This is a genomic window from Streptococcus sp. SM5 (assembly GCF_027497975.1).
Genome location: NZ_JAJNSC010000003.1, coordinates 115344 through 171396 on the forward strand (window position 1 = coordinate 115344; position 56053 = coordinate 171396).

The window sequence follows — 56053 nt, forward strand, 5'->3', positions numbered from 1 at the left end:
GAATACATTCCGTTTTAACTTCTCACACGGTGACCACCAAGAGCAAGGTGAGCGTATGGCTACTGTTAAACGTGCAGAAGAAATTGCTGGTCAAAAAGTTGGTTTCCTTCTTGACACAAAAGGACCTGAAATTCGTACTGAATTGTTCGAAGGTGACGCTAAAGAGTATTCATACGTAACTGGTGAAACAATCCGTGTTGCTACAAAACAAGGTATTAAATCAACTCGTGAAGTAATCGCTTTGAACGTTGCTGGTGGTCTTGACATCTTTGATGATGTTGAAGTTGGGCACCAAGTATTGGTAGATGATGGAAAATTGGGTCTTCGCGTTGTAGAAAAAGATGCTACTAACCGTGAATTTGTAGTTGAAGTTGAAAATGACGGAATCATCGCAAAACAAAAAGGTGTAAATATTCCTAACACTAAGATTCCATTCCCAGCACTTGCAGAGCGTGATAATGCAGACATTCGCTTTGGTCTTGAGCAAGGAATCAACTTCATCGCTATTTCATTTGTACGTACTGCAAAAGATGTTAACGAAGTTCGTGCAATCTGTGAAGAGACTGGCAACGGTCACGTTCAATTGTTCGCTAAGATTGAAAACCAACAAGGTATCGACAACTTGGATGAAATCATTGAAGCTGCTGATGGTATCATGATTGCTCGTGGTGATATGGGTATTGAAGTACCATTTGAAATGGTTCCAGTTTACCAAAAAATCATTATCACAAAGGTGAACGCAGCTGGTAAAGTTGTTATCACTGCGACAAACATGCTTGAAACAATGACTGAAAAACCACGTGCAACACGTTCAGAAGTATCAGACGTATTTAACGCTGTTATCGACGGAACAGACGCAACAATGCTTTCAGGTGAATCTGCAAACGGTAAATACCCACTTGAATCAGTTACAACAATGGCTACAATCGACAAGAACGCTCAAACTCTTCTTAACGAGTACGGTCGTTTGAACTCAGATCTATTTGAACGTCACTCTAAGACTGAAGTTATGGCTTCTGCAGTTAAAGATGCAACAAGTTCAATGGACATTAAACTGATTGTAACTATTACTAAGACAGGTCACACAGCTCGTTTGATTTCTAAATATCGTCCTGATGCTGATATCTTAGCTATCACATTTGACGAATTGACACAACGTGGATTGATGTTGAACTGGGGTGTTATTCCTGTAACTACTGATCGTCCATCAAACACTGACGACATGTTTGATCTTGCTGAAAAAATTGCTGTTGAACAAGGTTTGGTTCAATCTGGTGATGATATGATTATCGTTGCTGGTGTGCCACTTGGTGAAGCAGTTCGTACGAATACAATGCGTATTCGTACAGTACGTTAATCTAACATTAAAAAACCTATCATATCAAGCTATATGGCTTGGTTGATAGGTTTTTTTGATGTTGCAAATTGTCAAAATGTCATCTGAATCAGTAATATTCGCGATAATAAAAAAACTTTCTGGCAAAACCAGAAAGTATGAGAGGCATCTCCATGTGAGAAACTGGTTCACACAATTTCTCAAGGTCCGCTCCTGCGTTATGACCTCCTTATGCTCAATAGTAGCTCTCGCTACTTATCGACTCATCGCAGAGACTATTCTACTATAAGCGAGAGAAAATGTCAAGAAAAATCCGTCCCCTAATAATGGGACGGATAAAAGATGCTAATTGCCGGGATCGAACCGGCGACCTCATCCTTACCATGGATGCGCTCTGCCTACTGAGCTAAATCAGCTTACCAAAAAAGTATACTACAGATTCAAATTTTTGTCAATATTGGCTTAGATTTACAAGAATTCGACTGATATTATGATCTAAAGAAGCTTAAGGTTGATAAACCTTAAGCCTCAATCAGTTTATTGTAGTTTTTCTCGTTTTTTGTCTGGATTCCAAACAAAACTTGCGATAAAACTAAAAATAATGGTAAAGAATGCCACAAAGATAGCTAGGATTAGGGCAGGGATACGAATAAACCACCAGAGAGGGTTTGGTTTTGTATTTGTATGCCATTGTTTTGTTTCCTCATCCAACCGTTGAAATTCCGTTTGAATACGGTCTGCCACGATTTCAATTCCCTCATCATTCATTTTTTTGATATCTGAAATATCAATAGGATTTCCAAAGTTCATATCAACACGTTCACGACTGATAAGTCCCTTTAAAGTCATTGGTCCAGTATAAGTAACAGGCATAATACGGACCTTGGCCATTTTAGCGATTAGGGCAACCCCGCCTTTGACATCGTTAGAATGACGACTACCGCTTGGAAACATAATAAGAGAACGGTCGCTTTTTTTGAGGACGTTGATTGGATATTTAATAGCTGAGGCATTAGGATTTTCCCTATCAATAGGAAAAGCACCACACATACGAATCCACCAACCAAAGATACGGTTTGAAAACAGTTCCTTTTTAGCCATAAAAATGAATTGTTTGGGTTTGGTTGCAAAAGCCATGTAGACAGGATCCCACCAAGTACGATGGGGAGCAACAAGGATATAATTTTCTTCTTGATTAGGTATTTTATCAGTGTTGTGATAATGGGCATTGCCGTTGATTGACCAGAGAATCAGCATAACTAGCCCACGTAGATAAGTATAAAACATGGTGTCTCCTTCGGTTTTCTTTCTATATATTATACCTTATCATAACAGGACAGGCAAATATTTTTTGTGTTGATAGGATGGGCCTTTGGGATGAAATTAGAATTATTCATAAAAAAATGATATGATAGAATTTATGGATAAAAATAAAATGATGGGGTTAACCCAAGCAGAAGTTAGAGACCGACAGTCACAGGGTTTGGTCAATGATTTTAAAGCTTCAGCTAGCACCAGCACCTGGCAGATTGTCAAGCGAAATGTTTTTACACTTTTTAATGCCTTAAACTTTGCCATAGCTCTTGCCCTTGCCTTTGTACAGGCATGGAGCAACCTTGTCTTCTTTGCAGTCATCTGTTTTAATGCTTTCTCGGGTATCGTTACTGAGCTACGTGCAAAACATATGGTCGATAAACTCAACCTTATGACCAAAGAAAAGGTAACTACTATTCGAGATGGTCAGGAGTTATCTTTGGATCCGGAAGACCTTGTTTTGGATGATTTGATTCGTTTGTCAGCAGGTGAACAGATTCCAAGTGATGCAGTTGTGATAGGTGGCTTTGCAGAAGTTAATGAGGCCATGTTAACAGGTGAGAGTGATCTGGTTCAAAAAGAAGTTGATGCAGTCCTATTATCTGGTAGTTTCTTAGCCAGTGGTTCAGTAGTAGCAAAAGTCAATCGTGTTGGAGCAGACAACTACGCTGCTAAGCTCATGTTAGAGGCAAAAACTGTTAAGCCGATTAACTCTCGTATCATGAAGTCCCTTGAAACCTTAGCTGGCTTTACAGGAAAAATTATTATTCCTTTTGGTTTAGCACTTTTGCTAGAAGCCTTAATTTTAAAGGGGTTACCACTAAAGTCATCTGTAGTTAATTCGTCTACAGCTCTTTTGGGGATGTTGCCTAAAGGTATTGCTTTACTTACTATAACTTCACTTTTGACGGCAGTGATAAAACTAGGACTTAAAAAGGTTTTAGTACAAGAAATGTATTCTGTAGAAACCTTGGCGCGCGTGGATATGCTCTGTTTGGATAAGACGGGAACCATTACCCAAGGAAAAATGAAGGTTGATTCATTGTTACCTTTGACAGAAGTTTATGATGAGCAGTCTATTGCTGCCATCTTAACTAGCTATATGTCTCATAGTGAAGACAAAAATCCTACTGCTCAAGCTATCCGTCATCGTTTTCAGGGGCAAGCTAGTTACTCAATTTCATCAAGTGTTCCATTTTCTAGTGACCGTAAGTGGGGAGCTATGGAGATGGAGGGGCTTGGGACTATTTTCCTCGGTGCACCTGAAATGTTGCTAGATGAGGAAGTAGTAGAAGCTAGAGCAGCCTTAGAGCGTGGCTCACGTGTCTTGGTATTAGCACTCAGTCAAGAAAAACTTGATCATCACAAACCACAAAAGCCATCTGATATTCAAGCTTTGGCTTTGCTTGAGATTCTAGATCCGATTCGAGAAGGGGCTGCTGAAACACTTGATTATTTACGAACGCAACAGGTAGGGCTAAAAATTATTTCTGGTGACAATCCAGTTACTGTATCAAGTATTGCACAGAAAGCTGGATTTGCAGATTACCATAGCTATGTTGATTGTTCAAAAATCACAGATGAAGAATTGATTGCTATAGCAGTAGAAACAGCTATTTTTGGACGTGTTTCTCCACATCAGAAGAAATTAATCATCCAAACATTGAAAAAGGCCGGTCATACTACTGCAATGACAGGAGACGGGGTCAATGACATCCTTGCTCTTCGTGAGGCAGATTGTTCTATCGTGATGGCTGAAGGAGATCCGGCAACTCGACAAATTGCTAATCTGGTCTTGCTTAACTCAGATTTTAATGATGTACCAGAAATTCTGTTTGAAGGACGTCGTGTGGTAAATAATATTGCCCGTATCGCACCGATTTTCTTTATCAAAACAATCTATTCATTCTTATTAGCTATTATCTGTATTGCAAGTGCACTCCTTGGTCGAACAGAATGGATTTTGATTTTCCCATTTATTCCGATTCAGATAACCATGATTGACCAATTCGTAGAAGGTTTCCCTCCATTCGTTTTGACCTTTGAGAGAAATATTAAGCCAGTTGAAAGCGACTTCCTCAAGCAATCTTTACTCAAGGCTTTACCAAGTGCTCTTATGGTAGTATTTAGTGTCTTATTTGTTAAGATTTTTGGAACAAGTCAAGGTTGGTCTCAAGTTGAGATGTCAACACTCATGTATTACATCCTGGCTTCTATTGGATTTATGTCCGTAGTGAGAGCCTGCTTACCATTAACATTAGGACGTATCCTCTTGTTTGTTTGGTCGGTAGGAGGTTTCCTAGCAACTGCTCTATTCCCTACTACCCAAAAATTACTAGAAATTTCAACCTTAACAGCTCAAACTGTACCTGTTTATACCATTATGATGACGATTTTTATCGTTCTATTCATCCTTTCAAATCGTTATCCTATTCGAAGATAAACTCAGACTGCAATCCATGATTGCAGTCTTTTTTGGTGTAAGATTGAAGCTTGAAATATGGTATAATAGGACTAATAGTGATTTGGAAAGTGAGAGAAGATGATTTCAAAGAGATTAGAAATGGTGGCTTCTTTTGTGCCTCAAGGAGCCGTTCTACTAGATGTCGGGAGTGACCATGCTTATTTACCTATTGAACTGATGAAAGAAGGCCGAATATATCGTGCTATTGCAGGTGAAGTGGTAGCCGGTCCCTACCAATCTGCAGTTAAAAATGTCAAGGAACATGATTTGGAAGAAAAAATCCAAGTCAGACTTGCCAATGGTTTGGCAGCTTTAGAAGAAGATGATCAGGTTTCTGTCATCACCATTGCAGGAATGGGAGGACGCTTAATATCAACAATTTTGGAAGAGGGATTGGATAAACTAGCTAATGTAGAGCGTTTAATCCTCCAACCTAATAACCGTGAAGATGAGTTACGTAGTTGGATACAAGAACATAGATTCCAGATTGTAGCTGAAAGCATCCTAGAGGAAGCTGGTAAATTTTATGAGATTTTAGTAGTGGAAGCTGGGGAAATGGAATTATCAGCAAGAGATACCCGTTTTGGACCTTTCTTGTCCAAAGAAGTCAGTCCAGTATTTGTTCAAAAATGGCAAAAAGAAGCTTTTAAGCTCGAATTTGCCCTTGCTCAAATCCCTGAAAAAAATTTGTCAGAAAGAAAGGTTTTAATAGATAAAATTCAAGCAATTAAGGAGGTACTCCATGAAAGCAAGTGAAGTGATTAAACGTTATGAAGTCTTTTGTCCCCAAGAATTTTCTATGGAGGGTGATAGTCGTGGACTGCAGATTGGAACTTTAGACAAGGACATCCAAAAAGTTATGGTGGCCCTTGATATTCGTGAAGAAACGGTTGCAGAAGCTATTAACAAGGGTGTTGATTTAATAATCGTCAAGCATGCGCCAATCTTTCGTCCAATCAAGGACTTGGTAGCTAGCCGTCCTCAAAATCAGATTTATATCGAGCTCATCAAGCACGATATTGCAGTCTATGTCAGCCATACTAATATTGACATTGTTGAAAATGGCCTTAATGACTGGTTCTGCCAGATGCTAGGCATTGAGGATACAAGCTATATACAGGAAACGGGCCCAGGACGTGGAATTGGCCGTATTGGAAATATTAAGTCTCAAACATTTGAAGATTTGGCTACACGCGTTAAAGAGGTCTTTGCTCTAGATAGTTTACGAATGGTCTACTATAAAGATAGTGATTTAAGAAAGCAAATTTCAAGAGTTGCTATTTGTGGAGGTAGCGGGCAATCATTCTATTCCGATGCTATAGAAAAAGGGGCAGATGTCTATATCACTGGTGATATTTATTATCACACAGCTCAGGACATGCTATCAGATGATTTATTAGCTCTAGATCCAGGCCACTATATTGAAATTCTCTTTGTTGAAAAAATAACTGAATTACTAAATCAATGGAAAGAAGAGAATGCTTGGCCTCTTGACATTATTGCCAGCCAGTCATCTACTAATCCTTTCCACCATATCTAATTAGAAGGTATAGATAATGAAAAAAGTAGCCATTGTTGGAGCAGGTATTGTAGGGGCGACAACTGCCTATTATCTCTCTAAAGAAGTTGATATAGAAGTGACTGTTTTTGATCATGGACTTGGGCAGGCAACCAAGGCAGCAGCAGGAATTATCAGTCCTTGGTTTTCTAAACGACGCAATAAAGCTTGGTACAAGATGGCTCGTTTGGGAGCAGACTTCTATGTCGATTTGTTGAATGATTTACAAGAGTCTGGACAGGAGGTTGATTTTTATCAATGCTCGGGAGTCTTTCTCTTGAAAAAAGATGAATCTAAGTTGGAAGAACTCTATAAACTAGCCTTGCAACGTAAAGATGAATCTCCCTTGATTGGCGAATTAGCCATTTTAGATCAAGCGACTGCAAGTAACCTATTTCCTGGTCTAGAGGGATTTGAGAGATTACTTTATGCTTCTGGAGGAGCTCGAGTAGATGGACAACTCTTGGTGACTCGCTTGCTAGAAGCTAGTCAGGTTAAGGTGATTAAAGATAGGGTGAGTCTAAATCTTGTATCATCAGGTTATCAGATTGGAAATCAGATTTTTGACCAAGTTGTCCTTGCGACAGGAGCATGGTTGGGACAAGTTTTGGAACCCTTGGGTTATGAGGTTGATGTTCGTCCACAAAAAGGGCAACTACGAGATTATCAGCTTGATTTAGACATGGCAAGTTATCCCGTTGTTATGCCTGAGGGAGAATGGGATTTGATTCCTTTCGCTGGTGGGAAATTGTCCTTGGGTGCTACCCATGAAAATGATATGGGATTTGACCTGACGGTCGATGAGAATTTGCTTAATCAAATGGAGGGAGCAGCCTTGCCTTGTTATCCAGTATTGAAGGACGCTGATATCTATAGCGAACGCGTAGGAATCCGCGCCTATACGAGTGACTTCTCTCCGTTTTTTGGACAAGTGCCAGACTTGACAGGAGTATTTGTTGCGAGTGGATTAGGATCGTCAGGATTGACAACTGGTCCAATTATAGGTTATCACTTAGCCCAAATGCTTCAAGGGAAAAGTGGAGTCTTGGATCCAGCGGATTATCCGACCGAAAGATATATTAAACAAAAGCAAACGTAAATCTTTTACTTAGTTTTTACGATAGGATTAGGATAGTAAATGACTTTCCCTATCAAAAATGGTAAAATGAAAAAAATAATTCAAGAATAGAGGAAAAAGATGAAAGAAAAGATTTTAGTCACAGGTGGAGCAGGCTATATCGGAACTCATACTGTAGTTGAATTGATTGAAGCTGGTCACCAGGTTGTTGTAGTAGATAACCTAGCTAATAGTAATCGTAAAAGTCTTGAAGTGGTAGAAAGAATTACAGGAGTTGAGATTCCTTTTTATGAAGCTGATATTCGAGATACGGATACTCTTCGTGATATTTTCAAACAGGAGGAACCTACAGGAGTTATCCATTTTGCAGGTTTGAAAGCAGTTGGTGAGTCAACACGTATTCCACTTGCATATTACGATAATAATATTGCAGGAACAGTTAGTCTTTTAAAAGCAATGGAAGAAGCAAACTGCAAGAATATCATCTTTAGTTCTTCAGCAACAGTGTATGGAGATCCACATACTGTTCCAATCCTAGAAGATTTCCCACTTTCGGCTACCAACCCTTATGGTCGTACTAAGCTTATGCTTGAAGAAATATTAACGGATGTCTACAAAGCTGATTCAGAGTGGAACGTGGTATTGCTTCGCTACTTTAATCCAATCGGAGCTCATGAGAGCGGAGATTTGGGAGAGAATCCAAATGGTATTCCGAATAATCTCTTACCGTATGTGGCGCAAGTAGCTGTTGGTAAATTAGAACAAGTTCAAGTCTTTGGAGATGACTACGATACTGAAGATGGAACAGGTGTTCGTGACTATATCCACGTCGTTGACCTAGCAAAAGGCCACGTTGCCGCCCTTAAGAAGCTTCAAAAAGGCTCTGGACTCAATGTGTATAACCTTGGTACTGGAAAAGGCTACTCAGTTCTTGAAATTATCCAAAATATGGAAAAAGCTGTTGGGCGCCCAATTCCATACCGTATCGTTGAACGTCGCCCTGGTGATATCGCAGCCTGCTACTCAGACCCAGCAAAAGCTAAGGAAGAGCTTGGTTGGGAAGCAGAACTTGATATCACTCGAATGTGTGAAGATGCATGGCGTTGGCAGAGCAAACATCCAAATGGATTTGAAGATTAAAAATAAAATTGTATATAAAAAAAGAGGAAAAAATTCCTCTTTTTTAACAGTCATTTGAAAGCAATAACTAGACAGTCTCATAGTTTTTGAAACGTTTTTACAATAAATAAAAATAGAATAAAATTAGTCTCTAAAAAGACTATAATTTTCTAGAAAAATATGCTAAACTAGAGAGAGTGGAATAAAATAATTGGGTGTCCCAAATAATCACTTTTAATCTTTGATCAGAGCACGTGTAGGGCAATTTTTAACTGCCTCTAGAACGTCATTACTAGTGGGAATCTCTTTTTCCAGTTGGTCAGGTTTATCGTAAAAGCGTACTATGCCATTATCATGATAATCAAATAGTTCTGAATAAGTTTGGCAAAGTCCACATGCAATACAGCGTTCAGGTATAAGTGTGATTTTCATATTTATATTGTAATAGGAAAATAGAAAAAACACAAGGAGTAAGGTATGGAAAAAGAACCATGGCAAGAAGATATTTATGAAGAAAACAAGGAAGAGTCAAGAAGTGAGCGCCACTCTAGAAGTGGGAAATGGGCCTTTCTAACGGCTAATAACGTTTTAACAACCTTGGCTATTATTTTCTTTATTGTGGTTATAGGTATGATTGTCGTTTTAGTATACCTATCTTCAGGTGGAAGCGATAGAACATCAGCTTTGAAGGATTTTTATGATTCTGCAAATCCTAAAGTTGAAGAAGTAACTACTGTTACAACAACGATAGAAACAACTACGGTAGCTACTACTGAGTCTGAGGAACAACAAAAAACTACAGAGACTCATACAGATCCTGAGGGGACAATTACTGTATTGGCAGGAGAAGGTGAAGCAGCAATTGCAGCTAGAGCTGGAATTTCTATTGCACAGCTAGAAGCTTTGAACCCATCACATATGTCAACAGGTTCATGGTTTGCAAATCCTGGTGATGTCCTTAAGATAAGATAGGAGCAACTATGAAAACAATTCAGATTGCGATTGATGGTCCAGCTTCAAGTGGTAAAAGTACTGTTGCGAAAATTATCGCTAAGGATTTAGGTTATACTTATCTGGATACGGGTGCTATGTATCGTGCAGCGACCTATGTAGCTTTACAGCATCAAATCAGTCCAGATCAAAGTTCTCAACTTCTTGAATTATTGGATCAATACCCGATTAGCTTTGGACGTTCTGAAAGTGGTGAACAGCTTGTTTTCGTTGGAGATGTTGATGTGACAAATCCAATCCGAGAAAATGAAGTGACTAATGCAGTATCATCTTTTGCAGCGATTCCAGCTATTCGAGAGAAGTTGGTTGCTCTTCAACAAGAAATTGCTCAACAAGGTGGCATTGTTATGGATGGCCGCGATATTGGTACGGTAGTGTTACCTAAGGCTGAATTAAAGATATTTCTCGTAGCTTCTGTAGATGAACGTGCAGAACGTCGTTACAAGGAAAATCTTGCTAAGGGAATTGAAACTGATTTAGAAACTTTGAAGGAAGAAATTGCAGCGCGTGATTATAAAGATAGTCATCGAGAAACTTCTCCTTTGAAGCAAGCTGAGGATGCTATCTACCTAGATACAACAGGACTTTCTATTTTAGAAGTTGTTGACAAAATCAAGGTGGAAGCACAGAAATATTTATAAGAATAACTTAAAACCGATTAACCATTTTTGGGCTAATCGGTTTTTCATGATTATTTGTCAAAAAAGGTATTTTAGGGTATAATAGTTGCTGTTAATGAAAATTTGACAATCAAATAATCATAATTTTTTTAAGGAGATAACATGAGTCAATTACCAAATTGCCCAAAATGTAATTCAGAATATGTGTATGAAGATGGCGCACTTCTCGTTTGTCCAGAATGTGCTTATGAGTGGAATCCTGCCGAGCAAGCAGAAGTTGAAGAAGGCATTGTTGCTATTGATGCTAATGGTAATAAATTAGCTGATGGAGATACAGTAACCTTGATTAAAGACCTTAAGGTAAAGGGTGCACCAAAAGATCTCAAGCAAGGTACTCGAGTTAAAAACATTCGCATTGTAGAAGGTGACCACAACATCGATTGTAAGATTGATGGTTTTGGGGCTATGAAGTTGAAGTCAGAATTTGTGAAGAAGATTTAATCATGATTAAAAATGAAAAAGTAATATTTTATAGTCGTATCTTTTTATTTATAGCAGCCTTTACCGGTGTATACTTGGAGATTACCAAACGTGGTGGTTTAGGAATGTTGCTTTACTACACAGTACTTTCTAACCTTTTGGTTGTAGTCTTTACGGGTTATCTTTTGTTAAAGATGCGTAGTGGTGGTGATAGTTGGCAGAGTCCTGGTATTCTACGTCTCAAAGGTGGTGTCACTATGAGTATTATGATTACTTGTGTCATCTATCATTTCATGCTAGCTCCTTTGACGACAGATTTTTACCGTTTGGAAAATTTCCTTTGCCATTATATTGTCCCTCTCTGGTTTTTAGCAGATACAATTATTTTTGACAAGAGTCGCCAATATAAGTTGGTTGATCCCATGCTTTGGACTAGCCTTCCTTTGCTTTATATGATTTTTGCCCTCTTAAACGGTTTTGTTCTAAAGATGGATGTCCCTAATGCTAAGGATAGTCCCTTCCCTTATTTCTTTTTGAATGCTCCCAAACATGGTTGGAGCTTTGTCTTTAAATGGGCAGCCACTATCTTTGTTGCTTATATGGTTTCAGGATATCTCTTTTATCTTGTGAAAAGCATTAAAAAATCTAAGAAATAAAAGTACCCAATGTGGGTGCTTTTTTTGTTAGCAATAATTGTACCCAGACAAATAGATTTTTTTTATCTTGTACTTGAGTCATTTCTACCTTAAAATAAAATTGTAGCTACCAATACAACTATTGAGGAAGAGAAAATGACTGAAAATCGTTATGAATTAAATAAAAATTTGGCACAGATGCTTAAAGGTGGCGTCATCATGGATGTTCAAAACCCTGAACAAGCAAGAATTGCTGAGGCTGCAGGTGCAGCAGCAGTTATGGCCTTGGAGCGAATTCCAGCTGACATTCGTGCTGCTGGTGGTGTCTCTCGTATGAGTGATCCAAAGATGATTAAAGAAATACAAGAAGCTGTCAGCATTCCAGTTATGGCTAAGGTTCGAATTGGGCATTTTGTTGAAGCTCAAATTTTAGAAGCTATCGAGATTGATTATATTGATGAGAGCGAAGTTCTATCTCCAGCTGATGATCGTTTCCATGTAGACAAGAAAGAATTTCAAGTTCCCTTTGTCTGTGGGGCTAAAGATTTAGGAGAAGCCTTGCGCCGTATCGCTGAGGGAGCTTCTATGATTCGTACAAAAGGGGAACCAGGAACAGGAGACATCGTTCAGGCGGTTCGTCATATGCGTATGATGAATCAAGAAATTCGCCGCATTCAAAACCTCCGTGAGGACGAGTTATATGTTGCTGCAAAAGAACTCCAAGTACCTGTAGAATTAGTTCAATATGTCCACGAAAATGGAAAATTACCAGTTGTTAACTTTGCGGCTGGAGGGGTTGCAACACCAGCGGACGCTGCTCTTATGATGCAGCTAGGTGCAGAAGGTGTGTTTGTTGGCTCAGGGATTTTCAAATCAGGTGATCCTGTTAAACGTGCGGCAGCCATTGTCAAGGCTGTTACCAACTATCAAAATCCTCAAATTCTGGCTCAAATCTCTGAAGATTTAGGAGAAGCCATGGTAGGTATCAACGAGAACGAGATCCAAATTCTCATGGCTGAGCGAGGAAAATAGATGAAAATCGGAATATTGGCCTTGCAAGGTGCCTTTGTAGAACACGAGAAAATGCTTGCTCAATTAGGAGTTGAAAGTATTGAATTGCGAAATCTAGAAGATTTTCAGCAACTCCGAAGTGAGCTATCAGGTTTGATTTTGCCAGGAGGTGAGTCAACGGCCATGGGTAAGCTCTTACGTGATCAGCAAATGTTGATTCCTATAAGAGAGGCTATTCTCAATGGCTTACCAGTTTTTGGAACTTGTGCGGGTTTGATTTTGTTAGCGAGACAAATTACTTCTCAGGAGGAAAGTCATCTAGCGACCATGGATATAGTAGTGGAGCGTAATGCCTATGGACGGCAGTTAGGAAGCTTTTATACTGAAGCAGAGTGTAAGGGAGTCGGTAAGATTCCCATGACCTTTATCCGTGGCCCGATTATCAGTAGTGTCGGTGAGGATGTTGAAGTTCTAGCAATCGTCAATGGTCAAATAGTTGCGGCACAAGAAAAGAATATGCTGGTAACCTCCTTTCATCCTGAATTGACAAATGATGTTCGCCTACATCAGTACTTTATCGATATGTGTAAATAAGAAAAGAAGTTGAGATTTCTCCCAACTTCTTTTCTTATATATAATAAACAATGGCAATGTATTGGAGAGCTGAAGCTGCTAGGATAAACAAATGCCAAATCATGTGAAAATATGGTTTTTTCTTGGCGTAAAAACCAGCTCCAACAGTGTAACAGAGTCCTCCAGATACCATGAGGCTCCAGAAAATTGGACTTGTTTGGCTGATGATTGCTGGTAAGATAGCCAAGACTAGCCATCCCATGACGAGGTAGAGAATGAGACTGAATTTTTCATTGACCTTCTTGGCAAAAATTTTATAGAGGATTCCAAAAATAGTCGTTCCCCATTGAATAGCAATAATGAGATAACCAAACCAATTATTCATCAGGGTTAAAACCACCGGTGTATAAGAACCTGCAATCGCAACATAGATCATGGAATGGTCTATGATACGTAATACATATTTATGGGTTGAACCATAAGCCATAGAATGGTAGATAGTAGAAGATAAGAACATGAGAAAGAGGCTAATGACAAAAATAGAAACACCGACTGCTGATAAAAGGCCATGTTCCTCGTAACTATAAGTAGAGGAAATGGGAAGTAAGATGAGCATGATAAATGCCCCTACAGCATGGGTGACGCTGTTTGCAATTTCTTCTCCGAAACTGAGTCTTTTACTAAGTTTTAAGCTAGTATTCATCTAGGATTCCCCTCCTCTTTGGTAAGTATTAAGTCTAAAGTTTGATGATAGAGTTTAATAGTTTGGCAACTGGTTTGAATAATGGCATTTTCTGGGTCAATCCCTTCGTTCATATAGTCCACAAAAGCGTTATAGAGTTGCTCAGAGTTAGTCTCTGTTTGTAGAGTATTGAGTGTTTGAGCAATTTCTTGAATAGAAAAGACAGACTTAAGCGTTGTTATAGCGATCAAACGAGCAATTTGTTGGCGTTGATATTTTTTCTTATCAGGTTTTGGCAGATAGCCATGTTTTACATAGTTATTGACCATAGAAGCAGTTAAGCTTTTTTCAGTTCCTGATGAGATAGGTTCGCATACTTGATTTACATAAAGTAATACTTGGTCCAGATAGAGATCAATACTTGGAATTTCTTTCCATTTTGGATAGGAGAAACAAGGTTTCATTTCCAACTCCTTTTTATCTAGTTTTAATAACTAGATTATATAATAACGTAAACAAAAAGTCAAATTTCAAGTGCTTGTAGAAAGATATAAATTATGCTATGATGAGAGAAACTAGTCAGAAAAGAGGAAATAAGATGGAAATTCGTTTAGCCTTTCCAAATGAAGTCGATGCAGTAATGAAGGTAATTGAAGATGCTAAAGAGACTCTTGCTAAAGCTGGTAGCGACCAATGGCAAAATGCTTATCCTAATGCTGATATTATCATTGAAGATATCATCTCAGGACAAGCCTATGTAGCACTTGAAGAAGGAGAAGTTATCGCCTATGCAGCTGTTACTAGGAGTCCAGAAGCTGCCTATGAAGCTATCTATGAAGGTAAATGGCAAGGCGGAGAATCAGAGTATCTTGTATTCCATCGTATTGCTGTAGCTGCAGCTGTTCAAGGACAAAAGGTTGCTCAGACCTTTTTAGAAGGACTAATTGAAGGCTTTGACTATCTAGACTTCCGTTCAGATACGCATGCTGAAAATAAGGTTATGCAACATATCTTTGAAAAACTTGGGTTCCAGCAAGTCGGCAAGGTCCCAGTGGATGGGGAGCGCTTGGCCTATCAAAAAATAAAATCTAATGCAAAATAAGTTTGCAAAAACACTCTATACTTCTCCAATTGGACTCTTGTCTATAGTGGCCAACGACCACTATTTATTTGGTATTTGGGTGGAGGGGCAAAGTCATTTTGAAAGAGGCCTTATAGCTGAAAATATAGAAGAGGTTAAGACTCATCCTATCTTGAATCAGGCTATTTCTTATTTGGATGACTATTTTTTGGGTCAGAATCCGAGTTTGTCGGAGCTTCCTCTCGCTCCGATTGGAACAGATTTTGAAAAGAAGGTTTGGTCTTACTTGCGGGAAATTCCCTTTGGAACTACAGTAACCTATGGACAAATAGCTAAAGACCTAAGTGTAGCCTCTGCCCAAGCAGTTGGTGGAGCAGTAGGTCGTAATCCGTGGTCCATTCTAGTACCTTGCCACCGAGTACTTGGAGCAAACAAGCGACTGACAGGTTACGCTGCAGGACTTGAAAGGAAAGCTTGGCTCTTGAACCACGAAAGGGCAGATTACAAATATTAGAAAGTGAATATATGTTAGAATTTATCGAATATCCAAAATGCACAACTTGTAAAAAAGCAAAAAAGAAACTTGATCAGCTAGGCCTTGAATATAAAGACGTTCATATAGTAGAAGAAACACCAAGTGAAACGGTGATTTTAAACTGGTTAGAAACTTCAGGATTTGAATTAAAACAGTTCTTCAATACGAGTGGAATAAAATATCGTGAGCTTGGTTTGAAAGATAAGGTTGGAACTCTATCCAATAAAGAAGCAGCTAAACTCTTAGCTAGTGATGGAATGTTGTTAAAACGACCAATTCTTGTGAAAAATGGACAAATTCAGCAGATTGGCTACCGTAAAGAATACGAAGAGTTAGCATTAAAATAGATTTTACTTATCTCCATGATAGAAAAAATATATGTCGTAGCTATTTGAAAGTATGATAAACTATTAGATAGGCAATATTTGTTCTTATCCGTAGCAAATAATTTCAATAAATGTGAAAGTATGATAGAATGAATCATTATCTTGAGAGGGTTTTTCTATGAATGTTACAACAGTTTTAGCATCAGATTGGTATCAAAATTTGATGCAATATATACCAGATGGCAAACTCTTTAGCTGGCGTTCGGTTTTTGATGGTATTCCAAGGATTGTCCAACAATTACCCACAACTTTGATGTTGACAGCCTGTGGTGCTTTTTTTGGTATCATGCTAGCCCTAGTCTTTGCTATTGTGAAAATCAATAGGGTTAGATTTCTTTATCCATTACAAGCTTTTTTCGTTAGTTTCTTAAAAGGGACACCTATTTTAGTTCAGCTAATGTTGACTTATTACGGGATTCCATTAGCTTTGAAAGCATTGAATCAGCAATGGGGAACTTCCTTAAATATAAATGCTATTCCAGCAGCAACATTTGCGATTGTGGCATTTGCTTTTAACGAGGCAGCCTATGCTAGTGAAACTATCCGTGCAGCCATTCTTTCTGTAAATCCAGGGGAAATTGAAGCAGCTCGAAGTCTTGGTATGACACGTGGTCAAGTTTACCGTCGAGTGATCATTCCAAATGCGGCGGTTGTGGCAACACCAACCTTGATTAATTCTTTAATCGGATTGACAAAAGGAACTTCTTTAGCCTTTAGTGCAGGTGTTGTAGAGGTCTTTGCTCAAGCTCAGATTTTGGGTGGAGCTGACTATCGCTATTTTGAGCGTTTCATCTCGGTTGCTCTCGTCTATTGGGTGGTGAATATCGCTATCGAAAATCTTGGCCGTTTTATTGAGAGAAAGATGGCTATTCAAGCACCAGATAGTATAGAAACAGATCTGAAAGGAGACCTACGTTAATGATTAAGATTTCAAATTTAAGTAAATCCTTTTCGGGTCAAACTGTCTTAGATCACCTAGACTTGGAGATTGAAAAAGGAGAAGTTGTTGCTCTGATAGGTTCATCAGGAGCAGGTAAATCTACTTTTCTACGTAGTTTAAACTATCTTGAAACTCCTGATAGTGGTTCTATTCAGATTGATGATTTTTCAGTTGATTTTTCTCAAATTACTCAAGAGGAAATTCTGACTCTTCGTCGTAAGCTATCCATGGTCTTCCAACAGTTTAATTTGTTTGAGCGAAGAACAGCTCTTGATAATGTTAAAGAAGGCTTGCTTGTAGTAAAGAAATTATCAAATCAAGAAGCAACCAAAATTGCTAAGGAAGAATTGGCTAAGGTTGGACTTTCAGACCGTGAACAGCATTATCCTCGTCACCTATCAGGGGGACAAAAACAACGGGTAGCTATAGCGCGTGCTCTAGCGATGAAACCGGACGTTTTGCTTTTGGATGAACCAACCTCAGCTCTTGATCCTGAATTGGTGGGTGAGGTTGAGAAATCAATCGCAGACGCTGCCAGGTCTGGTCAAACCATGATTTTGGTAAGCCATGATATGTCATTTGTAGCTCAAGTTGCTGATAAGGTTTTATTCTTGGATAAAGGAAAAATCATTGAATCTGGAACGCCAGATGAAATTATCAATCATCCTAAAGAAGAACGAACAAAAGAATTCTTTGCTAGTTACAAACGAAGTTATATTTGATATAATAGAATACAAGAAAAACTCAGTTGGCTGTGCTAACTGGGTTTGCTCTTTAAAAATATAAGAAATGAGTGAGAGCATGCTACTACAAATATTCACTTTATATATAGAGAGTCTACTTTTAACCATGTTGGTCATCTTAATTGTATTGGGACTTTGGATTGGGTTGAGAGCTTTATCCGGTGTGGATAAGACAGCTAAGGCACGTCAAGCCCACCTCTTTGATATGATGATGATTGGTGTATTAACAACTCCTGTGTTATCCTTTGCAACGATGAGTCTATTGTTAGTAATAAAGGCATAATGCTTGTATAATTGAAGTTATTTAGATAGAATAAAAATAGTTACAACAAGAAAGAAGGAAACAGAATGTACGATACGATTATTATCGGTGCAGGTCCTGCTGGGATGACTGCAGCCTTGTATGCGGCTCGCAGTAACCTAAAAGTTGCTTTGATTGAAGGAGGCCTTCCTGGAGGTCAGATGAATAATACTTCTGATATTGAAAACTATCCAGGTTATGCCAATATTAGTGGTCCAGAGTTAGCTGAAAAAATGTTTGAACCACTTGAAAATCTAGGTGTCGAGCATCTATATGGTTTGGTAGAAAATATTGAAAACCATGGTGATGTTAAGAAAGTAATCACAGATGATCAAGAATTTGAAACTCGCACAGTTATCGTAGCGACTGGTTCAAAACATCGTCTTTTGGGAGTTCCGGGTGAAGAAGAACTGAATAGTCGTGGAGTTTCTTACTGTGCAGTCTGTGATGGAGCCTTTTTCCGAGACCAAGATTTATTGGTTGTAGGTGGAGGAGATTCGGCTGTTGAAGAAGCAATCTTCTTGACTCAGTTCGCCAAATCTGTAACCATCGTTCACCGTCGTGATGATCTTCGTGCTCAAAAAGTTTTGCAAGATCGCGCCTTTGCCAATGAAAAAATCAAATTCATTTGGGATTCTGTTGTCAAAGAAATCAAGGGTGAAAATCGTGTTGAGTCTGTAATGATTGAAAATGTTAAAACAAATCAAGTGACTGAACATGCCTTTGGTGGAGTGTTTATCTATGTAGGTTTGGATCCTGTTGGCGAATTTGCAAAGGATTTACAAATACAAGATGAGTCAGGTTGGATTGTGACAGATACCCATATGAAAACTGCAGTGGATGGTATCTTTGCAGTTGGAGATGTACGTCAGAAAGACCTCCGTCAAATTACAACAGCAGTTGGTGATGGAGCTATTGCAGGCCAAGAAGCCTATAAATATATTACTGAACATAGTTAAAAAGGCGGTGGGACAGAAATCGGTAGACAAAGTCTCGATTTCGTAGTCCCAGCCCCGCGAGGATGATTAGGAGCTTTTTGGAGTCTAAAAGACGAACAAAAAGTTCAATCAGCTACCGCGTCAAAGTTTGATTGCTAATAAAAAGTGAGGTCGGGATCTTTTGTTCCAACCTCACTTTTTATTAGAGTCGATTTCGGAAGACTTCATACATGAGAATAGCAGCAGCAACACTGGCATTGAGACTCTGTACGTGACCATTCATGGGAATGGTAATCATCTCGTCCACTTGTTTTTTGATATTACTAGAGATACCTTTGCCTTCATTACCGATAATGAGAGCTATTTTCCCTTTGGTATTCCATTTATGACAAGGTGTTCCGTTCATATCAGTTCCAAAAGTCCAGAATCCTTGATCTTTAAGTTTATCCAAGGTCTGGCTTAGATTGGTAACTCGAGCAATAGGAACATGTTCGATAGCACCAGTCGCTGTCTTTGCAACTACGGGTGTGATACCGACAGCTCGATGTTTTGGAATAATAACACCTGAAACATTGGTTGCATCGGCTGTTCGTAAGATAGAACCTAAGTTGTGTGGATCAGTTAGTCCATCGAGGATCAAAAGTAGTGGGTTTTCTTCTTTACGGGTCTTTGCAAGAATCTGCTCAAGTTCTGTGTAGGCAAATTCAGAAACACGTAGGACAAAACCTTGGTGAACAGCTCCTTCAGTCATTTCGGAAAGGGATTTTTTGGAAGTCCAAGAGATAGAGACTTTCTTCTCGGTTGCTAGTTCTTTGATTTTTTCAACATTTTTCCCTCTCAAATCTTCCTGGATATAAAGCTTATTTCCAGTATTGGCTAAGAGAGCTTCAGTAACGGCGTGAACACCGTAAACAATATCATTTCTTTTCATCATTTTTTATCTATCATTTAAATGCTAGGGCAAAGCGATATCAATTAGATTTTATTGAGTACCTTTTGACTCAGTTTGTTGATTATTCAAGGATAAGGAGTCCATCCTTGATAGCGAAAGGATCTTTTTCATTAATGCGATCGTAGAACATAACGCCATTTAAGTGGTCGATTTCATGTTGAACTACGATTGAGTTGTAGCCTTTAAGTTTAATGCGGTGTTTTTCACCGTCCTTATCGAAATAGTCAACGGTTACTCGAGCGTGGCGGATAACATATCCAGGAACAGGACGATCTACAGACAAGCAGCCTTCACCCTCTCCTAAAGCAGCGTCTTGGACTGAGTGTGATACGATTTTGGGATTATACATCACGGCTTGTAAATCATATGCTTCTTGAGGTGTTTCATCCTCTTCGGTAATGTTTGGAACTAAGACAGCAATGATTCGTTTAGAGATATCAAGCTGAGGTGCCGCAAGACCAACTCCTCCACGTAGCCCTAATTTTTCGGCCATAACAGGATCTTGGGAGTGTTTAAGAAATTGCATCATTTTCTCTCCGAGAATGATATCTTGATCACTCAAGGGGAAGCTTACTTCTTCGGCAACAGCGCGAAGTGTCGGATTTCCCTCGCGGATAATATCTTTCATATCAATTAAATGAGCAGCTTTGGTAATTCGTTCTATAGCAGACATTTTCTCTCTCCTTTTCTTACTTCTTCATGATAACACAAAATGACCTAGAAAGAAAGCGCAGAAATTCATCGCTAGATGAAATACAAAACTGTCTATGATATAATAAAGAAAGAGTACTTGCATCAAAAAGCAGGGAGAAAATATATGGAAAAACGTAGTCAGAAGAGAAAAAATAGAACTGTTTTACAAATGATAAGTAAGCCTGTTGGATTTTTTAAGAATTTTACTCAGTGGAGTAACAGGACCTTTATCATAGTATTATTGCTAATAGTTGCTCTTTCAATGTTATTGATTTTTTTATTAGAAACTAGTCACGGAATATCATTCAATAGTGATGATTCAGCCGTATTGCAGCAAGGGTCTAATTCTCGGAAAAATCAAAAAGAGGCAGAGCAAGAAACTAGCGCTCGAATAATGGCTCACGGAGATTTGCTCTATCACGACATCATCTACTTTTCAGCAAGACAAGAAGACGGTAGCTATGATTTTCATGAAAATTTTGATTATGTGAAGCCGTGGTTTAAGAAAGCGGACTTGCTTATTGGAGATTTTGAAGGAACTATAAATCAGAACTACAATCTAGCTGGCTATCCTTTATTTAATGCTCCAGAAGAAGTGATGGATGCCATTAAGGATGCGGGTTATCAGGTGCTAGATTTGGCACATAATCATATACTTGATTCTCAGCTAGAAGGAGTTATTTCTACAGCTGCTACGATTGAAAAAGCAGGTATAACACCTATTGGAGTATATACTCATGAGCCACGTGACCAGGCACCTCTAGTGATTAAGGAGGTGAATGGCATAAAGATTGCTTTATTGGCTTATTCTTATGGATTCAACGGTATTGAGGAGTATATTTCTCCAGAAGACTACAATCATTACTTATCTGACTTGAATGAAGATAAAATGAGGGCTGAGATTGAACGTGCTGAAAAAGAGGCGGATATCACAATTGTCATGCCACAAATGGGTATCGAGTACCAATTAGATCCGACTGAAGAACAAAAAAATCTCTATCACAAGATGATTGGGTGGGGAGCTGACATTATCTTTGGTGGGCATCCCCATGTAGTTGAACCAGCAGAAATGCTTGAAAAAGATGGGGACAAAAAGCTAATTATCTATTCGATGGGAAATTTCCTATCAAATCAACGTATTGAAACTATGCAAGATGTAGAGAATGCTAAGTGGACGGAACGTGGAGTTCTGATGGATTTAACCATTAAGAAAAAAGCTGGAAAGACAACAATTGAAACTGCAGAGGCTCATCCAACTTGGGTTAATCGCACATCAAAAGGAACTTATTCGCCAGAGGGATATTTGCTTTACCTTTATCAGACCTATATTTTGGAGGACTTTATAGAAGGTGGTCCTCATCGCGATAAATTGGATGAAGAAACTAAGGAAAGAATTGATACTGCCTACAAAGAAATGAAAGAATTTGTAGGATTGAAGTGGTAGAAAAGGAGAAATCATGACAATTAAGCTGATTGCAACAGATATGGATGGGACAATACTGGATTCCCAAGGTCTTCTAGACCTACTTCGTTTAGAGAAAATTTTAGATAGACTAGATGAGAAGGGAATACGTTTTGTCATTGCGACTGGAAATGAAATTCATCGTGTACGGCAGTTGCTCGGTAACTTGGCTGATCGTGTAGTTCTAATTGTCGCAAACGGAGCAAAGATTTTTGAAAATAATCAATTAATCCAAGTTGAAACCTGGGATGATGAATTGGTGGAAAAAGCTTTGACATTTTTTAAAGGACAAGAGTGTCAGAATCAATTTGTCATCACAAGTATGAATGGTGGATTTGTTAAAGAAGGTACTATTTTTACCCAACTTGAAAAATTTATGACACCAGAAATGATTGAGCTTTTTTATCAAAGAATGAATTTTGTGGAGGAACTGCATCCAGAACTTTTTGGAGGAGTTCTCAAAATGAGTTTGGTGGTTGGAGAAGATAGAACGGATCAAGTTCAAGAAGATTTTAATCAAGTATTTAATGGTCGTGTTCAGGCCGTTTCCAGTGGCTATGGTTGTTTAGATATTATCCAAGATGGTATCCATAAAGCATGGGCTTTACAAGAACTCCTTAAGCGCTGGAATATAAAGTCTGAGGAAATCATGGCATTCGGCGATAGTGAAAATGATGTAGAAATGTTAGAATTAGCAGAAATAGCATATGCTATGGAAAATGCAGATGAAAAGGCTAAAGCGGTAGCGACAGACATTGCTCCTGCAAATAGTCAAGGAGGAGTCTATCAAGTCTTAGAAGCATGGTTAGATAAGAATAGATAGAAATAGAAAGAAAATAATAGGAATGAATTAAAATAGATGCTTATCCATTAAAGGATTAAGATAGATTTTTGCATTTTTACCATAGATAGGGTATAATAGTTCTATTGTCTTTTGGGGTCGTTACGGATTCGACAGGCATTATGAGGCATATTTTGCGACTCGTGTGGCGACGTAAACGCTCAGTTAAATATAACTGCAAAAAATAATACTTCTTACGCTCTAGCTGCCTAAAAAACAGCAGGCGTGACCCGATTCGGATTGCTCGTGTCTGATGACAGGTCTTATTATTAGCGAGATACGATCAAACTTTGTCTAGCAGTTTGGTAAGAGATTTATAGGCTCGCAGTTCCTAGGCTTGAGTTATGTGTCGAGGAGCTGTTAAAACAATACATAACCTATAGTTGTAGACAAATATGTTGGCAGGTGTTTGGACGTGGGTTCGACTCCCACCGGCTCCATAATATAAATAAAAAAAACGCTGAGAAATCAGCGTTTTTTTATATTAGAGTTTTAAAAAAGTAATTGCTTTTATTTTTATCTACGGAAGACATGGGATTCGAACCCACGCACGCTTTAACACGCCTACCGCGTTTCCAACACGGCCTCTTAAGCCTCTTGAGTAATCTTCCATTCTTTATAATCTAGTCTACCATAAAGCCTTCTTTCTTGCAAATTTATTTGAAGTTGAAGGGGTGGTGATAGAAAGTGAAAGAAAATGATAAAAAATGCTTGACTTTGATATTTTTTATGATAGAATATAAAATGTAATCGTTAACAGGAGGTAGGTTTATGCTAAAAACTGAACGAAAACAGGTGATTTTAGAAGAATTAAGTAAGCATAAAATCGTTTCTCTAGAGAAATTAGTAGGCTTATTAGATACTTCAGAATCAACAGTTAGACGTGATTTGGATGAATTGGAGTCTGAAAATAAACTTCGTCGAGTGCATGGAGGAGCTGAGTTGCCTCACTCCTTGCAAGAAGAAGAAACCATTCAAGAAAAATCTGTCAAAAACCTTCAAGAGAAAAAGTTGATTGCTCAAAAAGCAGCTTCCCTCATCAAAGAAAAAGATGTTATCTTTGTAGATGCAGGAAGTACGACAGCCTTTCTCATTAAAGAATTGGAGCGAAAAGACATTACAGTGGTAACCAATTCCATTCACCATGCGGTTCAATTAGTGGATAAGCAAATCCCAACGGTGATTATAGGTGGTGGAGTCAAGATGACAACGGATGCCAGTATCGGAGGAGTAGCTCTCAATCAGATTAACCAACTGCACTTTGATCGTGCCTTTATTGGAATGAATGGTGTAGATGAAGGTTACTTTACAACTCCAGATATGGAGGAGGGCGCCGTCAAGCGTGCTATCTTAGAAAATGCTAAACAGACTTATGTTTTGGCAGATTCATCCAAGATTGGTCAGTCTTGTTTTGCTAAGGTAGCTCCTATAAAACGTGCTATTGTCATTACAAGCAAGGGTCACGAGCTTTTGTCGGCTATCAAAGAGAAAACGGAGGTAATAGAAGTATGATTTATACAGTCACACTCAATCCATCTATAGACTATATTGTCCGTTTGGATAAAGTAGAAGTTGGTAGTGTCAATCGTATGGATAGTGATGATAAGTTTGCTGGTGGCAAGGGAATCAATGTTAGTCGTGTCTTGAAACGTTTAGATGTTCCAAATACGGCGACTGGATTTATCGGAGGTTTTACTGGTAAATTTATCACAGATACTTTAGCTGAAGAACAAATTGAAACGCAATTTGTCCAAGTGGCAGAAGATACGCGTATCAATGTCAAGATTAAAGCAGACCAAGAAACAGAAATCAATGGGACAGGCCCTAGTGTCGAACCAGAACAGCTTGAAGAGTTAAAAGCCATTCTTTCAAGTCTGACAGCAGAAGATACAGTTGTATTTGCGGGTTCGAGTGCTAAAAACTTAGGCAATGTCATCTATAAGGAATTGATTGCTTTGACGCGTCAGACGGGTGCTCAAGTAGTTTGTGACTTTGAAGGTCAGACCTTGATTGATAGTTTGGATTATCAACCACTTTTGGTCAAACCGAATAATCATGAACTTGGAGCAATCTTTGGAGTGAAACTCGAAAGCTTAGATGAGATTGAAAAATACGCTCGAGAGTTGCTGGCTAAAGGTGCTCAGAACGTTATTATTTCTATGGCTGGCGATGGAGCCCTTCTGGTAACATTAGATGGAGCTTATTTTGCTAAACCGATTAAGGGAACCGTGAAAAACTCAGTAGGTGCTGGTGACTCTATGGTTGCTGGATTTACAGGTGAGTTTGTCAAATCAAAAGACGCCGTAGAGGCTTTCAAATGGGGAGTGGCTTGTGGAACAGCAACGACATTTTCAGATGATTTAGCAACTGCAGCATTTATTAAAGAAACTTATGAAAAAGTTGAGGTAGAAAAAAGATGAAAATTCAGGATTTATTGAGAAAAGATGTCATGTTGCTTGATTTGCAAGCAACTGCAAAAACAGCAGCTATTGAAGAAATGATTCATAGCTTGGTAGAGCACGGATATGTGTCAGATTTTGAAACTTTTAAAGAAGGAATCTTAGCGCGTGAAGCTTTGACTTCTACAGGTTTGGGTGACGGTATAGCAATGCCTCACAGCAAAAATGCTGCAGTTAAAGAAGCAACAGTTCTCTTTGCTAAGTCGAACAAGGGTGTTGACTACGAAAGTTTAGACGGACAAGCAACTGACCTCTTCTTTATGATTGCTGCTCCAGAAGGTGCCAATGATACTCACTTGGCTGCCTTAGCAGAATTGTCACAATATTTGATGAAAGACGGATTTGCTGATAAACTTCGTCAAGTAACATCAGCTGATCAAGTCATTGAACTCTTTGACAAAGCTTCAGAAAAAGCTCAAGAACCAGTAAAAGCTCCTGCGAATGAATCTGGTGACTTTATCGTAGCAGTTACAGCTTGTACAACAGGAATTGCCCACACATACATGGCCCAAGAAGCTCTTCAAAAAGTGGCTGCAGAAATGGGTGTTGGTATCAAGGTTGAAACCAACGGTGCCAGCGGTGTTGGCAACAAATTAACAGCAGAAGATATCCGCAAGGCTAAAGCTGTCATTATTGCCGCTGATAAGGCTGTTGAAATGGATCGTTTCGATGGTAAACCATTGGTGAATCGTCCGGTTGCAGACGGTATTCGTAAGACAGAAGAGTTGATCAACTTGGCTCTTTCTGGAAATGCTGAAGTTTACCGTGCTGCTAATGGAGCGCAAGCTTCAATAGCATCTAATGAAAAACAAAGTCTAGGTGGGGCCTTCTACAAACACTTGATGAGTGGTGTATCCCAAATGTTGCCATTCGTTATTGGTGGTGGTATCATGATTGCCCTTGCCTTCTTGATTGATGGTGCTTTGGGTGTGCCTAATGAGAGCCTTGGAAATCTTGGTTCTTACCATGAACTCGCTTCGATGTTCATGAAAATCGGTGGATCAGCCTTTGGTTTGATGCTTCCAGTCTTTGCTGGATATGTTGCCTACTCTATCGCTGAAAAACCAGGTTTGGTAGCCGGTTTCGTAGCTGGTGCTATCGCCAAAGAAGGTTATGCCTTTGGTAAAATCCCTTATGCTCAAGGTGGTGAAGCAACTTCAGCCCTTGCAGGTGTATCATCAGGTTTCCTCGGAGCCCTTGTTGGTGGATTTATCGCAGGTGCCTTGGTGCTCTTGGTTAAGAAATATGTGAAGGTTCCTCGTTCACTTGAAGGTGCAAAATCAATCCTTCTCTTGCCGCTTTTTGGAACAATCTTGACAGGCTTTGTCATGCTAGCTGTTAATATCCCAATGGCCGCAATCAACACTGGTATGAACAACTTCCTTGGTGGTCTTGAAGGTGGATCAGCTGTCCTTCTTGGAGTCGTTCTTGGAGGAATGATGGCTGTCGATATGGGTGGACCTGTTAATAAAGCAGCCTACGTCTTTGGTACTGGTACTCTTGCAGCAACAGTGGCAACAGGTGGTTCAGTAGCAATGGCAGCAGTTATGGCTGGAGGGATGGTTCCACCACTAGCAATCTTTGTGGCAACTCTTCTTTTCAAAGATAAATTTACTAAAGAAGAACGTAACTCTGGTTTGACAAATATCGTTATGGGCTTGTCATTCATCACTGAAGGTGCGATTCCGTTCGGTGCAGCAGACCCTGCTCGTGCTATTCCAAGCTTTATCCTTGGTTCAGCAGTAGCAGGTGGACTTGTTGGTCTTGCAAATATCAAACTCATGGCTCCTCATGGAGGAATCTTCGTTATCGCCCTTACTTCAAATGCTCTTCTCTATCTTGTCTCTGTCTTGGTAGGAGCACTTGTCAGTGGTGTCGTTTACGGTTACCTACGTAAACCTATAGAAAAATAATCACAAACACATTTAAATGACTGAACACAAAAGTGTGCAGTCATTTTTTTCTCCTTTCGAAAAGCTTCTGAAATATGTTATAATAGAAACATGGCAAACAAGAATACAACTAAATCAAGACGCAGACCGTCTAAGGCAGAACTAGAAAGAAAGAAAGCTATTCAGCGGATGTTGATTTCGCTAGTATTGGCTATTTTTTTAATTTTTGCTGCACTTAAATGGGGTGCTGTAGGAATTACGATATATAACCTAATCCGCTTACTTGTGGGGAGTCTAGCTTATCTAGCTATATTTGCTCTTTTAATCTATTTGTTTTTGTTTAAATGGATTCATAAGCAAGAAGGATTGCTGGCAGGATTTTTCTTTATTTTCGCTGGATTACTTCTTATCTTTGAAGCCTATTTGGTCTGGAAATACAGTTTGGCTTCAGCTGTCTTTCAAGGAACAGTTGGACAAATCTATAAGGACTTAACTAGCTTTCAAGTAACTAGTTTTGCTGGTGGAGGATTGTTAGGGGTTGGTCTTTACATCCCTATCGCCTTTCTGTTTTCAAATATTGGTACCTACTTTATTGGTACTATCTTTATCTTGGTCGGACTGTTGTTGACTAGCCCTTGGTCTATCTATGACATTGCTGATTTCCTTGCAGCTCGCATGAGCATCTGGATGGAAAGACGCGAGCAGAAAAAACAAGAACGATTCATCAAACGCGAAGAAGAAAAAGCTTGTAAAGAAGCAGAAGAGCAAGAGAGATTACTGCGAGAACAAGAAGAACAAGAGGCCTTACCTTTACCTCGAATCGATATGGAAACTGGAGAAATTTTATCAGACGAATCACTGCAAGAATTTCCTCCACTTCCAGAGGAGGAATGGGTGGAACCTGAGATTATTCTCCCGCAAGCTGATTTTGATTACCCTGAAGAAGGTAACTATCTGGAAGAAGTTTACCCTGAAGAAGATGATGAAGACGAAGAGGTTGAAGTAGATTTTTCTGCTAAAAAGGCCTTGGAGTATAAGCTTCCAAACTTGCAACTCTTTGCACCTGATAAACCAAAGGATCAGTCTAAAGAAAAGAAAATCGTTCGAGAAAATATTAAAATTTTGGAAGAGACCTTCGCAAGTTTTGGTATTAAAGTGACTGTAGAAAGAGCAGAAATTGGACCATCTGTTACTAAGTACGAAGTCAAACCTGCAGTTGGTGTCCGTGTCAACCGTATTTCAAACCTAGCAGACGATTTAGCATTGGCTTTGGCTGCTAAAGATGTCCGTATCGAAGCACCGATTCCAGGGAAATCCTTGGTAGGTATCGAAGTTCCTAACTCGGAAATTGCAACTGTATCCTTCCGTGAGCTTTGGGAACAATCTCAAACAAAACCTGAAAATCTTTTAGAAATTCCACTTGGGAAAGCAGTCAATGGAACAGCCCGTAGTTTTGATTTGGCAAAAATGCCTCACTTGCTAGTAGCGGGTTCTACTGGTTCTGGTAAATCCGTTGCTGTTAATGGAATCATCGCAAGTATTTTGATGAAGGCCCGCCCTGACCAGGTTAAGTTTATGATGGTGGATCCTAAGATGGTCGAGTTATCAGTTTACAACGATATCCCTCATCTCTTGATTCCAGTTGTAACAAATCCTCGCAAGGCAAGTAAAGCTCTTCAAAAAGTCGTAGATGAAATGGAAAACCGCTACGAACTATTTGCTAAGGTGGGCGTTCGAAATATTGCCGGTTTCAATGCTAAAGTTGAGGAATTCAATGCCCAGTCTGAATACAAGCAAATACCTCTACCTTTAATCGTCGTGATTGTCGATGAGTTGGCAGATTTGATGATGGTTGCCAGCAAGGAAGTAGAAGATGCCATTATCCGACTCGGACAAAAAGCGCGTGCAGCTGGTATTCACATGATTCTTGCAACCCAGCGTCCTTCAGTGGATGTTATTTCTGGTTTGATTAAGGCAAATGTGCCGTCACGTGTAGCATTTGCTGTTTCTTCAGGAACGGATTCACGTACGATTTTGGATGAAAATGGTGCGGAGAAATTGCTTGGTCGAGGGGATATGCTCTTCAAACCAATCGATGAAAATCACCCTGTTCGCTTGCAAGGTTCCTTTATCTCTGATGATGATGTGGAACGTATTGTTAGCTTCATTAAGGCTCAAGCAGATGCTGATTATGATGACAGTTTTGATCCTGGAGAAGTTTCTGAGTCAGATGGTGATTCTGGCTCTGGCGATGAGGGTGGGGATCCACTCTTTGAAGAAGCCAAGGCTTTAGTAATTGAAACTCAAAAAGCAAGTGCATCTATGATCCAACGTCGTCTATCTGTTGGTTTTAACCGAGCAACTCGATTGATGGAAGAATTAGAGATGGCAGGTGTTATTGGACCTGCTGAAGGAACAAAACCTCGAAAAGTCTTACAACAATAAAAAAATAGCTTCTCTCCGATTTCGGAAAGAAGCTATTTTGTTATGGATTCGTTTTATTATCTGTCGCAACTGCATCAGATTGAGCAGCTCCTTCAGTATGATTTTGTTGGACATTGTTAGGAGCTTGAGTATTTTCTTCTGGTTGAACCTTGTTGTCATTTTTACGATCAACTCCACTAGTTGCAGCATTAGAATCTTGGTTATTTTCTTGATGTTGAGAAGGACTATTAGATTCAGCAGGAGTTTCCTTTTGGATCTCTTTGATGATGGTTGTTTGCGTAACAGGACTAGTATCTGCTTTCTTTTGTTCATTGGACTTCATTGCATTGCTAATGGTAATCGTCGCAGTGATAATTCCCAACATACTACCGATTAAGGTTAAGGTTTTCTGAAAAGCAGATAAACCTTTCTTGATGTGATGGCTAGCCTTGCCAGTTTCTTGACTGTCTTTGTTTGTTTTTTTATTTTGACGAGAATAGTTAGACATAATGTTTTTCAAACTCCTTTGCAAAACTAAATATGAATTTGGATTCATTTCATATTTTCCATTATACGTTTTTTATTTTAAATTGTCTTAAAAAAATAAAACTTTTAGTTTTGAAAACGCAACCAGTGGATTTTTTTCTTTAAAATGTAAAGCAAGAAGTTTGATAATAAATCATAACTGGTGGATTGAAGGTTAAAAGATGCTTTTACTCTTAAGTAAGGCTGGGAGATCAATCATCCCAGCCTTATTTAATGAATATAAAGGCAACTAGTCTTTTTTCTCTTGGAGAACGGCTTGAGCAACGGCGAGTCTAGCTGCAGGTACCCTGTAAGGTGAACAGGAAACATAGGTGACACCTATTTCCTGGAAGAAGGAGATAGAAGCAGGATCACCGCCGACCTCCCCACAAATACCAATGGATAGGCTTGGTTTTACCCGGCGAGCTTTGCTGATTGCAATGCGCATTAACTCACCGACTCCCTCCTGATCAATATGTTGGAATGGATCAAATGAAAGAATGCTCGTCTTTTTGTAATGACCTATAAATTTTCCAATATCATCTCGAGAAAAACCATAGGTCATTTGAGTTAAGTCATTAGTACCAAAGCTGAAGAAATCAGCTTCCCGTGCTAGTTTATCTGCAGTCAGACAGGCGCGTGGTAATTCAATCATGGTACCAATTTCATATGGGAAGGACTCCTGTTCATGCTCTCTAAAAAGAAACTGGATGTGTTGAGTCAGATAGGATTTAACAAATTCCAATTCCTTTTTATCTGCAATCAAAGGAATCATGATTTCTGGCTTGATTTTTATGCCCTCTTGATGTAGTTTGATGGCACTTCTAAAAATAGCTTCCGTCTGCATCTTGTAAATGTCTGGCTGTGTAATACCCAGGCGACAACCTCTATGGCCCAACATAGGGTTGCTTTCTTGTAAGCTCTCAATTTGATGGGCCAGTTTTTCAGGTGACTTATTTAGTTTTTCAGCAAGAAGCTTGATTTCCTGTGAATCTTTAGGCAAAAATTCATGCATAGGCGGATCTAAAAGTCGGACAATCAGAGGTTTATCCTCAACCGTTTTGTACATTTGATAGAAGTCTTCTTCTTGGAATTCTAAAAGATTCTTGAGTGCGGCTTTCATTTCTGTTTCCTTATCGGCTAGAATGAGGCGACGCATTTCCAAAATTCGATCCTGACCAAAGAACATATGTTCAGTACGGGCTAGTCCTACCCCTTGGGCACCAAAATTTATAGCTGTCTGTAAATCTTTGACAGTCTCAGCATTAGCACGAACTTTAAGACGTGCAACTTTATCTGCCCAAGAAAGAAGGCGCTGAAGGTCTTCATTATTCTCAATCAAGACTGTTGGGATTTCTCCGTTATAAATACAACCGGAACTACCATCAACAGAAATGATATCTCCCTCTGTTAAAACAAGATTACCACAAGAAAGTGTCTTCTCTTCCTCGCTGATCTCTAGTTCCCCACATCCAGCTACACAACAGGTACCCATTCCTCTAGCAACAACTGCTGCATGAGAAGTCATACCACCTTGGCTGGTAACAATAGCTTGGCTAACGACCATGCCTTCAATATCTTCGGGCGATGTTTCTTGTCTTACTAAAATAACCTTTCTTCCTAAATTGTGGAATTCTTTAGCTCGTTCTGCTGTAAAAACTATTTCCCCAGTAGCAGCTCCTGGGCTGGCTGGTAAACCTTGTGCAATGAGAGTTGCTTTTTCCATTGTAGCCTCTTCAAAGACTGGGTGAATGAGCTGACTAATGGAAGAAGGGGATACTCTCATCAGGGCATCTTTTTTACTAATAATACCCTGGTCTACTAAGTCCAAAGCAATTTTTAAAGAAGCTTTAGCTGTACGTTTGCCATCCCTCGTTTGTAAAATATACAGTTTTCCTTTCTCAATGGTAAATTCGATATCTTGCATGTCCTTGTAGTGGTTTTCAAGGATTCTAGCATACTCTTTAAATGCTTTGTAAACTTGAGGTTGAGCTTTTTCTAAAGCGGCAATTGGTTCTGGAGTTCGTATACCAGCTACAACGTCTTCTCCTTGAGCATTCAGTAAGAATTCACCGAATAGTTGATCTTCTCCACTAGCAGGATTTCTAGTGAAACAGACTCCTGTTCCGCTGTTTTGGTCACTATTTCCAAAGACCATTACCTGGACGTTAACGGCAGTTCCTAAATCATGAGGAATTTTATTAAGTTCTCGGTAGACCTTGGCCCGATTATTATTCCAAGAATTAAAGACAGCTTTGATAGCAGCAAAAAGTTGGTCTATAGAATTTTCAGGGAAACATTGATTTTCTTTAAGATAGATTTCCTTATATTGCTTAACTAATTCTTCATGCTCATCCAAAGTTAAGTCTTTGGCCGTCTTACCACGACGCTCTTCAAAATCTTCTAATAGTTCATCAAAAAGTTCTTTAGAAATTCCATATACAACATCTGCAAACATCTGAAGTAAACGTCGATAGCAATTATAGGCAAAATCAGGATTCGTCTGCTCGGCGAGTATTCTTGTCCGATGGTCATTTAGACCAAGATTTAAAATAGTATCCATCATTCCTGGCATAGAAAATTTTGCTCCGCTACGGACCGAAACTAAGAGAAGATTGGAGCTTTCTCCGCTGAACGATTTATCGGTTTTTCTTTCTAACTCGGTAACCGCTTTCAAAATGTCGTCTTTTAAATAAGAATCAAAGAAATCCGGATTTTCGAGAAACTTAATACAGCTCTCGGTTGTAATAGTAAAACCTGGAGGAACAGGCAATCCCAAATTGCTCATCTCTGCTAAATTGGCCCCTTTTCCACCAAGGAGTTCCTTGTCGTTTGCGCTTCCTTCTTCGAAGAAATAAATCCATTTTGTCATAGTCGCCTCCAAAACATTAAATATGTGTCACAATTAAAGACAAAACCATTGTATTATACATCATATATATTTGTCAAATGAAAAAACTACATGTAATGATTGACATATTTCAAATAATTGCTATAATATTCAATAAACATGATGCTTATTTTAAAATTGGTTTAGTAAAATAAAAATAAGCATGTTCTTCCAATCGTTATTTGGAACCTATATAGAATATAGAAAGGTTTTCTGTGAATTGAAATTAAGTGAACGACAAAAAAAGATTGTAGAAATTGTTAAAGACCAGCAACCACTGAGTGGTGAAAAAATATCTGACTTACTTGATATTTCTAGGGCAACGCTACGGCCAGATCTTTCCTTTTTGACCTTGGTTGGAATCCTAAAGGCCACTCCTAAAGTCGGGTATACCTATTCAGGCTCTGATCTAGAATCGGTCTTCTTTTTTGATACTTTTAGGAAAAAAGTGGCTGATATTATGACTTCTCCAGTACTGGTCACCAGTGATTCCTATATTCAGGATGCTATTATTACTCTATTTATGTATGATGCAGACGTTATTTATGTCATTGATGAAGAAAAGCTTCTTCTTGGAATCATGTCACGTAAAGATTTGCTAAGGGCTTCTCTCAATTCGAATATTGCAAGTACTCCTGTTGCGGTTTGCATGACTAGGATGCCACATATTAAAACATGTCACCAAAATATGAATATTTTGGAAGCCGCTGTACTCCTTCAAGATTACGCCATTGATTCCTTACCGATTGTCGACGAAAAGAATGAACGTCAGATTTTAGGTAGTGTGACCAAGTCAGCCTTGTTGGACTATATTATTCAGCAAGCTCGAAGCACCGAGGTAAATAGAGAAGAGGAATAAATATGAAAAAAGAAATGATTGTTTATAGTATTTCAGATTCTTTGGGTGGGACTTCCCAAAAATTGCTATCCGCTGTTACAGCTCAATATCCAGACATCATTTTTAATAATAGCTATCGTTTCCCTTTTATCAATAAGGAAGATGAATTGTTGGACATTTTACGTGATGCCATCAAGGATGATGCCCTAGTTATCAGTACCTTGGTCGATGGCAAGTTAGCTTCGGTAGCAAGGGAGTTTAGCTTGATGCATGGGCTATCCTATTTGGATTTGATGCATCCGTTTTTTGAAATTATCAAAGAAAAAACAGGAAGAGACCCGATAGAAGTACCTGGTACCCTTCACCGTTTAGATAGCGAATACTTTAATAAAATTTCAGCGATTGAGTTTGCAGTCAAATATGATGATGGTAAAGCACCGCAGGGATTTTTAGAATCTGACATAGTCCTGCTAGGGGTTTCCCGTACGTCTAAAACACCGCTCAGTATTTATCTAGCAAATAAAGGATATAAGGTTTCGAACCTTCCTCTAATTCCAGAAGTTCCCTTGCCTCAAGTCTTGGAAAAAATTGATTCTCGCCGCCTAATTGGTTTAGTATGTGAGCCAGAAAAACTGGTTAAGATTCGCAGTAATCGTTTGGATTCTTTGGGTTTGACCCAGGAAACCAGCTACACAGATCTGGAAAAGATTTATCAGGAATTGGACTATTCTAAGAAGGTCTTCAGAAAATATGGAGCTCGAGTCATTAATATGTCTGATAAATCAATTGAAGAAACAGCCTTCTTAATCGAAGAGCATTTAAAGAAAATGAACTAAGAAAATAAATAGTGCATTATTTGTCGTAAAAGGATAGTGTGCTGGAGGTCAAAAATGGAGCAATACAAGCGTATTTTACTGAAAGAATTTGATTCTCGACAAAAGGTGATCACAGAACTGACCAACCTTGAAGCAATTTTAAACCTTCCAAAGGGGACAGAGCTATATATCAGTGATATTCATGGTGAATTTGCGGCCTTTGACTATATTTTAAGAAGCTGTGCTGGTATCCTTAATGAAAAAATAAAGGATTGCTTTGGAGATTCCTTGTCGCAAGATGATAAAAACAGATTGTCAGCCCTTGTTTCATATCCTGAACTTGTTTTGAAGCAAGACGATAAAATCAGAGATTGGTACAAGGAAACGATTCCTCAGTTATTGACTCTACTAACGTTTGCGGCCGCCAAGTACACTCGGTCAAAGCTTAGGAAGGCATTACCACCCCAGTATGCTTATATCATCGAAGAATTAGTATACAGTGATATAGCTTTAGCAGATAAAAAGTCATATTTTGATAACATCCTCTCCTATGTTATCGAGTTAGGAGAAGCTATTCCCTTTATTCTTGGTATTTCTAGCAGTATCCGTCGCTTATTGATTGACCATTTGCATGTGGTTGGTGATATTTATGACAGAGGAGCTGGTAGTCCGCAAGTTATGGATGAACTTTTACAATTTCATTCTTTGGATATTCAGTGGGGGAATCACGACATTATCTGGATGGGGGGCTTTTTCGGTTCAAAAGCCTGTATGTTAAATGCACTACGTATTGCTGCCCGCTATGGATATTTATGGGATATTGAGAAAGCTTACGGCTTAAATCTTCGGCCCTTAACGTTATTTTCTGATAGGACCTATAAGGCCAACCCTCAGTTTAGGCCTATCCTAGGAAATAGAGAAGATGATTTCACTAGCGAAGAAATTTTACAGTTGGAAAAAGTTCACCAGGCTCTTTCCATTATCCAGTTTAAACTGGAAACTCAACTGATAAAAAGAAGGCCAGAATTTCAAATGGAGGATCAGGTTAAACTGGATAATATTGATTATTCGAAAGAGTTTGTGACAATTGATGGAAAAAACCATGAGTTGACAAATACCTGTTTTCAAACGATTGATCCGGCCAATCCAGCAGAATTAAGCTTAGAAGAGTCTCAAGCAGTTGACAGTCTCCTAGCCTCCTTTCAAGGGTCACTTAAACTGGCTGAGCATATAGAACTGTTAATGAAAAAAGGATCCATGTATAAAATTTATAACCAGCATTTACTCTTTCATGGTTGTATACCACTTGAACCGTCTGGAGAATTGAAACCTCTAATTATTAACCAGTCTCGTTATGCTGGAAGAGAATTGTTGGATTTCTTTGAATACCATATTCGTCAAGCAGCAAAGAATAAGGAAATCGGAGATGATTTTTCAACAGATTTAATCTGGTATTGTTGGCGAGGGGCAGTCTCACCTCTATTTGGTAAAGATAAGATGACAACTCTAGAGCGCTATTTTATTGAAGATAAGGATACTCACAAAGAAGTGGAAAATTCATATTTTTCTTATCGGACTTCAGAGAAAGTCTGCCAGTTGATTTTGGAAGAATTTGGACTTTCCTCTAAAGATTCTAGAATGGTCAACGGCCATACTCCAGTTAAGACTGTGAAGGGAGAATCTCCTATTCGTGGGGGTGGTTTGCTCTTCGTCATTGACGGTGGGCTTTGTAAAGCTTATCAAAAGAAGACAGGTACAGCAGGCTATTCCTTACTAAACAATTCTTACGGTTTTCAATTGGTAACCCATCAGCCTTTTGAAGGCTCACAAAAGGTTGTTGAAGATCCTTTTGCTCAAACATCTTTGAAGAGAGTCATTGAAAATGTTGCGCAACGAACTCTGATTAAATCAACGAGTATTGGTCAAATGCTACTTGCCCAGCAGCAAGAACTTTTTGATTTGCTACATGAGTTTTACGACTGTTAAAACTTGCTCTAAGTTCTATCAGAATTTAGGGCTTTTTCTTTCTTGTTCCAGCCTTCCTTTCATGTTACAATAGAAGAAGTGATTTTAGAAAGCGTGAGAAACCATGATTTACTTTGATAATTCGGCTACGACAAAGCCTTACCCAGAAGCATTAGAGACCTATATGCAAGTTGCTTCAAAAATTATAGGAAATCCTTCCAGTCTCCATCGATTGGGTGACCAGTCTACCAGAATTTTAGAAGCTTCTCGACAGCAGATTGCAGATTTGATTGGCAAAAATAGTGAAGAAGTCTTCTTTACCTCTGGTGGTACTGAAGGGGATAACTGGGTTATCAAAGGAGTTGCATTTGAAAAAGCGCAATTTGGTAGACACATCATCGTGTCAGACATTGAGCACCCAGCAGTCAAGGAGTCAGCTCTCTGGCTCAAAACTCAAGGGTTTGAAGTGGATTTTGCACCTGTAGATGAAAAGGGATTTGCAGATGTAGCCGCTTTGGCAAATCTACTTCGTCCTGATACGACCTTGGTTTCCGTCATGGCAGTCAACAATGAAATCGGCTCTATCCAGCCTATTCAAGCTATCTCAGAACTATTAGCGGATAAGCCAACTGTCTCTTTCCACGTTGATGCTGTTCAGGCCTTGGCTAAGATTCCGACAGAAAAGTATTTGACAGGCCGAGTGGATTTTGCGACCTTCTCTAGTCATAAATTCCACGGCGTTCGTGGTGTTGGCTTTGTCTATATCAAGTCTGGTAAGAAGATTACACCGCTTTTAACTGGTGGTGGTCAAGAGCGTAACTATCGTTCAACGACTGAGAATGTAGCTGGTATTGCAGCGACTGCCAAGGCTCTACGTTTGGCTATGGAGCGACTGGACTTGTTTGCTAGCAAAACAAGTCAGATGAAAGAGATCATTCGTCAAGCTCTTCTTGAATATCCAGATATTTTTGTCTTTTCAGGTGAGGAAGACTTTGCGCCTCATATTTTGACCTTTGGGATTAAGGGTGTTCGCGGTGAAGTCATTGTTCATGCCTTTGAAGACTATGATATTTTCATTTCCACAACATCAGCTTGTTCGTCCAAGGCTGGAAAACCTGCTGGAACCTTGATTGCTATGGGGATTGAAAAAGATAAGGCCCAGTCAGCAGTACGCCTCAGCCTAGACCTAGAAAATGACATGAGTCAAGTGGAGCAGTTCTTGACCAAACTAAAATTAATTTACAATCAAACTAGAAAAGTAAGATAGGAGTATTCATGCAATATTCAGAAATTATGATTCGCTACGGGGAACTTTCAACCAAAGGTAAAAACCGGATGCGTTTCATCAATAAACTACGTAATAACATTTCAGATGTCTTGTCCATCTATCCTCAAGTCAAGGTAACTGCTGATCGCGACCGTGCCCATGTTTATCTCAATGGAGCCGATTATGCAGCAGTAGCTGAATCCCTCAAGCAAGTTTTTGGAATTCAAAACTTTTCTCCAGTATATAAGGTTGAAAAATCTGTCGAGCTTCTGAAGTCTGCTGTCCAAGATATTATGAAAGATATCTACAAGGAAGGCATGACCTTTAAGATCTCTAGCAAACGTAGTGATCACAACTTTGAACTGGATAGTCGTGAACTCAATCAAACGCTTGGTGGAGCAGTTTTTGAAGCTATTCCAAACGTTCAAGTCCAAATGAAAAATCCTGATATCAATCTGCAAGTGGAGATTCGTGAGGAAGCAGCTTACCTTTCTTATGAAACTATTCGTGGTGCGGGTGGTCTGCCAGTTGGAACTTCTGGTAAAGGCATGCTCATGTTATCAGGAGGGATTGACTCGCCTGTAGCAGGGTATCTTGCACTGAAACGTGGTGTAGATATCGAGGCTGTTCACTTTGCTAGCCCTCCATACACAAGTCCAGGTGCCCTCAAGAAAGCCCAAGATTTAACCCGTAAATTGACTAAGTTCGGAGGAAATATCCAGTTTATCGAAGTACCTTTTACTGAGATTCAAGAAGAAATCAAGGCTAAGGCTCCAGAAGCTTATCTGATGACCCTGACTCGTCGCTTTATGATGCGCATTACAGACCGTATCCGTGAAGTGAGAAAAGGTTTGGTCATTATTAATGGTGAAAGTCTTGGTCAGGTGGCAAGCCAAACCCTAGAAAGTATGCAGGCTATCAATGCCGTGACCAATACACCAATTATCCGTCCAGTCGTGACCATGGACAAGTTGGAAATCATTGACATTGCACAAGAAATTGATACCTTTGAAATCTCTATCCAGCCATTTGAGGACTGCTGTACCATTTTTGCGCCAGATCGTCCCAAAACAAATCCGAAGATTAAGAATGCGGAGCAATATGAAGCACGTATGGATGTCGAAGGCTTGGTTGAGAGAGCAGTAGCGGGAATTATGATTACTGAAATTACACCTCAGGCTGAGAAGGATGCAGTCGATGAGTTAATCGATGATCTCCTTTAATCAGAAAAACCAGAGGAAAAGATAAAATAAGTAAAAAAAGTTAGTTTATTGTCTTAAATTTGGACGAAAACCGACTTTTTTCTATTTTTGTGCTATAATAAGATAAAATTTTGAATATAGAGAGTTTTCTGACAATGAATCAATCCTATTTTTATTTGAAAATGCGAGAGCATAAGCTGAAGGTTCCATACACAGGCAAGGAACGCCGTGTACGTGTTCTCCTCCCGAAAAACTATGAGAAAGACACAGATCGAACTTATCCAGTTGTCTATTTCCATGATGGACAAAATGTCTTTTATAGTAAAGAATCCTATGTTGGTCATTCCTGGAAGATTATCCCGGCTATCAAGCGTAATCCGGATATCAGCCGTATGATTGTGGTAGCTATTGACAATGATGGCCTAGGACGTATGAACGAGTATGCCGCTTGGAAATTCCAAGAGTCTAATATTCCCGGTCAGCAGTTTGGTGGGAAGGGAGTCGAGTATGCAGAATTTGTCATGGAAGTGGTTAAACCCTTTATCGATGAAAACTATCGGACAAAATCAGACCGTAAACACACTGCCATGATAGGATCTTCTCTGGGTGGAAATATTACCCAGTTTATTGGCTTGGAGTATCAAGATCAGATTGGATGTTTGGGAGTTTTCTCATCAGCTAACTGGCTTCACCAAGAGGCTTTTGATCGCTATATCGAGCGTAAAAAACTATTACCTGATCAGCGAGTTTTTATCTATGTTGGAACGGAAGAGGCAGATGATACAGATAAGACCCTCATGGCTGGCAATATCAAGCAGGCCTATATTGACTCTTCTCTTCGCTATTATCATGATTTAATAGCAGGAGGAGTTGAGTTGGAAAATCTCTCTCTCAAGGTTCAGGCTGGAGCCATTCACCATGAAGTGCCATGGTCAGAAAATCTACCAGCTTGCCTACGTTTTTTTGCAGAAAATTGGTAATCACTATAAAGGAGACGTTATATGAATATCGAACATCTTAGTCATTGGAGTGGAAATCTAAATCGTGAAATGTATGTCAACCGATACGGACACGCAGGTATCCCAGTTGTTGTCTTTGCATCCTCAGGTGGTAGCCACAATGAATACTATGATTTTGGCATGATTGATGCTTGTGCGTCCTTTATCGAGGAGGGCCGTGTTCAGTTCTTTACACTTTCAAGTGTCGACAGCGAGAGCTGGCTTGCAACTTGGAAAAATGGTCACGACCAAGCTGAAATGCACCGCGCCTATGAACGATATGTCATTGAAGAGGCTATTCCTTTTATCAAGCATAAGACAGGTTGGTTCGACGGTATGATGGCGACAGGTTGCTCCATGGGCGCTTACCATGCCCTCAACTTCTTCCTACAACACCCGGATGTTTTCACGAAAGTAATTGCTCTTAGCGGTGTTTATGATGCACGTTTCTTCGTTGGAGATTACTACAATGACGATGCCATCTATCAAAATTCACCAGTAGATTATATCTGGAATCAAAATGATGGCTGGTTTATCGACCGTTATCGTCAAGCTGAAATTGTGGTCTGTACAGGTCTTGGTGCATGGGAACACGATGGCCTACCTTCTTTCTACAAACTCAAAGAGGCCTTTGACCAAAAACAAATTCCTGCCTGGTTTGCAGAGTGGGGACACGATGTTGCCCATGATTGGGATTGGTGGCGCAAACAAATGCCATATTTCCTCGGTCATATGAGTCTATAAAAGGAGTTGCTTATGAATTATCTTGTAATTTCACCCTATTACCCACAAAATTTCCAACAATTTAGTATTGAACTAGCCAATAAAGGAATTACAGTTCTAGGGATTGGGCAAGAACCCTACGAACAACTAGATGAACCATTGCGCAATAGCTTAACGGAGTACTTCCGAGTTGATAATCTCGAAAATCTTGATGAAGTTAAACGTGCAGTAGCCTTTCTTTTCTATAAGCATGGTCCAATCGATCGCATCGAATCACACAATGAATACTGGCTAGAGTTGGATGCGGCCCTTCGTGAACAGTTCAATGTTTTTGGTGCTAAACCAGAAGACCTCAAAAAAACCAAGTTTAAGTCTGAAATGAAAAAACTCTTCAAAAGAGCAGGAGTTCCTGTTGTGCCAGGAGCTGTCATTGAAACAGAAGCAGATGTTGACAAAGCTGTGAAAGAAATCGGCCTTCCAATGATTGCCAAACCTGACAATGGAGTAGGTGCAGCAGCAACCTTTAAACTTGAAACGGAAGATGATGTCAATCACTTTAAGGCTGAATGGGACCACTCAACCATCTATTTCTTTGAAAAATTTGTCACCTCTAGTGAGATCTGTACCTTCGATGGTTTGGTAGATAGAGATGGAAATATTGTCTTTTCTACGACCTTTGACTACGCCCACACACCCCTCGATCTCATGATCTACAAGATGGATAATTCTTATTACGTTCTTAAAGAGATGGATCCAAAATTGCGTAAATATGGTGAGGCAATTGTCAAAGAATTTGGTATGAAAGAACGTTTCTTCCATATCGAGTTCTTCCGTGAGGGTGATGATTATATTGCCATTGAGTACAATAACCGTCCAGCGGGTGGTTTCACTATTGATGTCTATAACTATGCGCATTCTTTAGATTTGTACAAGGGCTATGCAGCTATCGTTGCAGGTGAAGCATTCCCAGAGTCTCCATTTGAAACCCAGTATTGCTTGGCAACATCTCGTCGCGCCAATGCCAACTATGTTTATTCAGAAGAAGACTTACTTGCTAAATACGGTCAGCAGTTTAAGGTCAAGAAGGTCATGCCAGCAGCCTTTGCTGAATTGCAAGGAGATTATCTCTATATGCTAACGACACCAAGTCGTGAGGAAATGGAGCAGATGATTCAGGACTTTGGGCAACGTCAATAATAGGATATGAAGAGGCTGGGACAAAAGTCCTAGTCTCTCAATTTTATTTGGATTGTCGAGCAAGACGCAGTGGTTGAGTGGGCTCTACTTCGCTGATTTCATCAGCTTTTACAGTCCTACTCAACTGTGCGGAGGTGGGACGACGAAATCGAATTCTAACGAATTACCGATTTCTGTCCCACTCTCTTTTTAAAAAGCCCTAAATAAAAGCGTTTTCTAAGTGAATCTTTAGAATATCTGTTGATAAAAAAAATAAAAATTGATAGAATAGGGATTGTCTAAAAAATAATAAGGAGAATCTATCAATGGATTTCACATGGGCAATTAAATATGCCACAGAATTTTTGGGAACAGCTATCTTAATCGTTTTGGGAAATGGTGCTGTTGCTAACGTTGAACTTAAAGGTACGAAAGGTCACCAAAGTGGCTGGCTCGTTATCGCAGTTGGTTATGGTATGGGGGTTATGATTCCTGCCTTGATGTTTGGTAACGTTTCTGGAAACCACATCAACCCAGCCTTCACCCTAGGTCTTGCAGTTAGCGGTCTATTCCCATGGGCTCAAGTTGCACCTTACATCATTATGCAAGTTTTGGGAGCAATCTTCGGACAAGCATTAGTTGTTGCAACACACCGTCCCTACTACTTGAAGACAGAAAACCCAAATAACATCTTGGGATCTTTCTCAACTATTTCAAGTTTGGACCACGGTACAAAAGAATCACGCTTTGCAGCAACAGTTAACGGTTTTATCAATGAGTTTGTTGGTTCATTCGTTCTTTTCTTTGCAGCTCTTGGATTGACAAAGAACTTCTTCGGAGCTGAAGTTCTTCAATACATGAAGCAAATGGCAACTCAAGCAGGTCAAACTGTTGACTTCTCTGATTTGGCCATTAAAGCTCAAACAGCACCACATACAACAGCAGGTGTTGCGGTAGGTCACATGGCACTTGGTTTCTTGGTAATGGCCTTGGTTACTTCACTTGGTGGACCTTCAGGACCAGGTTTGAACCCAGCTCGTGACTTTGGACCACGTCTTCTTCACGCCTTCCTTCCAAAATCAATCCTTGGTCAACACAAGGGTGATTCAAAATGGTGGTATGCTTGGGTACCAGTAGTTGCACCGATTGCAGCGGCTATTGCAGCAGTAGCGCTCTTCAAATTCCTTTACCTATAAGATTTAAAAACTGGGTTTTCCCAGTTTTTTTCTTTTTAGTACAGTTGTCTCTTTTAGAATTGAATATTGAAATAGTCAGATTTTTTTCTTTTTCTATCAAATGTGAAAATATCTCGAAAATATGGTAAAATAGAGTATTAAGAAATCGTTGAAAAAGGAAGATTATGCGTAAAGAAATTGCACCTGAATTATACAATTACAATAAATTCCCTGGTCCGGAATTTCATATGAATGATACTAAGGTTGAAGCTGAAGGTTTTTCTTTTATCTTGGTTGAAAATAGCAAGGATGCTTTTGATGCAACGGCTTTTACTCAACGTTTCTCCGAAGTTTTAAACAAGTATGATTATATAGTTGGTGACTGGAGTAATGAACAGTTACGCTTGCGTGGATTTTATAAAAATGAACGAGCTGAAGAATCTTTAGAAAAAATCAGTCGTTTACAGGATTATCTACTGGAATACTGTAGTTATGGTTGTGCCTATTTCGTTTTAGAAAATCAGGCGCCGAAACGAGCATCTTTCGACCAGAAGATTCGCAAAAAAGAGGAAGAAAAAGACTCTCGAAGAGGTAAGAAACCTTCCCAAAACAAGAAAAAAAATCATACAGACAAGAGAAATAGACGTCGTCGAAAAGAGCAAAAACCTCAAACAGAGGTTAAGGAAGACCGTCATTTTGTTATTCGTCAGAAATGACCAAAGAATAAGGAGAAGAGATGAAATCGTCGATTTATAGTTTAACTCGTCAAGGAATGCAAGAATGGGTCTTAGAGCAAGGAGAAAAGAAATTCCGAGCTGATCAGATTTGGGAGTGGCTCTACCGTAAACGTGTTCAGACATTTGAAGAAATGACTAACCTATCAAAGGATTTAATTGCTAAGCTTAATGACCAGTTTGTAGTTAATCCCTTGAAGCAACGCATCGTTCAAGAGTCAGCTGATGGAACAGTCAAGTACCTCTTTGAGTTGCCAGATGGTATGTTGATTGAGACTGTCCTGATGCGTCAGCACTACGGTTTATCAGTCTGTGTAACGACTCAGGTAGGATGTAATATCGGTTGTACCTTCTGTGCATCAGGTTTGATTAAGAAGCAACGTGACCTCAATAACGGGGAAATTGTGGCTCAAATTATGCTTGTTCAAAAATATTTTGACGAACGTGGTCAAGATGAGCGTGTCAGTCATATCGTTGTTATGGGTATTGGAGAACCATTTGATAACTACAATAACGTTTTAAACTTCATTCGTACCATCAATGATGACAAGGGAATGGCTATCGGTGCGCGTCATATCACAGTATCCACTTCAGGCTTGGCTCACAAGATTCGCGATTTTGCCAATGAAGGTGTTCAGGTCAACCTTGCTGTCTCACTTCATGCGCCAAACAATGAACTTCGTTCAAGCATCATGAAGATTAACCGTGCCTTCCCAATTGAAAAACTCTTTGCAGCTATCGAATACTACATCGAAACAACCAACCGTCGTGTTACTTTTGAGTATATCATGCTCAATGAAGTTAATGATGGAGTAGAACAGGCGCTTGAGTTGGCAGAGTTGCTCAAAAATATCAAGAAATTGTCATATGTCAACTTGATTCCTTACAACCCAGTTAGTGAGCACGACCAGTATAGTCGAAGCCCAAAAGAGCGTGTCATGGCCTTCTATGATACACTTAAGAAAAAAGGAATCAACTGTGTTGTTCGTCAAGAACACGGTACTGACATCGATGCAGCTTGTGGACAATTGCGTTCAAATACCATGAAGCGTGATCGCCAAAAAGCAGTAGCAGAAGTAAATCCATAAGATGAAACGAAAAAAAATACTTAGCTTGGGAGTCGTGCTATACAGTATCTGTATTATCTGTTTTTGTTTTACTCCTCAGCCAAAACTTCCGATAGGAGTGGAAACTCCAGGTATTCAAACTATTGGACGCCTGGTTTTTCTTTTGACGCCTTTTAACTCCCTTTGGAAACTGGGAGAAGTAACAAGTATCACACAGCTATTTTGGATCTTTTTGCAAAATGCTTTAAATGTCCTCTTGCTCTTCCCTCTGATTTTCCAACTACTCTATCTCACGCCCTATCTAAGAAAAACTAAAAAGGTTCTTCTTCTCAGTTTTTTACTGAGCTTGGGAATCGAGTGTACACAATTAGTTTTGGATTTTTTCTTTGATTTCAATCGGGTCTTTGAGATTGATGATTTATGGACCAATACTTTAGGTGGCTACTTGGCTTGGGTCCTCTATAAACTACTAAATAGAAACTAGATAAGGAATTAAAATGAGTATCTTAGAAGTTAAAAATTTGAGTCACGGTTTTGGTGACCGTGCGATTTTTGAAGACGTGTCCTTCCGTCTCCTCAAGGGTGAACACATCGGACTAGTTGGTGCTAACGGTGAAGGAAAGTCAACCTTCATGAGCATTGTAACTGGTAAAATGTTACCTGATGAAGGTAAGGTGGAATGGTCAAAATATGTGACAGCAGGCTACCTGGACCAGCACGCTGTGCTCAAAGAAGGTCAAACCGTGCGTGATGTCCTTCGTACTGCTTTTGACGAATTATTCAAAGCCGAAGCTCGTATCAATGACCTTTACATGGAAATGGCAGAAGAAGGTGCAGATATTGAAGCTCTGATGGAAGAAGTTGGAGAACTCCAAGATCGTTTAGAGAGCCGTGACTTTTATACCTTGGATGCTAAGATTGACGAAGTCGCGCGTGCTCTTGGTGTCATGGATTATGGTATGGATACGGACGTAACCGCCTTGTCAGGTGGACAACGTACCAAGGTCCTTTTAGCCAAACTCCTTCTTGAAAAGCCAGATATCTTGCTTTTGGACGAGCCAACCAACTATCTGGATGCTGAGCATATTGACTGGCTCAAGCGTTATCTGCAGAACTATGAGAATGCCTTTGTCCTTATTTCGCACGATATTCCATTCCTCAATGATGTGATCAATATCGTATATCACGTTGAAAATCAACAGTTGACACGCTACTCTGGCGATTACTACCAGTTCCAAGAAGTCTATGCTATGAAAAAATCGCAACTAGAAGCAGCCTATGAGCGTCAACAGAAAGAAATTGCTGATCTCAAGGATTTCGTAGCCCGTAATAAGGCGCGTGTTGCTACTCGAAACATGGCCATGTCTCGCCAGAAGAAATTGGATAAGATGGACATTATCGAGCTCCAAAGTGAGAAACCAAAGCCGTCCTTTGATTTTAAACCAGCTCGTACACCTGGACGCTTTATCTTCCAAGCCAAGGATTTACAGATTGGTTACGACCGTCCGCTTACCAAACCTTTGAATCTTACCTTTGAACGCAATCAAAAGGTGGCCATCATTGGTGCCAACGGTATTGGGAAAACAACCCTCTTGAAGAGTCTTTTGGGAATTATCCCACCAATCGCTGGTGAAGTTGAACGTGGGGATTATCTAGAACTCGGCTACTTTGAACAAGAAGTGGAAGGTGGCAATCGCCAGACGCCTCTAGAAGCGGTTTGGAATGCCTTTCCAGCCCTCAATCAAGCAGAAGTGCGTGCAGCCCTTGCCCGCTGTGGTTTGACAACGAAGCACATCGAAAGTCAGATTCAAGTTCTATCTGGTGGTGAACAAGCCAAGGTTCGTTTCTGTCTTTTGATGAACCGTGAGAACAATGTCCTTGTTCTTGACGAACCTACTAACCACTTGGATGTGGATGCCAAGGACGAACTCAAACGTGCTCTGAAAGAATATAAAGGGTCAATCCTTATGGTTTGCCACGAACCAGACTTCTATGAAGGCTGGATGGACCAAATTTGGGATTTCAATGAATTAACATAAAAACCAAGTCTATTTGACTTGGTTTTTTGACTAATTTAGTTGCTTAAGACTATCTTTTTCAAAGTAACTCTTGCCATTTTCAACAACCATCGTGATGGTGACGTCGGTATATTTGCCGTCAGATAAAGTGCTAACAGTGAATTTATAGATACCATCTGATAGAGTTCCGACTGGAAGTGATATTAATTTATCTTTTAAGTACTCTACACGATTATCATTTTTATGATTTTGACTATCGTCGATTTCACTAAAATTTAAGTGTTTGATAGAAACGATTAAAGATTTATTGTTGATATGTTTGTTAATATCGATATTGTAAAATCCTGCAATATCTGTGTCTCCATTTTCTCTGTTTTTTACAGCTTCTTTAATTAGATTACTATAAAATTTTCTTCTGTCAGCTGGTGTAATCTCGACAGAATAATTCTCTAATAATTTGAAACCAACTGCCTCATTTAGTTTAGTCGCTATATCATCTTTTAATTTTAGATCCTTTATTCTTTCTTCATAGACTTTTAAGACAAATTCGAATTGCTCTAGTGTAACTTTATCAAATAAATCTTTTTCCTTATCATTTTCAAGATAGGAACGAATTTCTTCTTTGTCCTTTTTATCTAATGCTGTCACATGTGTCCCATTTTGCACATCAGAAACATAAATAAAATCGATAAAACTTTCTCCATTCGATAAAGTTTCATTATAGAATAAAGTTGTAAGTGTTCCATTGTATGGTTCAATTAAATGTTTTTTCTCATATACTTCGACTTTTCCTTTTAGTCCAAAGTCTTTAAAATCCTGTACATATTGATCCGTAGAGCCCCATACTGAAACTTTGCTATTAGTGATTAACAAGAGGTTGCATAAGAAAACGACTATAGCTCCAAAAACAAGACTTGATTTGTTTGAAGACTTGTCGTCTTGTTCGAGCTTCGTTTTTTGAAAATTCCCGATAAAGAAAATAGCAGAGTAGAGAAGACTAATACAAAATAATGTTGGAAAATTATCAATATAATTGATCGGCCACCAACGTAGGTAAACTACATTTGATAATTGTAAGCAGACTCCGATAGTCGCTAAAATTACTTGTATACTACTAGTCTTTCGAACTAAGGGATTATCTTTAAAGGTTGATTTTAATTTCAGAGGATCCCTAAAGGCAAAAAAATTACCTAAAAGAATCAAGCCTAATGCTAAAAAGAATACAGGCCATAGAATGAAAAATGCATAACCTGCTGAATAGAAGAGGGCAAAATAAACGAGATTATAGATTAAATATCCTAATAAGACCAAGCAAAGTCGTATCAAGCTTATTTTATATGGTTTCATAGAGAGCCTCCATCAATTATTAACTCTATTATATCATAGATTCATACGTAAGAGAACGCTTCCATAATCGATGCAAGTTAAAGAAAAAGATAGGCACATGACCTATCTTTTATTAATAGTTGAGATATTGTTCAATCTCAGACTTTTGAATTTCTTTTCCATAGTGACAAATCGGGCAAGAAACGAAATAAGTTTTTCCGTAAGGAAAGAGTGGAATCCAGTAAAGAGTAAACTTACGTCCGTATTCCGTAATTTCCCAAGTACCAACATTGTTACAATGGCCACACTCGATAGCAGTTTGTGTATTTCCCAACACTTTTTGATAACCTTTTGACCCCCAAAATAGAATCATTTTATAATCTCCTTAAAATTAATGATGTTATTTTTTACTAAAATCGTAGTCTTTAACAATTTCGATACTGTCGATAGTGATAGCAGTAGTTGGTTTATCTTTTTCATCTTTTTCAGCCTTAGCAATCTTATCTACAACGTCCATACCTTCTATGACTTGTCCAAAGACAGGGTGCTTGCCATCAAGACTAGGATTTCCACCTTCTTTGTAGGCTTCGATAATTTTCTTAGGATAGCTACTTGTAGGAAGTTTAGCAGAATAGTCTGTTGTACTTTGATTGATGAAAAATTGGCTACCATTGGTATTTGGCTGTCCAGTATTTGCCATTGAAAGGGAACCACGGATATTGTATAGATAAGGAGAGATTTCATTTTTAAAACCAGTTCCAGTATCCTTGGTATTATCCTTGCCATGCCAGATAGATTCACCACCGGTACCATTTCCTTTTGGATCTCCGCCTTGAATCATAAATCCATCTATTACACGATGGAAGGTAACACCATTGTAATATCCTTCTTTAGCGTGAGTAAGGAAGTTTTCAACGGCAAGTGGAGCTAACTTTGGAAAAAGCTTGATGCGGATATCGCCTAGGCTTGTGTGGAGGATAGCTTCGGCCTCGTTTTCAGAAACTTCCTTAGAAAGTTGAGGGAAGTTAGCATTTTCATTTGTCAAGGCATCTTTTAAGTCAGCAGCTTCTTTGTTTGCAGCTTTTGAACGTTCTTCCTCTGCAATTTTTGTATCAACGTAATCATCCCCACGAAGTGTACGTTGGAGACTAGTACATCCAGCAAGGACAAAAGTGGAAACTAAGAGAAGTGTAGCTATTTTTTTCATAGTAATCCTTTCAAGAATCATTTATACTATTGTACCTTAATTGACAAAGGATTTCAAATATTAGTAGTTTACAGAACTGGATTAGATAATAGTTGGGATTTCATCATCATCTTGAAAATCTTCAACATTAATCAATGAACTTAATGCCAGGTCTCGAAAAGAATTATGATTCCTCTTTCTGTCTGAGTTCAAAGAGGTCTTCTACTTTCAAATTAAAAACTTGAGCAATTTTAAGAGCCATTTCCAGTGAAGGATTGTAACGGTTATTTTCCAAGTGCAGAATTGTCTCGCGTCGCATGCCGATGAGGTCGGCTAACTCCTGCTGGGTCATGCCTGTGGACTCACGAACAGATTTGAGATTAGTAATAATATTGCTTTCTTTGACCATACTTATCCTCTCCGTTCCAAGATAAGATAGACAACCGCAAAGATGCAAATCAAGGCAGCTATGCTAAAAAATATCTGTCCCATGTAAAGAGTGAGAGATCCCATATAGCCAATGATAACTGCTAGGATCATCAGTGCGCCTAGTATAAAAACAAACATCAAGCTAGCTGCCTTGGCTAAATTAGCATAAAAGCGTTCGTCCGGAGTTTCCTTGACATTTTTCAAACAGAAAAAAGCAAATAAAATCACTTCAATAACGAGGCCAATTCCCAAAATCCATTCTTTAATACCAGAACTTTCGCTTGGGGTCGCAACCCAAATTCCTAATGTATAAAAAATACTTGCTGCAAACAAAAGTATCGTGTAAAGCTTAGCAGACAAGTCAAAATTAATCTTTCCCTTACCTTTCTGACTTTTATGAGACCATAGTTTCATATGTAGCCAGCTCCAAATAGCTACAATTTGACATTGCACTGAAATACCAGTAATAACTAACTTGGGTCCCCAACTAAGATTAGAACCAAATAAAACAATAAAATCAATAAAGAGAGCTACGGCAATCATTGCAATGAGGCCACGCATTTTTTGACTTTTTTTCATGATAGACTCCTTTTTTGTGTTATAAATATATAACATTTAAATGTTATGTTATAAATATATCACACTTAAATTTAGAAAGCAAGAATTTTATGTGTCAATGTGGTAATTATTTGAAAAAATTTTTTAATTAAAGACCTCTCTAGTCAAACAACTAAAGAATTATTTGAAGCAATGCATCGGATTTGGTTTGGATAGTTTTGTTAATAAAATTTGATGATAAAGAATTTTTGGAAATCTAGATACTGTATGAATCTCTACTTTTTTTCTTAGTCTGTTATAAATTCTGTCAGAATAAGCTTTGTAGGTGTAGAAGTTAATTTTCTCTTTCTAACTTCTCCCAATTAGTCTACATATTTCTAAAAAATAAAAAATTTTAAGTTCTGTCAAGTTTTTTTCTTGACACCTGTTAGAAATCTGCTATAATAGAACATGTGCTAAATAGCTTAGCTATTTCACCGAACTAAAAAATAAAAGAAAAGAGATATTAAAAATGGCAGTAAAAATCCGTTTGACTCGTATGGGTTCTAAGAAAAAACCTTTCTACCGTATTAACGTAGCAGATTCACGTTCACCACGTGATGGACGTTTCATCGAAACTGTTGGAACATACAACCCACTTGTTGCTGAAAACCAAGTAACTTTGAAAGAAGACCGCGTTCTTGCATGGTTGGCTGATGGAGCTCAACCTTCAGATACAGTACGTAACATCCTTTCAAAAGAAGGCGTATTGAAAAAATTCCACGATTCTAAATTCTCTAAATAAGTTTAAAGTAGGTTGACAGATGGATACGATTGAAAATCTCATTATTGCAATTGTGAAACCTTTGATTTCACAACCAGATGCCTTAACTATCAAAATTCAAGACACTCCAGAGTTTATGGAATACCATTTGAATCTTGACCAGAGTGATGTAGGTCGTGTGATTGGACGTAAAGGTCGCACTATCTCAGCGATAAGAACGATTGTCTACTCTGTCCCAACTGAAGACAAAAAAGTAAGAATCGTTATTGATGAAAAATAAAAAGAGCGGGACTTAGGTCTCGCTTTTTTTGCAAGGAGAATGGCATGAAAGATGTAACTATTAGACAATTAGAGGCCTATTTGTTAGAACATTACAAGAAATCACGAACAGAGGAAGGTCTTTTTATAAAATTAGTTGAAGAGGTCGGAGAAGTAGCTGAAGTTTTGAATGGACGTTCTGGGCGAAAAACAGGGGTTCAAGACTCAAATATTGAATTAGCAATCGAACTAGCTGATATTATTCACTATACAATTGCGATTGCAGCTATAAATAATATTGATTTAACGAAGACAATTTTTGAGAAAGACAAGAAAGCATCTATTAAATACAATCATGAACGAAATCTAGAACAGTATCTTGATGAGACTAACGAAAGCAGTCATCATTAAGTACCAGTTTTCAATCTGATACATTATTACTTGAAAGCATCTAGATTCAAAGGGAGTTATAATCAATGAACGAAAAAACAAAAGCCTATTTGGCAGCCTTAGCTTTTTCAACTATTATTGGGTTTTCTTTTCTATTTACCAAGGTTGCCTTAGGATTTGCTAGTCCTTTAACCAACTTAGCCCATCGTTATACTGTAGCGGCACTGGTCCTATTCATTCTTCAACAAACAAAGGTGATACAGGTAAAGCTCACAAAAGAGGATATTTTATCAATCCTACCAATGAGTTTCTTTTACCCCCTCCTCTTTTTTATGTTTCAATCTTTTGCCCTCCAGTATATCTCATCCTCTGAAGCTGGAATTTTGCAAGCTCTTGTACCCATTATTACGTTGATTTTAGCGTCCCTATTTTTAAAAGAAAAGACGACTTTGATTCAAAAGTTTTTCCTTTTTCTATCAGTGGCAGGTGTTGTCTATATCTTTCTAAATAAGGGAGCGAATTTTGGAGTAGAAACAGGTATCTTAGGTTTTATCTTGATGCTTGGATCAGTTTTCTCGAATGCTATTAACAATATCCTCAGTAAATATAAAGGTGGACAATACCGCGCCATTGACTTAACAGTTGTAGTTATTTTGGTTGGTTTTTTGGTCTTTAATAGTCTTAATCTTGTAACACATTTCCTAAGTGGTAATCTGATGGCTTATTTTGAACCACTGGGACATCTTAGCTATCTTTTTTCTATTTTATACTTAGGGATTTTAGCCTCTATTGTAACAGCAAGTTTATCTATTTATGCGATAGTTAGACTTGGTGCGTCAACAGTTAGTGTTTTCGGAAATCTAGGGACAGTACTTACGATTATAGCAGGATCAGTTTTTTTACATGAGCCAATTTATACTTATCACTTAATCGGAGCTAGTCTCATAATTGGAGGGATATTAGGGATGAATCTAATCAGAAGTAAATAGGTGGCTTCAATGCCACTCTGCTTCAGCTTGTGAAAATCCTTGTAACATGATAAAATAAAGGGAGAATTAGATACAGGAGATCAGATGAACTACTTTAACGTTGGAAAGATTGTTAATACGCAAGGTTTGCAAGGTGAAATGCGGGTCTTATCGGTGACAGATTTTTCTGAAGAACGCTTTAAAAAAGGTGCAGAGTTAGCCTTATTTGATGAAAACGATCAGTTTGTTCGAACAGTGGTTATAGCTAGTCACCGAAAGCAAAAAAACTTTGATATCATCAAGTTCAAGGATATGTACCATATCAATGATATTGAAAAATACAAGGGTTACAGTCTGAAGGTTGCAGAGGAAAAACTCAATGACCTCGATGATGGTGAGTTTTACTACCATGAGATTATTGGATTAGAGGTATATGAAAACGATCAGCTAATCGGCACCATTAAGGAAATCCTTCAACCAGGAGCTAATGATGTTTGGGTGGTTAAGAGAAAAGGTAAACGAGACCTTCTCTTACCTTATATTCCGCCAGTTATTCTCAATGTTGATATTCCTAATAACCGTGTCGATGTAGAACTCTTAGAAGGGTTGGACGATGAAGATTGATATTTTAACCCTCTTTCCTGAAATGTTTTCACCGCTAGAGCATTCGATTGTTGGGAAAGCTCGTGAAAAGGGACTTTTAGATATCCAATACCATAATTTTAGAGATTACGCAGAAAAAGCCCGTCATGTGGATGACGAACCCTATGGTGGTGGCCAAGGTATGCTACTTCGAGCACAACCGATCTTTGATGCCTTTGATGCCATTGAAAAAAAGAAGCCGCGCGTGATTCTTTTAGATCCGGCTGGAAAACAGTTTAACCAAGCCTATGCTGAAGATTTGGCTCAAGAAGAGGAACTCATCTTTATCTGTGGGCACTATGAGGGCTATGATGAGCGTATTAAGACTTTAGTTACAGATGAAATATCTCTTGGAGATTATGTTCTGACTGGAGGAGAGCTGGCAGCAATGACCATGATTGATGCTACAGTTCGCTTGATACCAGAGGTGATTGGTAAAGAATCTAGTCACCAAGATGATAGCTTTTCTTCAGGTTTACTAGAGTATCCTCAGTATACACGTCCATATGATTATCGTGGTATGGTGGTTCCAGAGGTGCTTATGAGTGGTCACCATGAGAAGATTCGACAATGGCGACTCTATGAAAGTCTTAAGAAAACCTACCAACGTAGACCTGACTTGCTGGAACATTATGAATTGACAGCAGAAGAAGAAAAAATGTTGGCTGAAATTAAAGAAAAAAACGATTAAAAGGAGAAACCTATGCAAGTAATTAAACGTGATGGACAAGTCGCAGACTTTAACCCAGATAAGATCTATCAGGCTATTTTAAAAGCCGCGCAGACAGTCTATGTCTTGACAGATGATTTGCGCCAAAATCTAGCCCAAGTCACTAAGAAAGTTGTGTTGGATCTTGAAGAAGCCAAAGTGGAACGTGCAACTATCAGTATGATCCAGTCAATGGTTGAGCATCGTTTGTTAGGTGCAGGCTACATCACTATTGCTGAACACTATATCTCTTACCGTTTGCAACGTGACTTGGAGAGAAGTGGTTATGGTGACCACATTGCAGTTCACTTACATTTTGAACAAATTCGCTAAGATAAAAAGAGTGAGATGATAGAAGCATCTCACTCTTTCTTAAATCTGTTTTTTTGAGCAGTTTGAACGGTTGAAGGGACAAAACTAACTCTCCGAATATCCGATATTCGGATAATCCGAGTAATATTTTTAGCAAAATTTTTAACAATTAGTTGTTGGCGATCCGTATCGTACTTGATAATATCACCAGTAAAGCTAGTCTCAGAAAAAATAATATGAACAGCTGTTTTTTTCTGAATGGCTTGTTGAATAGTTGTTGCTAATGAAGTATTTTGGATTGGAGTAGGCTCATCTTGTCCATAAAGGAAGCTTTGGACTTTTTCTAGCGCTTGTTTGAATAAAAGTTTCATAAGAGCCTCCTTTCTAATCTATCATTATTATATAAAAATTATAGAAAATCTACAAGATTTTACGAATAATCAGTAGAATACAAAAAAAGGAGAAAACAATGGCAGAATTTACTTTTGAAATCGAAGAGCATTTACTAACTCTATCAGAAAATGAAAAAGGATGGACCAAAGAAATCAATCGTGTCAGCTTTAATGGAGCCCCAGCAAAGTTTGATATTCGTAGTTGGAGCCCGGACCATACCAAGATGGGAAAAGGAATAACATTATCAAATGAAGAGTTTCAAGTGATGGTAGATGCCTTTAAGAACCAATAGATCTGCATGAAATATGTTGAAAAGGATAGTGAACAGTATTCACTATCCTTTTTATTAACCTGCAAAGTAAGGTTGATTTTTGAGACGATGAAGTAGTGGTCGGCTGATGAAGCTAATTGCAACAATTTTAGCTAGATCAGGAATGATAAAAGGAATGACTCCTACAGCCAATGCTTTATCAAAAGGCATCCCAGCTAGGAAGTGGAGGCTGAGAATACCACCTACAAAGACAAGAGAATCTCCCAAGAGATTTGCAAAGAAAATACGTAAGAAACCACTATTCGTGTGAATTAGATAGGACGTAAGTCCAGCATAGACAAGATCAAACCAAAGGTAACCAGCACTTGGTCCTACTAAAACGTGAAAACCAGCTCCACCGCTAGCGAAAACAGGAAGACCAATGGCACCCAGTAATAGATAAAGTCCTACTGAGAGGACAGCTTCTCTAGGTCTAAAAACAGTAGCAATTAATCCAATAGCAAAGTTTTGCAGAGTGAAGGGTACTGGACCGATTGGAATGCTGATTTTGGCTAATACTGCAATAAGGGCAGCTCCTATAGCAGGGATGGCATAGATATGTGCTTTTTTCAAAATAGTTAACCTCTTTTTGTTTTTATAGTAACTATTATATAATTCCATTACATAAAGTCAACCATCTATTTATAAATAGTTAACTGATTTTGTAACAGCCGATTAATAATAAAAAAGAGACTAAATGGTCTCTTTTAAAATTAACGCATAGTTACAAATTCTTCTGAACCTGTTGGATGGATAGCGACAGTAGCATCAAAGTCAGCTTTTGTAGCTCCCATCTTGATAGCAACTGCAAAACCTTGGATCATTTCGTCAACTCCGTAGCCGATTCCATGAAGGCCAACTACCTTTTCGTCTGCACCAGCTGTAACG

At 38.8% G+C, this 56053-nt stretch carries 62 protein-coding genes, 2 tRNA genes and 1 other RNA gene (2 of these 65 only partly in view); 47 read left to right on the forward strand and 18 right to left on the reverse strand.

Annotated features, from left to right (window positions below; genetic code table 11):
- Window positions 1-1357, forward strand: partial view of a pyruvate kinase gene (pyk, locus tag PAN07_RS03095; protein WP_269797014.1) — the 3' portion only. Its footprint begins 149 nt before the window's first position; the window shows 1357 of its 1506 coding nt (coding positions 150-1506); its start codon lies beyond the left edge, outside the window; the stop codon is at window positions 1355-1357.
- A 322-nt stretch (window positions 1358-1679) separates the two neighbouring features.
- Here pyk and PAN07_RS03100 read toward each other — a convergent pair.
- A tRNA-Thr gene (locus tag PAN07_RS03100) sits at window positions 1680-1752 on the reverse strand.
- A gap of 121 nt (window positions 1753-1873) precedes the next feature.
- Window positions 1874-2623 (reverse strand): 1-acyl-sn-glycerol-3-phosphate acyltransferase, encoded by a 750-nt coding sequence (locus PAN07_RS03105; RefSeq protein ID WP_269797015.1) that lies wholly within the window; start codon window positions 2621-2623, stop codon window positions 1874-1876.
- A 133-nt stretch (window positions 2624-2756) separates the two neighbouring features.
- On the opposite strand from PAN07_RS03105, the gene PAN07_RS03110 reads away from it, so the two are divergent.
- From PAN07_RS03110 to galE, 5 genes are all read left to right on the forward strand, one after another.
- On the forward strand, window positions 2757-5093 hold the full coding sequence (locus PAN07_RS03110) for a cation-translocating P-type ATPase (protein ID WP_269797016.1): 2337 nt from the start codon (window positions 2757-2759) through the stop codon (window positions 5091-5093).
- A 99-nt stretch (window positions 5094-5192) separates the two neighbouring features.
- Window positions 5193-5870 (forward strand): tRNA (adenine(22)-N(1))-methyltransferase TrmK, encoded by a 678-nt coding sequence (locus tag PAN07_RS03115; protein WP_269797017.1) that lies wholly within the window; start codon window positions 5193-5195, stop codon window positions 5868-5870.
- Window positions 5857-6654, forward strand: coding sequence for a Nif3-like dinuclear metal center hexameric protein (locus PAN07_RS03120; protein ID WP_269797018.1), 798 nt, complete (start codon window positions 5857-5859; stop codon window positions 6652-6654). The genes PAN07_RS03115 and PAN07_RS03120 overlap by 14 nt, the downstream gene beginning before the upstream one ends.
- Before the next feature lie 16 nt (window positions 6655-6670).
- Entirely contained in the window at window positions 6671-7771 is a 1101-nt protein-coding gene (locus PAN07_RS03125; protein ID WP_269797019.1) for an FAD-dependent oxidoreductase, read from the forward strand.
- 99 nt (window positions 7772-7870) lie between these two features.
- The gene (gene galE, locus PAN07_RS03130; protein WP_269797020.1) at window positions 7871-8890 is read left to right on the forward strand and encodes a UDP-glucose 4-epimerase GalE; all 1020 of its coding nucleotides are present in this window, start codon (window positions 7871-7873) and stop codon (window positions 8888-8890) included.
- 213 nt (window positions 8891-9103) lie between these two features.
- Here the strand turns inward: galE and PAN07_RS03135 are convergent, their stop codons facing one another.
- The gene (locus PAN07_RS03135) at window positions 9104-9301 is read right to left on the reverse strand and encodes a ferredoxin (protein WP_269797021.1); all 198 of its coding nucleotides are present in this window, start codon (window positions 9299-9301) and stop codon (window positions 9104-9106) included.
- Between the two features lie 45 nt (window positions 9302-9346).
- Here PAN07_RS03135 and PAN07_RS03140 point away from each other — a divergent pair, with 45 nt between their 5' ends.
- The 6 genes from PAN07_RS03140 to pdxT all read left to right on the forward strand — a co-directional run bounded on the left by PAN07_RS03140 (window position 9347) and on the right by pdxT (window position 13220).
- Entirely contained in the window at window positions 9347-9841 is a 495-nt protein-coding gene (locus PAN07_RS03140) for an SAG1386/EF1546 family surface-associated protein (RefSeq protein WP_269797022.1), read from the forward strand.
- 8 nt (window positions 9842-9849) lie between these two features.
- Window positions 9850-10521 carry a (d)CMP kinase gene (cmk, locus tag PAN07_RS03145; protein WP_269797023.1) on the forward strand — a complete coding sequence of 224 codons (672 nt, stop codon included), beginning with the start codon at window positions 9850-9852 and terminating at the stop codon, window positions 10519-10521.
- A gap of 141 nt (window positions 10522-10662) precedes the next feature.
- Entirely contained in the window at window positions 10663-11001 is a 339-nt protein-coding gene (locus PAN07_RS03150) for a zinc ribbon domain-containing protein YjdM (RefSeq protein WP_004253903.1), read from the forward strand.
- 2 nt (window positions 11002-11003) lie between these two features.
- Window positions 11004-11636: a Pr6Pr family membrane protein gene (locus PAN07_RS03155; RefSeq protein ID WP_269797024.1), complete on the forward strand. Its 633-nt coding sequence runs from the start codon at window positions 11004-11006 to the stop codon at window positions 11634-11636.
- A gap of 135 nt (window positions 11637-11771) precedes the next feature.
- Complete coding sequence (gene pdxS, locus PAN07_RS03160; RefSeq protein ID WP_004253907.1) at window positions 11772-12647, forward strand: pyridoxal 5'-phosphate synthase lyase subunit PdxS; 876 nt, start codon at window positions 11772-11774, stop codon at window positions 12645-12647.
- Window positions 12648-13220 (forward strand): pyridoxal 5'-phosphate synthase glutaminase subunit PdxT, encoded by a 573-nt coding sequence (pdxT, locus tag PAN07_RS03165; RefSeq protein ID WP_269797025.1) that lies wholly within the window; start codon window positions 12648-12650, stop codon window positions 13218-13220. It abuts the gene before it with no gap.
- A gap of 34 nt (window positions 13221-13254) precedes the next feature.
- Here pdxT and PAN07_RS03170 read toward each other — a convergent pair whose 3' ends face one another.
- Both PAN07_RS03170 and PAN07_RS03175 read right to left on the reverse strand, forming a co-directional pair.
- On the reverse strand, window positions 13255-13902 hold the full coding sequence (locus PAN07_RS03170) for a hemolysin III family protein (protein WP_269797026.1): 648 nt from the start codon (window positions 13900-13902) through the stop codon (window positions 13255-13257).
- Window positions 13899-14345: a DUF1836 domain-containing protein gene (locus PAN07_RS03175; protein WP_269797027.1), complete on the reverse strand. Its 447-nt coding sequence runs from the start codon at window positions 14343-14345 to the stop codon at window positions 13899-13901. Before PAN07_RS03175 ends, PAN07_RS03170 begins: the two co-directional genes overlap by 4 nt.
- A 134-nt stretch (window positions 14346-14479) precedes the next feature.
- Between PAN07_RS03175 and PAN07_RS03180 the strand changes: the two genes are divergently transcribed.
- The 7 genes from PAN07_RS03180 (at window position 14480) to trxB (ending at window position 18826) form a co-directional block, all read left to right on the forward strand.
- Complete coding sequence (locus tag PAN07_RS03180; protein ID WP_269797028.1) at window positions 14480-14983, forward strand: GNAT family N-acetyltransferase; 504 nt, start codon at window positions 14480-14482, stop codon at window positions 14981-14983.
- Complete coding sequence (locus PAN07_RS03185) at window positions 14973-15476, forward strand: methylated-DNA--[protein]-cysteine S-methyltransferase (protein ID WP_269797029.1); 504 nt, start codon at window positions 14973-14975, stop codon at window positions 15474-15476. Before PAN07_RS03180 ends, PAN07_RS03185 begins: the two co-directional genes overlap by 11 nt.
- Window positions 15477-15487: 11 nt before the next feature.
- Window positions 15488-15844 carry a Spx/MgsR family RNA polymerase-binding regulatory protein gene (locus PAN07_RS03190; protein WP_269797030.1) on the forward strand — a complete coding sequence of 119 codons (357 nt, stop codon included), beginning with the start codon at window positions 15488-15490 and terminating at the stop codon, window positions 15842-15844.
- Window positions 15845-16001: 157 nt separating this feature from the next.
- Entirely contained in the window at window positions 16002-16802 is an 801-nt protein-coding gene (locus PAN07_RS03195) for an amino acid ABC transporter permease (protein ID WP_269797031.1), read from the forward strand.
- On the forward strand, window positions 16802-17545 hold the full coding sequence (locus PAN07_RS03200) for an amino acid ABC transporter ATP-binding protein (protein ID WP_269797032.1): 744 nt from the start codon (window positions 16802-16804) through the stop codon (window positions 17543-17545). The genes PAN07_RS03195 and PAN07_RS03200 overlap by 1 nt, the downstream gene beginning before the upstream one ends.
- A gap of 79 nt (window positions 17546-17624) precedes the next feature.
- Window positions 17625-17849, forward strand: coding sequence for a DUF4059 family protein (locus tag PAN07_RS03205; protein ID WP_142556813.1), 225 nt, complete (start codon window positions 17625-17627; stop codon window positions 17847-17849).
- 65 nt (window positions 17850-17914) lie between these two features.
- A complete protein-coding gene (trxB, locus tag PAN07_RS03210) occupies window positions 17915-18826 on the forward strand; it encodes a thioredoxin-disulfide reductase (protein WP_269797033.1) in 912 nt (303 codons plus the stop codon).
- A 181-nt stretch (window positions 18827-19007) separates the two neighbouring features.
- Here the strand turns inward: trxB and rlmB are convergent, their stop codons facing one another.
- Together rlmB and def are read right to left on the reverse strand one after the other, a co-directional pair.
- A complete protein-coding gene (rlmB, locus tag PAN07_RS03215; protein WP_269797140.1) occupies window positions 19008-19736 on the reverse strand; it encodes a 23S rRNA (guanosine(2251)-2'-O)-methyltransferase RlmB in 729 nt (242 codons plus the stop codon).
- Window positions 19737-19818: 82 nt separating this feature from the next.
- Window positions 19819-20430: a peptide deformylase gene (gene def, locus PAN07_RS03220; RefSeq protein WP_269797034.1), complete on the reverse strand. Its 612-nt coding sequence runs from the start codon at window positions 20428-20430 to the stop codon at window positions 19819-19821.
- A 144-nt stretch (window positions 20431-20574) separates the two neighbouring features.
- Here def and PAN07_RS03225 point away from each other — a divergent pair, with 144 nt between their 5' ends.
- From PAN07_RS03225 to ssrA, 3 genes are all read left to right on the forward strand, one after another.
- On the forward strand, window positions 20575-21894 hold the full coding sequence (locus PAN07_RS03225) for a CapA family protein (protein WP_269797035.1): 1320 nt from the start codon (window positions 20575-20577) through the stop codon (window positions 21892-21894).
- Between the two features lie 13 nt (window positions 21895-21907).
- Window positions 21908-22735 (forward strand): HAD family hydrolase, encoded by an 828-nt coding sequence (locus PAN07_RS03230; protein ID WP_269797036.1) that lies wholly within the window; start codon window positions 21908-21910, stop codon window positions 22733-22735.
- Between the two features lie 113 nt (window positions 22736-22848).
- Window positions 22849-23196: a transfer-messenger RNA gene (ssrA, locus tag PAN07_RS03235) on the forward strand.
- 80 nt (window positions 23197-23276) lie between these two features.
- Here the strand turns inward: ssrA and PAN07_RS03240 are convergent.
- Window positions 23277-23364: transfer RNA gene (locus PAN07_RS03240), tRNA-Ser, on the reverse strand.
- A gap of 160 nt (window positions 23365-23524) precedes the next feature.
- Between PAN07_RS03240 and PAN07_RS03245 the strand changes: the two genes are divergently transcribed.
- From PAN07_RS03245 to PAN07_RS03260, 4 genes are all read left to right on the forward strand, one after another.
- Entirely contained in the window at window positions 23525-24265 is a 741-nt protein-coding gene (locus PAN07_RS03245) for a DeoR/GlpR family DNA-binding transcription regulator (protein ID WP_269797037.1), read from the forward strand.
- A complete protein-coding gene (gene pfkB / locus PAN07_RS03250) occupies window positions 24262-25173 on the forward strand; it encodes a 1-phosphofructokinase (RefSeq protein ID WP_269797038.1) in 912 nt (303 codons plus the stop codon). The genes PAN07_RS03245 and pfkB overlap by 4 nt, the downstream gene beginning before the upstream one ends.
- Window positions 25170-27125, forward strand: coding sequence for a fructose-specific PTS transporter subunit EIIC (locus PAN07_RS03255; RefSeq protein WP_269797039.1), 1956 nt, complete (start codon window positions 25170-25172; stop codon window positions 27123-27125). The genes pfkB and PAN07_RS03255 overlap by 4 nt, the downstream gene beginning before the upstream one ends.
- Window positions 27126-27215: 90 nt before the next feature.
- Window positions 27216-29549, forward strand: a complete 2334-nt coding sequence (locus PAN07_RS03260; RefSeq protein ID WP_269797040.1) for a DNA translocase FtsK — start codon at window positions 27216-27218, stop codon at window positions 29547-29549.
- 40 nt (window positions 29550-29589) lie between these two features.
- Here the strand turns inward: PAN07_RS03260 and PAN07_RS03265 are convergent, their stop codons facing one another.
- Together PAN07_RS03265 and ppdK are read right to left on the reverse strand one after the other, a co-directional pair.
- Window positions 29590-30036, reverse strand: a complete 447-nt coding sequence (locus PAN07_RS03265; protein WP_269797041.1) for a DUF6556 family protein — start codon at window positions 30034-30036, stop codon at window positions 29590-29592.
- A 267-nt stretch (window positions 30037-30303) separates the two neighbouring features.
- The gene (gene ppdK, locus PAN07_RS03270) at window positions 30304-32925 is read right to left on the reverse strand and encodes a pyruvate, phosphate dikinase (RefSeq protein ID WP_269797042.1); all 2622 of its coding nucleotides are present in this window, start codon (window positions 32923-32925) and stop codon (window positions 30304-30306) included.
- Between the two features lie 238 nt (window positions 32926-33163).
- On the opposite strand from ppdK, the gene PAN07_RS03275 reads away from it, so the two are divergent.
- From PAN07_RS03275 to PAN07_RS03335, 13 genes are all read left to right on the forward strand, one after another.
- Window positions 33164-33802, forward strand: a complete 639-nt coding sequence (locus PAN07_RS03275) for a CBS domain-containing protein (protein WP_269797043.1) — start codon at window positions 33164-33166, stop codon at window positions 33800-33802.
- Between the two features lie 2 nt (window positions 33803-33804).
- Entirely contained in the window at window positions 33805-34617 is an 813-nt protein-coding gene (locus PAN07_RS03280; protein ID WP_250307413.1) for a pyruvate, water dikinase regulatory protein, read from the forward strand.
- Between the two features lie 54 nt (window positions 34618-34671).
- Entirely contained in the window at window positions 34672-36582 is a 1911-nt protein-coding gene (locus tag PAN07_RS03285) for a fructose-1,6-bisphosphatase (RefSeq protein WP_269797044.1), read from the forward strand.
- 103 nt (window positions 36583-36685) lie between these two features.
- The gene (locus PAN07_RS03290) at window positions 36686-37828 is read left to right on the forward strand and encodes a cysteine desulfurase family protein (RefSeq protein WP_269797045.1); all 1143 of its coding nucleotides are present in this window, start codon (window positions 36686-36688) and stop codon (window positions 37826-37828) included.
- Window positions 37829-37836: 8 nt separating this feature from the next.
- Window positions 37837-39051, forward strand: coding sequence for a tRNA uracil 4-sulfurtransferase ThiI (thiI, locus tag PAN07_RS03295; RefSeq protein ID WP_269797046.1), 1215 nt, complete (start codon window positions 37837-37839; stop codon window positions 39049-39051).
- A gap of 134 nt (window positions 39052-39185) precedes the next feature.
- Entirely contained in the window at window positions 39186-40010 is an 825-nt protein-coding gene (locus PAN07_RS03300; protein ID WP_269797047.1) for an alpha/beta hydrolase, read from the forward strand.
- 21 nt (window positions 40011-40031) lie between these two features.
- Entirely contained in the window at window positions 40032-40772 is a 741-nt protein-coding gene (locus PAN07_RS03305) for an alpha/beta hydrolase-fold protein (protein ID WP_269797048.1), read from the forward strand.
- Between the two features lie 12 nt (window positions 40773-40784).
- Window positions 40785-41948: an ATP-grasp domain-containing protein gene (locus PAN07_RS03310; RefSeq protein WP_269797049.1), complete on the forward strand. Its 1164-nt coding sequence runs from the start codon at window positions 40785-40787 to the stop codon at window positions 41946-41948.
- A gap of 305 nt (window positions 41949-42253) precedes the next feature.
- A complete protein-coding gene (gla, locus tag PAN07_RS03315; protein WP_269797050.1) occupies window positions 42254-43123 on the forward strand; it encodes an aquaglyceroporin Gla in 870 nt (289 codons plus the stop codon).
- Window positions 43124-43287: 164 nt separating this feature from the next.
- Window positions 43288-43818, forward strand: coding sequence for a YutD family protein (locus PAN07_RS03320; RefSeq protein WP_269797051.1), 531 nt, complete (start codon window positions 43288-43290; stop codon window positions 43816-43818).
- 20 nt (window positions 43819-43838) lie between these two features.
- A complete protein-coding gene (gene rlmN / locus PAN07_RS03325) occupies window positions 43839-44924 on the forward strand; it encodes a 23S rRNA (adenine(2503)-C(2))-methyltransferase RlmN (protein ID WP_269797052.1) in 1086 nt (361 codons plus the stop codon).
- Between the two features lies 1 nt (window position 44925).
- Window positions 44926-45387, forward strand: a complete 462-nt coding sequence (locus PAN07_RS03330; protein ID WP_269797053.1) for a VanZ family protein — start codon at window positions 44926-44928, stop codon at window positions 45385-45387.
- 13 nt (window positions 45388-45400) lie between these two features.
- Window positions 45401-46942 carry an ABC-F family ATP-binding cassette domain-containing protein gene (locus PAN07_RS03335; protein WP_269797054.1) on the forward strand — a complete coding sequence of 514 codons (1542 nt, stop codon included), beginning with the start codon at window positions 45401-45403 and terminating at the stop codon, window positions 46940-46942.
- Window positions 46943-46972: 30 nt separating this feature from the next.
- On the opposite strand, the gene PAN07_RS03340 is transcribed toward PAN07_RS03335, so the two are convergent.
- The 5 genes from PAN07_RS03340 to PAN07_RS03360 form a co-directional block, all read right to left on the reverse strand.
- Window positions 46973-48268, reverse strand: coding sequence for a hypothetical protein (locus PAN07_RS03340; protein WP_269797055.1), 1296 nt, complete (start codon window positions 48266-48268; stop codon window positions 46973-46975).
- 112 nt (window positions 48269-48380) lie between these two features.
- A complete protein-coding gene (locus PAN07_RS03345; protein WP_142556861.1) occupies window positions 48381-48620 on the reverse strand; it encodes a zinc-ribbon domain-containing protein in 240 nt (79 codons plus the stop codon).
- Between the two features lie 27 nt (window positions 48621-48647).
- Window positions 48648-49454 (reverse strand): peptidylprolyl isomerase, encoded by an 807-nt coding sequence (locus PAN07_RS03350; protein ID WP_269797056.1) that lies wholly within the window; start codon window positions 49452-49454, stop codon window positions 48648-48650.
- A gap of 163 nt (window positions 49455-49617) precedes the next feature.
- Entirely contained in the window at window positions 49618-49842 is a 225-nt protein-coding gene (locus PAN07_RS03355) for a helix-turn-helix transcriptional regulator (RefSeq protein WP_269797057.1), read from the reverse strand.
- A gap of 2 nt (window positions 49843-49844) precedes the next feature.
- Window positions 49845-50441: a DUF3796 domain-containing protein gene (locus tag PAN07_RS03360; RefSeq protein ID WP_269797058.1), complete on the reverse strand. Its 597-nt coding sequence runs from the start codon at window positions 50439-50441 to the stop codon at window positions 49845-49847.
- Window positions 50442-50931: 490 nt separating this feature from the next.
- Here PAN07_RS03360 and rpsP point away from each other — a divergent pair, with 490 nt between their 5' ends.
- From rpsP to PAN07_RS03395, 7 genes are all read left to right on the forward strand, one after another.
- Window positions 50932-51204 carry a 30S ribosomal protein S16 gene (rpsP, locus tag PAN07_RS03365; RefSeq protein ID WP_000268760.1) on the forward strand — a complete coding sequence of 91 codons (273 nt, stop codon included), beginning with the start codon at window positions 50932-50934 and terminating at the stop codon, window positions 51202-51204.
- Between the two features lie 19 nt (window positions 51205-51223).
- Complete coding sequence (gene kphA, locus PAN07_RS03370) at window positions 51224-51463, forward strand: RNA-binding protein KphA (RefSeq protein WP_075567830.1); 240 nt, start codon at window positions 51224-51226, stop codon at window positions 51461-51463.
- Between the two features lie 44 nt (window positions 51464-51507).
- Window positions 51508-51852, forward strand: a complete 345-nt coding sequence (locus tag PAN07_RS03375; RefSeq protein WP_269797059.1) for a MazG nucleotide pyrophosphohydrolase domain-containing protein — start codon at window positions 51508-51510, stop codon at window positions 51850-51852.
- 65 nt (window positions 51853-51917) lie between these two features.
- Window positions 51918-52820 carry a DMT family transporter gene (locus PAN07_RS03380; RefSeq protein WP_269797060.1) on the forward strand — a complete coding sequence of 301 codons (903 nt, stop codon included), beginning with the start codon at window positions 51918-51920 and terminating at the stop codon, window positions 52818-52820.
- A gap of 84 nt (window positions 52821-52904) precedes the next feature.
- Window positions 52905-53423 carry a ribosome maturation factor RimM gene (gene rimM / locus PAN07_RS03385; RefSeq protein WP_269797061.1) on the forward strand — a complete coding sequence of 173 codons (519 nt, stop codon included), beginning with the start codon at window positions 52905-52907 and terminating at the stop codon, window positions 53421-53423.
- Window positions 53413-54132, forward strand: a complete 720-nt coding sequence (gene trmD / locus PAN07_RS03390) for a tRNA (guanosine(37)-N1)-methyltransferase TrmD (protein ID WP_269797062.1) — start codon at window positions 53413-53415, stop codon at window positions 54130-54132. The genes rimM and trmD overlap by 11 nt, the downstream gene beginning before the upstream one ends.
- Window positions 54133-54144: 12 nt before the next feature.
- Entirely contained in the window at window positions 54145-54483 is a 339-nt protein-coding gene (locus PAN07_RS03395; protein WP_075567824.1) for an ATP cone domain-containing protein, read from the forward strand.
- Window positions 54484-54512: 29 nt separating this feature from the next.
- On the opposite strand, the gene PAN07_RS03400 is transcribed toward PAN07_RS03395, so the two are convergent.
- Window positions 54513-54833, reverse strand: coding sequence for a hypothetical protein (locus PAN07_RS03400; protein WP_269797063.1), 321 nt, complete (start codon window positions 54831-54833; stop codon window positions 54513-54515).
- A gap of 98 nt (window positions 54834-54931) precedes the next feature.
- Here PAN07_RS03400 and PAN07_RS03405 point away from each other — a divergent pair, with 98 nt between their 5' ends.
- The gene (locus tag PAN07_RS03405) at window positions 54932-55147 is read left to right on the forward strand and encodes a YdbC family protein (RefSeq protein WP_006145796.1); all 216 of its coding nucleotides are present in this window, start codon (window positions 54932-54934) and stop codon (window positions 55145-55147) included.
- 54 nt (window positions 55148-55201) lie between these two features.
- Here PAN07_RS03405 and PAN07_RS03410 read toward each other — a convergent pair whose 3' ends face one another.
- Together PAN07_RS03410 and gor are read right to left on the reverse strand one after the other, a co-directional pair.
- On the reverse strand, window positions 55202-55738 hold the full coding sequence (locus PAN07_RS03410) for a biotin transporter BioY (RefSeq protein ID WP_269797064.1): 537 nt from the start codon (window positions 55736-55738) through the stop codon (window positions 55202-55204).
- A 140-nt stretch (window positions 55739-55878) separates the two neighbouring features.
- A protein-coding gene (gene gor, locus PAN07_RS03415) for a glutathione-disulfide reductase (RefSeq protein ID WP_269797065.1) crosses the window boundary here: on the reverse strand, window positions 55879-56053 show its 3' end. The gene runs 1172 nt beyond the window's last position; only the last 175 of its 1347 coding nucleotides appear in the window; its start codon lies off the right edge, out of view; its stop codon occupies window positions 55879-55881.

What these genes read in the sequence shown, in the direction of transcription:
- PAN07_RS03155 (WP_269797024.1), top strand. Translation starts at nt 11,004, where the DNA reads ATGATTAAAAATGAAAAAGTAATATTTTATAGTCGTATCTTTTTATTT.
- PAN07_RS03110 (WP_269797016.1), top strand. Translation starts at nt 2,757, where the DNA reads ATGGATAAAAATAAAATGATGGGGTTAACCCAAGCAGAAGTTAGAGAC.
- cmk (WP_269797023.1), top strand. Translation starts at nt 9,850, where the DNA reads ATGAAAACAATTCAGATTGCGATTGATGGTCCAGCTTCAAGTGGTAAA.
- PAN07_RS03340 (WP_269797055.1), bottom strand. Translation starts at nt 48,268, where the DNA reads ATGAAACCATATAAAATAAGCTTGATACGACTTTGCTTGGTCTTATTA.
- PAN07_RS03255 (WP_269797039.1), top strand. Translation starts at nt 25,170, where the DNA reads ATGAAAATTCAGGATTTATTGAGAAAAGATGTCATGTTGCTTGATTTG.
- trmD (WP_269797062.1), top strand. Translation starts at nt 53,413, where the DNA reads ATGAAGATTGATATTTTAACCCTCTTTCCTGAAATGTTTTCACCGCTA.
- PAN07_RS03115 (WP_269797017.1), top strand. Translation starts at nt 5,193, where the DNA reads ATGATTTCAAAGAGATTAGAAATGGTGGCTTCTTTTGTGCCTCAAGGA.
- PAN07_RS03225 (WP_269797035.1), top strand. Translation starts at nt 20,575, where the DNA reads ATGGAAAAACGTAGTCAGAAGAGAAAAAATAGAACTGTTTTACAAATG.
- galE (WP_269797020.1), top strand. Translation starts at nt 7,871, where the DNA reads ATGAAAGAAAAGATTTTAGTCACAGGTGGAGCAGGCTATATCGGAACT.
- PAN07_RS03335 (WP_269797054.1), top strand. Translation starts at nt 45,401, where the DNA reads ATGAGTATCTTAGAAGTTAAAAATTTGAGTCACGGTTTTGGTGACCGT.
- PAN07_RS03205 (WP_142556813.1), top strand. Translation starts at nt 17,625, where the DNA reads ATGCTACTACAAATATTCACTTTATATATAGAGAGTCTACTTTTAACC.
- kphA (WP_075567830.1), top strand. Translation starts at nt 51,224, where the DNA reads ATGGATACGATTGAAAATCTCATTATTGCAATTGTGAAACCTTTGATT.
- rlmB (WP_269797140.1), bottom strand. Translation starts at nt 19,736, where the DNA reads ATGAAAAGAAATGATATTGTTTACGGTGTTCACGCCGTTACTGAAGCT.
- PAN07_RS03105 (WP_269797015.1), bottom strand. Translation starts at nt 2,623, where the DNA reads ATGTTTTATACTTATCTACGTGGGCTAGTTATGCTGATTCTCTGGTCA.
- PAN07_RS03125 (WP_269797019.1), top strand. Translation starts at nt 6,671, where the DNA reads ATGAAAAAAGTAGCCATTGTTGGAGCAGGTATTGTAGGGGCGACAACT.
- PAN07_RS03375 (WP_269797059.1), top strand. Translation starts at nt 51,508, where the DNA reads ATGAAAGATGTAACTATTAGACAATTAGAGGCCTATTTGTTAGAACAT.
- pfkB (WP_269797038.1), top strand. Translation starts at nt 24,262, where the DNA reads ATGATTTATACAGTCACACTCAATCCATCTATAGACTATATTGTCCGT.
- PAN07_RS03175 (WP_269797027.1), bottom strand. Translation starts at nt 14,345, where the DNA reads ATGAAACCTTGTTTCTCCTATCCAAAATGGAAAGAAATTCCAAGTATT.
- PAN07_RS03305 (WP_269797048.1), top strand. Translation starts at nt 40,032, where the DNA reads ATGAATATCGAACATCTTAGTCATTGGAGTGGAAATCTAAATCGTGAA.
- PAN07_RS03135 (WP_269797021.1), bottom strand. Translation starts at nt 9,301, where the DNA reads ATGAAAATCACACTTATACCTGAACGCTGTATTGCATGTGGACTTTGC.
- PAN07_RS03280 (WP_250307413.1), top strand. Translation starts at nt 33,805, where the DNA reads ATGAAAAAAGAAATGATTGTTTATAGTATTTCAGATTCTTTGGGTGGG.
- rlmN (WP_269797052.1), top strand. Translation starts at nt 43,839, where the DNA reads ATGAAATCGTCGATTTATAGTTTAACTCGTCAAGGAATGCAAGAATGG.
- PAN07_RS03400 (WP_269797063.1), bottom strand. Translation starts at nt 54,833, where the DNA reads ATGAAACTTTTATTCAAACAAGCGCTAGAAAAAGTCCAAAGCTTCCTT.
- PAN07_RS03330 (WP_269797053.1), top strand. Translation starts at nt 44,926, where the DNA reads ATGAAACGAAAAAAAATACTTAGCTTGGGAGTCGTGCTATACAGTATC.
- PAN07_RS03195 (WP_269797031.1), top strand. Translation starts at nt 16,002, where the DNA reads ATGAATGTTACAACAGTTTTAGCATCAGATTGGTATCAAAATTTGATG.
- gla (WP_269797050.1), top strand. Translation starts at nt 42,254, where the DNA reads ATGGATTTCACATGGGCAATTAAATATGCCACAGAATTTTTGGGAACA.
- thiI (WP_269797046.1), top strand. Translation starts at nt 37,837, where the DNA reads ATGCAATATTCAGAAATTATGATTCGCTACGGGGAACTTTCAACCAAA.
- ppdK (WP_269797042.1), bottom strand. Translation starts at nt 32,925, where the DNA reads ATGACAAAATGGATTTATTTCTTCGAAGAAGGAAGCGCAAACGACAAG.
- PAN07_RS03345 (WP_142556861.1), bottom strand. Translation starts at nt 48,620, where the DNA reads ATGATTCTATTTTGGGGGTCAAAAGGTTATCAAAAAGTGTTGGGAAAT.
- PAN07_RS03190 (WP_269797030.1), top strand. Translation starts at nt 15,488, where the DNA reads ATGTTAGAATTTATCGAATATCCAAAATGCACAACTTGTAAAAAAGCA.
- PAN07_RS03380 (WP_269797060.1), top strand. Translation starts at nt 51,918, where the DNA reads ATGAACGAAAAAACAAAAGCCTATTTGGCAGCCTTAGCTTTTTCAACT.
- PAN07_RS03300 (WP_269797047.1), top strand. Translation starts at nt 39,186, where the DNA reads ATGAATCAATCCTATTTTTATTTGAAAATGCGAGAGCATAAGCTGAAG.
- PAN07_RS03200 (WP_269797032.1), top strand. Translation starts at nt 16,802, where the DNA reads ATGATTAAGATTTCAAATTTAAGTAAATCCTTTTCGGGTCAAACTGTC.
- PAN07_RS03320 (WP_269797051.1), top strand. Translation starts at nt 43,288, where the DNA reads ATGCGTAAAGAAATTGCACCTGAATTATACAATTACAATAAATTCCCT.
- PAN07_RS03245 (WP_269797037.1), top strand. Translation starts at nt 23,525, where the DNA reads ATGCTAAAAACTGAACGAAAACAGGTGATTTTAGAAGAATTAAGTAAG.
- PAN07_RS03185 (WP_269797029.1), top strand. Translation starts at nt 14,973, where the DNA reads ATGCAAAATAAGTTTGCAAAAACACTCTATACTTCTCCAATTGGACTC.
- PAN07_RS03180 (WP_269797028.1), top strand. Translation starts at nt 14,480, where the DNA reads ATGGAAATTCGTTTAGCCTTTCCAAATGAAGTCGATGCAGTAATGAAG.
- PAN07_RS03350 (WP_269797056.1), bottom strand. Translation starts at nt 49,454, where the DNA reads ATGAAAAAAATAGCTACACTTCTCTTAGTTTCCACTTTTGTCCTTGCT.
- PAN07_RS03120 (WP_269797018.1), top strand. Translation starts at nt 5,857, where the DNA reads ATGAAAGCAAGTGAAGTGATTAAACGTTATGAAGTCTTTTGTCCCCAA.
- PAN07_RS03310 (WP_269797049.1), top strand. Translation starts at nt 40,785, where the DNA reads ATGAATTATCTTGTAATTTCACCCTATTACCCACAAAATTTCCAACAA.
- PAN07_RS03265 (WP_269797041.1), bottom strand. Translation starts at nt 30,036, where the DNA reads ATGTCTAACTATTCTCGTCAAAATAAAAAAACAAACAAAGACAGTCAA.
- rimM (WP_269797061.1), top strand. Translation starts at nt 52,905, where the DNA reads ATGAACTACTTTAACGTTGGAAAGATTGTTAATACGCAAGGTTTGCAA.
- trxB (WP_269797033.1), top strand. Translation starts at nt 17,915, where the DNA reads ATGTACGATACGATTATTATCGGTGCAGGTCCTGCTGGGATGACTGCA.
- PAN07_RS03290 (WP_269797045.1), top strand. Translation starts at nt 36,686, where the DNA reads ATGATTTACTTTGATAATTCGGCTACGACAAAGCCTTACCCAGAAGCA.
- def (WP_269797034.1), bottom strand. Translation starts at nt 20,430, where the DNA reads ATGTCTGCTATAGAACGAATTACCAAAGCTGCTCATTTAATTGATATG.
- PAN07_RS03360 (WP_269797058.1), bottom strand. Translation starts at nt 50,441, where the DNA reads ATGAAAAAAAGTCAAAAAATGCGTGGCCTCATTGCAATGATTGCCGTA.
- PAN07_RS03405 (WP_006145796.1), top strand. Translation starts at nt 54,932, where the DNA reads ATGGCAGAATTTACTTTTGAAATCGAAGAGCATTTACTAACTCTATCA.
- PAN07_RS03170 (WP_269797026.1), bottom strand. Translation starts at nt 13,902, where the DNA reads ATGAATACTAGCTTAAAACTTAGTAAAAGACTCAGTTTCGGAGAAGAA.
- PAN07_RS03285 (WP_269797044.1), top strand. Translation starts at nt 34,672, where the DNA reads ATGGAGCAATACAAGCGTATTTTACTGAAAGAATTTGATTCTCGACAA.
- pdxT (WP_269797025.1), top strand. Translation starts at nt 12,648, where the DNA reads ATGAAAATCGGAATATTGGCCTTGCAAGGTGCCTTTGTAGAACACGAG.
- PAN07_RS03395 (WP_075567824.1), top strand. Translation starts at nt 54,145, where the DNA reads ATGCAAGTAATTAAACGTGATGGACAAGTCGCAGACTTTAACCCAGAT.
- PAN07_RS03355 (WP_269797057.1), bottom strand. Translation starts at nt 49,842, where the DNA reads ATGGTCAAAGAAAGCAATATTATTACTAATCTCAAATCTGTTCGTGAG.
- PAN07_RS03140 (WP_269797022.1), top strand. Translation starts at nt 9,347, where the DNA reads ATGGAAAAAGAACCATGGCAAGAAGATATTTATGAAGAAAACAAGGAA.
- PAN07_RS03260 (WP_269797040.1), top strand. Translation starts at nt 27,216, where the DNA reads ATGGCAAACAAGAATACAACTAAATCAAGACGCAGACCGTCTAAGGCA.
- pdxS (WP_004253907.1), top strand. Translation starts at nt 11,772, where the DNA reads ATGACTGAAAATCGTTATGAATTAAATAAAAATTTGGCACAGATGCTT.
- PAN07_RS03230 (WP_269797036.1), top strand. Translation starts at nt 21,908, where the DNA reads ATGACAATTAAGCTGATTGCAACAGATATGGATGGGACAATACTGGAT.
- PAN07_RS03150 (WP_004253903.1), top strand. Translation starts at nt 10,663, where the DNA reads ATGAGTCAATTACCAAATTGCCCAAAATGTAATTCAGAATATGTGTAT.
- rpsP (WP_000268760.1), top strand. Translation starts at nt 50,932, where the DNA reads ATGGCAGTAAAAATCCGTTTGACTCGTATGGGTTCTAAGAAAAAACCT.